At 63.1% G+C, this 55,582-nt stretch carries 55 protein-coding genes, 1 tRNA gene and 2 pseudogenes (2 of these 58 running past the window's edge); 24 read left to right on the plus strand and 34 right to left on the minus strand.

Annotated features, from left to right (window positions below; translation table 11 throughout):
• Positions 1–1,349, minus strand: the 5' portion of a protein-coding gene (cysG, locus tag C2U37_RS11155) for a siroheme synthase CysG (protein WP_104452289.1). Its footprint begins 76 nt before the window's first position; the window shows 1,349 of its 1,425 coding nt (coding positions 1–1,349); its start codon is at positions 1,347–1,349; the stop codon falls past the left edge of the window.
• Between the two features lie 197 nt (positions 1,350–1,546).
• Between cysG and C2U37_RS11160 the strand changes: the two genes are divergently transcribed.
• Together C2U37_RS11160 and C2U37_RS11165 are read left to right on the plus strand one after the other, a co-directional pair.
• The gene (locus tag C2U37_RS11160) at positions 1,547–2,470 is read left to right on the plus strand and encodes an SPFH domain-containing protein (RefSeq protein WP_029314806.1); all 924 of its coding nucleotides are present in this window, start codon (positions 1,547–1,549) and stop codon (positions 2,468–2,470) included.
• Positions 2,467–2,922, plus strand: coding sequence for an NfeD family protein (locus C2U37_RS11165; protein WP_010675601.1), 456 nt, complete (start codon positions 2,467–2,469; stop codon positions 2,920–2,922). The genes C2U37_RS11160 and C2U37_RS11165 overlap by 4 nt, the downstream gene beginning before the upstream one ends.
• Positions 2,923–3,002: 80 nt before the next feature.
• Here the strand turns inward: C2U37_RS11165 and C2U37_RS11170 are convergent, their stop codons facing one another.
• The 3 genes from C2U37_RS11170 to C2U37_RS11180 all read right to left on the minus strand — a co-directional run bounded on the left by C2U37_RS11170 (position 3,003) and on the right by C2U37_RS11180 (position 5,870).
• Complete coding sequence (locus tag C2U37_RS11170) at positions 3,003–3,248, minus strand: hypothetical protein (RefSeq protein ID WP_010675602.1); 246 nt, start codon at positions 3,246–3,248, stop codon at positions 3,003–3,005.
• 306 nt (positions 3,249–3,554) lie between these two features.
• Entirely contained in the window at positions 3,555–4,604 is a 1,050-nt protein-coding gene (locus C2U37_RS11175; protein ID WP_104452290.1) for an oxidoreductase, read from the minus strand.
• Positions 4,605–4,706: 102 nt separating this feature from the next.
• A complete protein-coding gene (locus tag C2U37_RS11180; RefSeq protein WP_199770526.1) occupies positions 4,707–5,870 on the minus strand; it encodes a multidrug effflux MFS transporter in 1,164 nt (387 codons plus the stop codon).
• Positions 5,871–6,104: 234 nt separating this feature from the next.
• On the opposite strand from C2U37_RS11180, the gene rdgB reads away from it, so the two are divergent.
• Both rdgB and hemW read left to right on the plus strand, forming a co-directional pair.
• Entirely contained in the window at positions 6,105–6,701 is a 597-nt protein-coding gene (rdgB, locus tag C2U37_RS11185) for an RdgB/HAM1 family non-canonical purine NTP pyrophosphatase (protein WP_010675605.1), read from the plus strand.
• A gap of 132 nt (positions 6,702–6,833) precedes the next feature.
• Complete coding sequence (gene hemW, locus C2U37_RS11190) at positions 6,834–7,979, plus strand: radical SAM family heme chaperone HemW (RefSeq protein WP_104452291.1); 1,146 nt, start codon at positions 6,834–6,836, stop codon at positions 7,977–7,979.
• Between the two features lie 116 nt (positions 7,980–8,095).
• On the opposite strand, the gene C2U37_RS11195 is transcribed toward hemW, so the two are convergent.
• The 3 genes and pseudogenes from C2U37_RS11195 to zntR all read right to left on the minus strand — a co-directional run bounded on the left by C2U37_RS11195 (position 8,096) and on the right by zntR (position 9,383).
• Complete coding sequence (locus tag C2U37_RS11195) at positions 8,096–8,305, minus strand: alternative ribosome-rescue factor A (protein ID WP_104452292.1); 210 nt, start codon at positions 8,303–8,305, stop codon at positions 8,096–8,098.
• A gap of 115 nt (positions 8,306–8,420) precedes the next feature.
• Positions 8,421–8,956: pseudogene (locus C2U37_RS11200) on the minus strand (dihydrofolate reductase family protein).
• Positions 8,946–9,383, minus strand: a complete 438-nt coding sequence (zntR, locus tag C2U37_RS11205; protein WP_104452293.1) for a Zn(2+)-responsive transcriptional regulator — start codon at positions 9,381–9,383, stop codon at positions 8,946–8,948. The pseudogene C2U37_RS11200 and the gene zntR overlap by 11 nt, the downstream one beginning before the upstream one ends.
• A 435-nt stretch (positions 9,384–9,818) precedes the next feature.
• On the opposite strand from zntR, the gene purH reads away from it, so the two are divergent.
• The 6 genes from purH (at position 9,819) to C2U37_RS11235 (ending at position 17,578) form a co-directional block, all read left to right on the plus strand.
• The gene (purH, locus tag C2U37_RS11210; protein ID WP_104452294.1) at positions 9,819–11,411 is read left to right on the plus strand and encodes a bifunctional phosphoribosylaminoimidazolecarboxamide formyltransferase/IMP cyclohydrolase; all 1,593 of its coding nucleotides are present in this window, start codon (positions 9,819–9,821) and stop codon (positions 11,409–11,411) included.
• 104 nt (positions 11,412–11,515) lie between these two features.
• Positions 11,516–12,805, plus strand: a complete 1,290-nt coding sequence (purD, locus tag C2U37_RS11215) for a phosphoribosylamine--glycine ligase (protein WP_104452295.1) — start codon at positions 11,516–11,518, stop codon at positions 12,803–12,805.
• 403 nt (positions 12,806–13,208) lie between these two features.
• Positions 13,209–13,583, plus strand: coding sequence for a cytochrome b562 (locus C2U37_RS11220; protein WP_010675612.1), 375 nt, complete (start codon positions 13,209–13,211; stop codon positions 13,581–13,583).
• The gene (locus C2U37_RS11225; protein WP_103243703.1) at positions 13,564–14,118 is read left to right on the plus strand and encodes a cytochrome b/b6 domain-containing protein; all 555 of its coding nucleotides are present in this window, start codon (positions 13,564–13,566) and stop codon (positions 14,116–14,118) included. The genes C2U37_RS11220 and C2U37_RS11225 overlap by 20 nt, the downstream gene beginning before the upstream one ends.
• Positions 14,119–14,383: 265 nt before the next feature.
• Positions 14,384–16,960 carry an alpha amylase C-terminal domain-containing protein gene (locus C2U37_RS11230; protein WP_104452296.1) on the plus strand — a complete coding sequence of 859 codons (2,577 nt, stop codon included), beginning with the start codon at positions 14,384–14,386 and terminating at the stop codon, positions 16,958–16,960.
• 147 nt (positions 16,961–17,107) lie between these two features.
• Entirely contained in the window at positions 17,108–17,578 is a 471-nt protein-coding gene (locus C2U37_RS11235; protein ID WP_049636100.1) for a tetratricopeptide repeat protein, read from the plus strand.
• A 47-nt stretch (positions 17,579–17,625) separates the two neighbouring features.
• Here the strand turns inward: C2U37_RS11235 and C2U37_RS11240 are convergent.
• Positions 17,626–17,702: transfer RNA gene (locus C2U37_RS11240), tRNA-Ile, on the minus strand.
• Between the two features lie 166 nt (positions 17,703–17,868).
• Here C2U37_RS11240 and C2U37_RS11245 point away from each other — a divergent pair.
• Complete coding sequence (locus C2U37_RS11245) at positions 17,869–19,170, plus strand: tyrosine-type recombinase/integrase (protein WP_069784219.1); 1,302 nt, start codon at positions 17,869–17,871, stop codon at positions 19,168–19,170.
• Between the two features lie 285 nt (positions 19,171–19,455).
• Here C2U37_RS11245 and C2U37_RS11250 read toward each other — a convergent pair.
• The 10 genes and pseudogenes from C2U37_RS11250 to C2U37_RS11300 form a co-directional block, all read right to left on the minus strand.
• A pseudogene (locus C2U37_RS11250) lies at positions 19,456–20,034 on the minus strand (IS5-like element IS5B family transposase); the annotation flags it as partial.
• A gap of 846 nt (positions 20,035–20,880) precedes the next feature.
• On the minus strand, positions 20,881–22,509 hold the full coding sequence (locus C2U37_RS11260; RefSeq protein ID WP_104452297.1) for a methyl-accepting chemotaxis protein: 1,629 nt from the start codon (positions 22,507–22,509) through the stop codon (positions 20,881–20,883).
• A 237-nt stretch (positions 22,510–22,746) separates the two neighbouring features.
• Positions 22,747–23,595: a TIGR03899 family protein gene (locus tag C2U37_RS11265; RefSeq protein WP_042016317.1), complete on the minus strand. Its 849-nt coding sequence runs from the start codon at positions 23,593–23,595 to the stop codon at positions 22,747–22,749.
• A 120-nt stretch (positions 23,596–23,715) separates the two neighbouring features.
• Entirely contained in the window at positions 23,716–24,192 is a 477-nt protein-coding gene (locus tag C2U37_RS11270; protein ID WP_010675589.1) for a DUF3299 domain-containing protein, read from the minus strand.
• Positions 24,193–24,223: 31 nt separating this feature from the next.
• Positions 24,224–25,471 carry an ABC transporter permease gene (locus tag C2U37_RS11275; protein WP_039040840.1) on the minus strand — a complete coding sequence of 416 codons (1,248 nt, stop codon included), beginning with the start codon at positions 25,469–25,471 and terminating at the stop codon, positions 24,224–24,226.
• Positions 25,472–25,529: 58 nt separating this feature from the next.
• Positions 25,530–26,216, minus strand: coding sequence for an ABC transporter ATP-binding protein (locus tag C2U37_RS11280; protein WP_042016315.1), 687 nt, complete (start codon positions 26,214–26,216; stop codon positions 25,530–25,532).
• Between the two features lie 4 nt (positions 26,217–26,220).
• Positions 26,221–26,811, minus strand: a complete 591-nt coding sequence (locus C2U37_RS11285) for a DUF2796 domain-containing protein (protein WP_104452298.1) — start codon at positions 26,809–26,811, stop codon at positions 26,221–26,223.
• Between the two features lie 36 nt (positions 26,812–26,847).
• Positions 26,848–27,138, minus strand: a complete 291-nt coding sequence (locus tag C2U37_RS11290; RefSeq protein ID WP_080988551.1) for a hypothetical protein — start codon at positions 27,136–27,138, stop codon at positions 26,848–26,850.
• A 43-nt stretch (positions 27,139–27,181) separates the two neighbouring features.
• Positions 27,182–27,724, minus strand: coding sequence for a YtfJ family protein (locus C2U37_RS11295; protein WP_104452299.1), 543 nt, complete (start codon positions 27,722–27,724; stop codon positions 27,182–27,184).
• A 205-nt stretch (positions 27,725–27,929) separates the two neighbouring features.
• Positions 27,930–28,808: a hypothetical protein gene (locus C2U37_RS11300; RefSeq protein ID WP_010675584.1), complete on the minus strand. Its 879-nt coding sequence runs from the start codon at positions 28,806–28,808 to the stop codon at positions 27,930–27,932.
• Between the two features lie 123 nt (positions 28,809–28,931).
• On the opposite strand from C2U37_RS11300, the gene C2U37_RS11305 reads away from it, so the two are divergent.
• Entirely contained in the window at positions 28,932–29,282 is a 351-nt protein-coding gene (locus C2U37_RS11305) for a hypothetical protein (protein WP_010675583.1), read from the plus strand.
• Between the two features lie 25 nt (positions 29,283–29,307).
• On the opposite strand, the gene ppa is transcribed toward C2U37_RS11305, so the two are convergent.
• Positions 29,308–29,838: an inorganic diphosphatase gene (gene ppa / locus C2U37_RS11310; protein WP_005335667.1), complete on the minus strand. Its 531-nt coding sequence runs from the start codon at positions 29,836–29,838 to the stop codon at positions 29,308–29,310.
• 233 nt (positions 29,839–30,071) lie between these two features.
• Here ppa and mpl point away from each other — a divergent pair, with 233 nt between their 5' ends.
• A complete protein-coding gene (gene mpl, locus C2U37_RS11315; protein WP_104452300.1) occupies positions 30,072–31,442 on the plus strand; it encodes a UDP-N-acetylmuramate:L-alanyl-gamma-D-glutamyl-meso-diaminopimelate ligase in 1,371 nt (456 codons plus the stop codon).
• Positions 31,439–32,050: a flavin prenyltransferase UbiX gene (locus tag C2U37_RS11320; protein WP_104452301.1), complete on the plus strand. Its 612-nt coding sequence runs from the start codon at positions 31,439–31,441 to the stop codon at positions 32,048–32,050. Before mpl ends, C2U37_RS11320 begins: the two co-directional genes overlap by 4 nt.
• A gap of 73 nt (positions 32,051–32,123) precedes the next feature.
• Here the strand turns inward: C2U37_RS11320 and C2U37_RS11325 are convergent, their stop codons facing one another.
• On the minus strand, positions 32,124–32,738 hold the full coding sequence (locus C2U37_RS11325) for a TetR/AcrR family transcriptional regulator (protein ID WP_104452302.1): 615 nt from the start codon (positions 32,736–32,738) through the stop codon (positions 32,124–32,126).
• Positions 32,739–32,939: 201 nt separating this feature from the next.
• On the opposite strand from C2U37_RS11325, the gene hpt reads away from it, so the two are divergent.
• From hpt to C2U37_RS11340, 3 genes are all read left to right on the plus strand, one after another.
• A complete protein-coding gene (hpt, locus tag C2U37_RS11330; protein ID WP_010675579.1) occupies positions 32,940–33,470 on the plus strand; it encodes a hypoxanthine phosphoribosyltransferase in 531 nt (176 codons plus the stop codon).
• Positions 33,471–33,582: 112 nt separating this feature from the next.
• Entirely contained in the window at positions 33,583–34,500 is a 918-nt protein-coding gene (locus C2U37_RS11335; protein WP_039040845.1) for an ABC transporter ATP-binding protein, read from the plus strand.
• Positions 34,497–35,270: an ABC transporter permease gene (locus tag C2U37_RS11340; RefSeq protein WP_010675577.1), complete on the plus strand. Its 774-nt coding sequence runs from the start codon at positions 34,497–34,499 to the stop codon at positions 35,268–35,270. Before C2U37_RS11335 ends, C2U37_RS11340 begins: the two co-directional genes overlap by 4 nt.
• Before the next feature lie 61 nt (positions 35,271–35,331).
• On the opposite strand, the gene C2U37_RS11345 is transcribed toward C2U37_RS11340, so the two are convergent.
• The 9 genes from C2U37_RS11345 to thpR all read right to left on the minus strand — a co-directional run bounded on the left by C2U37_RS11345 (position 35,332) and on the right by thpR (position 42,440).
• The gene (locus C2U37_RS11345) at positions 35,332–35,679 is read right to left on the minus strand and encodes a putative quinol monooxygenase (protein ID WP_010675576.1); all 348 of its coding nucleotides are present in this window, start codon (positions 35,677–35,679) and stop codon (positions 35,332–35,334) included.
• 20 nt (positions 35,680–35,699) lie between these two features.
• Positions 35,700–36,554: a pantoate--beta-alanine ligase gene (gene panC, locus C2U37_RS11350; RefSeq protein WP_010675575.1), complete on the minus strand. Its 855-nt coding sequence runs from the start codon at positions 36,552–36,554 to the stop codon at positions 35,700–35,702.
• A gap of 96 nt (positions 36,555–36,650) precedes the next feature.
• Positions 36,651–37,445 (minus strand): 3-methyl-2-oxobutanoate hydroxymethyltransferase, encoded by a 795-nt coding sequence (gene panB / locus C2U37_RS11355; RefSeq protein WP_042864977.1) that lies wholly within the window; start codon positions 37,443–37,445, stop codon positions 36,651–36,653.
• A 20-nt stretch (positions 37,446–37,465) separates the two neighbouring features.
• Positions 37,466–37,963 (minus strand): 2-amino-4-hydroxy-6-hydroxymethyldihydropteridine diphosphokinase, encoded by a 498-nt coding sequence (gene folK, locus C2U37_RS11360; RefSeq protein ID WP_104452303.1) that lies wholly within the window; start codon positions 37,961–37,963, stop codon positions 37,466–37,468.
• 10 nt (positions 37,964–37,973) lie between these two features.
• Positions 37,974–39,473 carry a polynucleotide adenylyltransferase PcnB gene (gene pcnB, locus C2U37_RS11365; RefSeq protein WP_052815237.1) on the minus strand — a complete coding sequence of 500 codons (1,500 nt, stop codon included), beginning with the start codon at positions 39,471–39,473 and terminating at the stop codon, positions 37,974–37,976.
• Between the two features lie 100 nt (positions 39,474–39,573).
• On the minus strand, positions 39,574–40,476 hold the full coding sequence (gene gluQRS / locus C2U37_RS11370) for a tRNA glutamyl-Q(34) synthetase GluQRS (RefSeq protein WP_104452304.1): 903 nt from the start codon (positions 40,474–40,476) through the stop codon (positions 39,574–39,576).
• A gap of 109 nt (positions 40,477–40,585) precedes the next feature.
• Complete coding sequence (gene dksA, locus C2U37_RS11375; RefSeq protein ID WP_029314801.1) at positions 40,586–41,035, minus strand: RNA polymerase-binding protein DksA; 450 nt, start codon at positions 41,033–41,035, stop codon at positions 40,586–40,588.
• 119 nt (positions 41,036–41,154) lie between these two features.
• On the minus strand, positions 41,155–41,898 hold the full coding sequence (gene sfsA, locus C2U37_RS11380) for a DNA/RNA nuclease SfsA (RefSeq protein WP_104452305.1): 744 nt from the start codon (positions 41,896–41,898) through the stop codon (positions 41,155–41,157).
• Complete coding sequence (thpR, locus tag C2U37_RS11385; protein WP_039040852.1) at positions 41,895–42,440, minus strand: RNA 2',3'-cyclic phosphodiesterase; 546 nt, start codon at positions 42,438–42,440, stop codon at positions 41,895–41,897. The genes sfsA and thpR overlap by 4 nt, the downstream gene beginning before the upstream one ends.
• A 184-nt stretch (positions 42,441–42,624) precedes the next feature.
• Here thpR and hrpB point away from each other — a divergent pair, with 184 nt between their 5' ends.
• The 3 genes from hrpB to gloA2 all read left to right on the plus strand — a co-directional run bounded on the left by hrpB (position 42,625) and on the right by gloA2 (position 47,965).
• Positions 42,625–45,078 (plus strand): ATP-dependent helicase HrpB, encoded by a 2,454-nt coding sequence (hrpB, locus tag C2U37_RS11390; RefSeq protein WP_104452306.1) that lies wholly within the window; start codon positions 42,625–42,627, stop codon positions 45,076–45,078.
• 121 nt (positions 45,079–45,199) lie between these two features.
• The gene (gene mrcB / locus C2U37_RS11395; protein ID WP_010675566.1) at positions 45,200–47,521 is read left to right on the plus strand and encodes a penicillin-binding protein 1B; all 2,322 of its coding nucleotides are present in this window, start codon (positions 45,200–45,202) and stop codon (positions 47,519–47,521) included.
• A 42-nt stretch (positions 47,522–47,563) separates the two neighbouring features.
• Positions 47,564–47,965: an SMU1112c/YaeR family gloxylase I-like metalloprotein gene (gloA2, locus tag C2U37_RS11400; protein WP_104452307.1), complete on the plus strand. Its 402-nt coding sequence runs from the start codon at positions 47,564–47,566 to the stop codon at positions 47,963–47,965.
• A gap of 89 nt (positions 47,966–48,054) precedes the next feature.
• On the opposite strand, the gene C2U37_RS11405 is transcribed toward gloA2, so the two are convergent.
• Positions 48,055–48,375 carry an SMR family transporter gene (locus C2U37_RS11405; RefSeq protein WP_104452308.1) on the minus strand — a complete coding sequence of 107 codons (321 nt, stop codon included), beginning with the start codon at positions 48,373–48,375 and terminating at the stop codon, positions 48,055–48,057.
• Positions 48,363–48,755, minus strand: a complete 393-nt coding sequence (locus C2U37_RS11410; RefSeq protein ID WP_042016295.1) for a DMT family transporter — start codon at positions 48,753–48,755, stop codon at positions 48,363–48,365. The genes C2U37_RS11405 and C2U37_RS11410 overlap by 13 nt, the downstream gene beginning before the upstream one ends.
• 157 nt (positions 48,756–48,912) lie before the next feature.
• On the opposite strand from C2U37_RS11410, the gene C2U37_RS11415 reads away from it, so the two are divergent.
• The gene (locus C2U37_RS11415) at positions 48,913–49,794 is read left to right on the plus strand and encodes a LysR family transcriptional regulator (RefSeq protein ID WP_104452309.1); all 882 of its coding nucleotides are present in this window, start codon (positions 48,913–48,915) and stop codon (positions 49,792–49,794) included.
• A 42-nt stretch (positions 49,795–49,836) separates the two neighbouring features.
• On the opposite strand, the gene C2U37_RS11420 is transcribed toward C2U37_RS11415, so the two are convergent.
• Positions 49,837–50,352, minus strand: a complete 516-nt coding sequence (locus C2U37_RS11420) for a DUF2937 family protein (protein ID WP_104452310.1) — start codon at positions 50,350–50,352, stop codon at positions 49,837–49,839.
• Between the two features lie 202 nt (positions 50,353–50,554).
• On the opposite strand from C2U37_RS11420, the gene C2U37_RS11425 reads away from it, so the two are divergent.
• Both C2U37_RS11425 and C2U37_RS11430 read left to right on the plus strand, forming a co-directional pair.
• Positions 50,555–51,238, plus strand: coding sequence for a phosphatase PAP2 family protein (locus C2U37_RS11425; protein WP_104452311.1), 684 nt, complete (start codon positions 50,555–50,557; stop codon positions 51,236–51,238).
• Between the two features lie 259 nt (positions 51,239–51,497).
• Positions 51,498–52,400 (plus strand): sulfite exporter TauE/SafE family protein, encoded by a 903-nt coding sequence (locus C2U37_RS11430; RefSeq protein ID WP_041213870.1) that lies wholly within the window; start codon positions 51,498–51,500, stop codon positions 52,398–52,400.
• 46 nt (positions 52,401–52,446) lie between these two features.
• On the opposite strand, the gene C2U37_RS11435 is transcribed toward C2U37_RS11430, so the two are convergent.
• Both C2U37_RS11435 and hemL read right to left on the minus strand, forming a co-directional pair.
• On the minus strand, positions 52,447–53,259 hold the full coding sequence (locus C2U37_RS11435; RefSeq protein WP_042016292.1) for a hypothetical protein: 813 nt from the start codon (positions 53,257–53,259) through the stop codon (positions 52,447–52,449).
• 199 nt (positions 53,260–53,458) lie between these two features.
• Entirely contained in the window at positions 53,459–54,745 is a 1,287-nt protein-coding gene (hemL, locus tag C2U37_RS11440; RefSeq protein WP_104452312.1) for a glutamate-1-semialdehyde 2,1-aminomutase, read from the minus strand.
• A gap of 209 nt (positions 54,746–54,954) precedes the next feature.
• Between hemL and clcA the strand changes: the two genes are divergently transcribed.
• Positions 54,955–55,582 carry the 5' end (the start) of a H(+)/Cl(-) exchange transporter ClcA gene (gene clcA / locus C2U37_RS11445; RefSeq protein WP_103857999.1) on the plus strand. Its footprint extends 767 nt past the window's final position, so 628 of the gene's 1,395 nt are visible here — the first part of the coding sequence; the start codon lies at positions 54,955–54,957; its stop codon lies beyond the right edge, outside the window.

Below are 55,582 nucleotides of genomic sequence, written 5' to 3' on the forward strand. Positions count from 1 at the left end.
AGTTGCTGGCGCAGGGCCACCACTTCACCGATGACGATAAGCGACGGGCTCACCGCCTGCTGGGCCAGCTCGGCCAGATCCGCCAAGGTGCCGGTCAGCACCCGCTGACGGGCCGTGGTGCCCCGCTCGATGATGGCGATGGGGGTGGCGGCGCGTCGGCCATGGCTCACCAGTTGCTGCTGGATATGCTCGGAGCGCATCAGCCCCATGTAGATGACCAGGGTCTGGTTGGTGGCCGCAAGCTGCTGCCAGTCGGGCTCCTTGCCCTCCTTCTGGCAGTGGCCGGTGATGAAGACGGCGCTCTGGGCATGGTCGCGGTGGGTGAGCGGAATGCCCGCATAGGCGGTGGCACCGGCGGCGGCGGTGATGCCGGGCACCACGGAGAAGGGAATGCCCTCCTCGGCCAGCACTTCCAGCTCCTCGCCACCACGGCCGAACATGAAGGGATCCCCCCCCTTGAGGCGCACCACCCGGTTGCCCGCTTTGGCATATTCCACCAAGAGGCGGTTGGTCTCTTCCTGGGGCACGCTATGGGCCCCCGCCTTCTTGCCGACCGACACCAGGGTGGCGTCGCGGCGCACCAGGTCCAGGATCTCGGGGGAGACCAGCTGGTCATAGAGCACCACTTCGGCCTGCTGGATCTGTTGCAGCGCCTTGAGGGTCAGCAGGCCAGGATCCCCCGGGCCCGCCCCCACCAGCACCACTTCGCCCACTTCGGTACGGGCTTTGTCCAGTCCCTCGTTCAGCCACTGCTCGGCACCCTGCCAATCGGCTTTCTCAATCAGACCGGCCAGGGTGTTGGAGGCAAAGGCGCGCTCCCAGAAGCGGCGGCGATCGGAGAGGGAGGCCAGCACCTGCTTGGCCCGGCGGCGCACCCGGCCGGAGAGCTCCGCCAGACCGCCAAGATGGCGGGGCAGCAGGCTCTCGAGCCGCTCGCGCAACAGGCGCACCAGCACGGGGGCCTTGCCGCCGCTGGAGACGGCCACCACGATGGGGCTGCGATCGATGATGGAGGGGAAGATAAAGCTGGAGCGCTCGGGGTCATCCACCAGGTTGACGAACAGACCGCGCTCGGTGGCGCTCTGGTAGACCAGGGCATTGACCTCGAGATCGTCGGTCGCGGCCACCACCAGGATCTGCCCTGCCAGGTGGGCCGGGTCGAAACGCGCCACCACATGGGTGAAGCGACCGGCAAATTCATGGAACTCGGGCTCGAGCGCGGGAGAGACCAGGGTGATCCGGGCACCTGCCGCCAGCAGCAGGCGCGCCTTGCGCAGGGCAACCTCGCCCCCGCCCACCAGCAGTACCGGGCGGCCTTCCAACCTGGCAAACATAGGTAAATAATCCATCAGGGCCCGCTCCTCGGCATCGCGACATCTGGGGCGACTATAGGCAGGAGCGCTTATCCCTCAAAATAATAAAAAATGCTCTTTAATGCGTTTTGGTAATTAGTAAAGCCGTGTGGCGGCAATAGAGAAGCGAATCTGCTTGTGGTGGATGGCACCAGACCCTAGGCTAGTGAAAGTGTTTCATAAGGAGCTTAATCATGAATGAGTCATTGATTGTATTGGGGATCTTCATATTCCTGGTACTCGCCACCCTGAGTGCCGGCATCAAGATAGTGCCCCAGGGTTACAACTGGACCGTGGAGCGCTTCGGCCGCTACACCCGCACCCTCTCCCCGGGTCTCAACCTGCTGATCCCCTACATCGACCGCATCGGCCACAAGATCATCATGATGGAGCAGGTGCTGGACATCCCGGCCCAAGAGGTGATCTCCCGGGACAACGCCAACGTCACCATCGACGCCATCAGCTTCGTGCAGGTGGTGGATGCCCGCAAGGCGGGCTACGAGGTCAATGATCTCACCAGCGCCATCCGCAATCTCACCATGACCAATATGCGGACCGTGCTCGGCGCCATGGAGCTGGACGAGATGCTCTCCCAGCGCGACACCATCAACGAGAAGCTGCTGCGCACCATGGATGCGGCCACCGCCCCCTGGGGCATCAAGGTGACCCGGATCGAGATCAAGGATGTGCGACCGCCCCTCGCCCTGGTGGAAGCCATGAACGCCCAGATGAAGGCCGAGCGCCAGAAGCGGGCCGAGGTGCTCGAGGCCGAAGGGGTGCGCCAGTCCAAGATCTTGAAGGCCGAGGGGGAGAAGCAGTCCCAGATCCTGAAAGCCGAGGGTGAGCGTCAGGCCGCCTTCCTCGCCGCCGAAGCCCGGGAGCGGGCCGCCGAGGCGGAAGCCAAGGCGACCCACATGGTCTCCCAGGCGATCGCCGAGGGCGACATGCAGGCCATCAACTACTTCGTGGCCCAGAAATACACCGAGGCCCTGGCCCGCATCGGTGAAGGCCCCAACAGCAAGATCATCATGATGCCCCTGGAAGCGGGCAGCCTGATAGGCTCGGTGGCGGGCATGGCCGAGCTGTTCAACAAAGACGGCAAGGCGGGCAAATCATGACAGCCCTGTTCGAGGGGCTGACCCACTGGCACTGGCTGGGACTCGGCTTCGTGCTGCTGGCCATCGAGGTGATGGGGTCGGTGGGTTTTCTGCTCTGGACCGGCATCGCCGCCCTGGAGGTGGGGCTCTTGCTGCTGGTCTGGCCCTTCGGCTGGCAGGCGCAGTTGCTGCTCTTCGCCCTGCAATCCCTGCTCACCACCTGGGCCTGGTGGCGCTGGCAGCATCGCCGGGATCGCTCCGGGCTGGATGCCGCCGCTCCCATCAACGAGCGGATGCAAAGCTACATGGGCCGCGAGCTGACCCTGCTGGACGAGGTCAGCCAGGGGATGAGCCGGGTGCATCTGGACGACACCGTCTGGACGGTGCGCTGCAACGCGCCGCTGCCGGCCGGCAGCCGGGTCAAGGTGGTGGGGGCCGACTCCCACATCCTGCTGGTGGAACCCCTTGGCTGACCGGGCAACGCCCAGCCATGGCCATAAAAAAACGGGCCCGGCGCGAGTGCGCCGGGCCCGTTTTTCAATGAGGTGCTGGCTTAGTTGGCCTTGGCATCGCTCACGGCAGCTTCAGCCTTGGTGGCCACGTCAGCGGCAGCCTTCTCGACAGTAGCGGAAGCTTCGGAAGCAGCCTTCTCGACGGTAGCAGACGCTTCGCTAGCGGCTTTCTCGACAGTGGCAGCAACGTCTGCGGCCGGGGTCGCAGCCGGAGCGGCAGCTTCTTCTTTCTGACCACAGGCGGTCAACATCAGACCCAGGATACCGGCTACCAGTACTTTGTTCATGTGCATACCCTCAAAAAAAGATGGAGAGATGGTGCAGGGACCATCACTGTACGCCCCGGCTCCTGTCGGCACACCGGCCGCTGGAGCCCGAAGGCGCGCGAAATATATCCCCATATGCGGCCGATGAAAACGCGTATCACAATGATATTTTCTCGTTGGCATGATAAGAAACACTGCTGCAACGACAAATATTAATATAAAACACCCATTTACCACCAAATTCGCACAACAAATCGCCAATTACCTGGCGATTGCCAGTCAGCCATTGTCTTTCTGTCAGGCTCTCGGCGCTGCCGGATAACGCCGTCAGTCAGACAGCTTCTGACAAGGCAGGCGCCGCCCCTGCTGGTCGCTCTCCCGGGCCAGGTCCAGCAAGGCCATCACCTCCAGGGCCTCGTCGGCCGGCACCGGGTTCTCCCCTTCTCCCCGGATGGCGGCGCAGACGCCGCGATAGTAGGCGCCGTAGTCCCCCGCCTCGCCAGCCACGGTCTGCTGCAGGAGCTGACCGTCCCGGATCTGGCTGAGCTGGCCGGGGGCGGGATCCACGCCCCAGTCCGCCGCCGGAGGCCGCTTGCCCTCCTTGAGCTGCTCCTCCTGCACGTCCATGCCGAACTTGATGAAGGAGCCCTGACTGCCGTGCACCACGAAGCGGGGCATCACGGCCGACACCAGACAACTGCCGTGCAGAATGACCCGCATCTCGCCATAACCCAGCACCACATGGAAGTAGTCGTCCGCCAGGGCCCCGGGGCGCTGCTTGCCCAGATCCGCCTGCAACCAGTCCGGCTGACCGAACAGCTGGAGCGACTGATCCAGGATATGAGGGCCGAGATCGAACCAGAGACCGGAGCCCGGGCCGCCCGCCTCGCGCCAGCGCTGGCGCACCTCGGGGCGATAACGGTCGAAGTGGGATTCGAACTGGGCAACTTGCCCCAGCGCCCCCTCCGCCAGCAGACGGCGCACCGTGAGGAAGTCCCCGTCCCAGCGTCGGTTGTGGAAGATGCTGAGCAGCCGCTGCTGCTTCTCCGCCAACTCGACCAGCGCCTTCGCTTCGGCCAGATCCAGGGCAAACGGCTTGTCGATCACCACGTGCTTGCCCGCCAGCAGGGCCTCGCGAGCGATGGGGGCATGGGTGTCGTTGGGGGTGGCGATCACCACCAGATCGAGGCTGTCATCGGCCAGCACCTGCTCCAGGGTGCCGACCCGGGTGCCGGGCAACGCGGCCTGTACCTTGGCGGCATCCCGGCTCACCACCCAGCGCAGGGTCAGGCCCGGGGTCGTGGCCAGGAAGGGGGCGTGAAAGGTCTGTCCTGCGAAGCCGTATCCCACCAGGGCGGCGTTGATTGTGTGGCTCATCCGGTTTTCTCCACGGGTCTGTGATCATGCGAGGCAGGCGGGTCGCCTGAAAAAGAGAAGGGGGCTCAAGGCCCCCTGAGTGTGCTCATCAGAGCACAGGATTTATTGCAAACACAAGCGCCGGCCCTGGCGGGTCATCAGCATCACCAGCGGGGGCAGCAGCAGCCACATATGCAGGGCCAGCTGGCTCAGGGGATCCGGCATCAGCCAACCGGTGATCCCCACCAGGGCGCCGGAGCCGCTCATCTGGAACAGGCCGAGCAGGGCGGCCGCAGTCCCCGCGCAGTGGCCGAAGGGGGCCAGCGCCATACCGGCGGCGGCGCCCAGGATCATCGCAAAGCCGATGCTGGAGAGGAACACCGGGCCCATCATGGCCAGCGGGTGCGGGATGTGCATGGCCAGGGTCAGGGTGATGGCGGAGAGCAGCAGCACCAGCAGGCCGATGCGCAGGGTCCGTCTTGGCCCTACCCGAGCGATGAAGCGCGGGGCCAGGAAGCAGGCCAGGATGTTGAGGGCCGCATTGGCGGTGAACCAGTAACTGAAGCCACTCATGTCCAGCCCCAGGGTTACCATCAGTTGTACCGGCGCCGCCGTCACGTAGGCGAGGATCACCGCCATCGCCAGCATGCACAGCGCCGCGTTGAACAGGAAGCTCGGGGAGCGCAGCACCGGGCTGTAGCGGGACCAGCTGATGAGCGGGCCAGCACTGCTGGTCTCCTCAGGACGGGTTTCCGGCATCCGCCACAGCAGCCAGCTACCGACCACCACGGCGTAACCGGCCATGAACCAGAAGTTCGCCGACCAGCCCGCCTTGGCGGTGAGCCAGCCACCCAGCAGGGGCGCCAGTGCGGGGATGAAGCAGATGGCACCGTTCAGATAGGAGATAATCTGACCGCTCTTCTTGGGGCCATAGCTGTCACGGACCACCGAGAAGGCGGCCACCGAGGTGGCGCAGGCCCCGAAGCCTTGCAGCACCCGCGCCAGCATCAGCTCGCCGAGGCTGGCGGCAAAGCCGGCTGCCAGGGCGCTCAGGCCGTAGAGCAGCACGCCCCCCAGGGCAATGGGTTTGCGCCCGTAGCGATCGGCGAGCGGCCCCACCAGCAGTTGCCCCAGCCCCATGCTGAACAGAAACCAGGTGATGGTGCCCTGCATCAGGGTCACTTCGGCCCCCAGCTGCTCGGCCATCTGGGGGATGGCAGGCAGATAGATGTCGATGGCCAGCGGGCTGAACAACACCAGGAGTACAAGCAAAAGAATCAATGGCATCAGTCACCTCAAGCCCTAGGAATATCGATTGGGCCGCGAGTCTACTGACTCAGAGTAATGAATTGAAATGGTATTTAATCACTTCGGTTATTCCCCACTGGAAACATGTATCTCTTCTACCTCTCAGGGGGTGGAACCAGGATCCCCCGTTGGCACCGGATCCCGGGCAATTGGCGCTTTTACTAAACCCCTCCCCCGCATAGAATGCGCAGATTATTTTTGCGGAGGTGTGTGATGAACAAGCTTGTCCTGGCAACAGGGAACCAGAAAAAGGTGAAGGAATTGGCCGCCATGCTGGCCGATATGAAGATCCAGGTGATCCCGCAGAGCGAGTTTGCAGTCTCCGATGCCGACGAGACCGGCACCACCTTCGTCGAGAATGCCATCATCAAGGCCCGCCACGCCGCCCGCGTCACCGGCCTGCCCGCCGTGGCCGACGACTCCGGCCTGGAAGTGGATCTGCTGCACGGCCGCCCCGGCGTCTACTCCGCCCGTTTTGCCGGTGCCGGTGCCAGCGACAAGGAGAACATCGACAAGCTGCTGGCCGAGCTCAAGGGCGCGCCGGATTACCTGAAAAGCGCCCGCTTCTGGTGCGTACTGGTCTACATGCGCCACGCCGACGATCCCACCCCCATTATCTGCCAGGCGAGCTGGGAGGGGATGATCATCGACGAGCCCCGCGGCCAGCACGGCTTTGGCTACGACCCGGTGTTCTTCGTGCCCGATCACGACTGCACCTCGGCCCAGATGCCAGCGGAGCTCAAGAACCAGCTCAGCCACCGTGGCCAGGCCCTGGCCAAGCTCAAAGCGGCCCTGGCGGCGGTCAACTAAAGCGCTGTCTCCCGCCGCGTTGTCATCTACAATGGGGGCCGTCGGCCCCCGTTTCGTTCGCGGCGCCCCGCCCGTTGTCACCGGCAACCAGGGCCACCCGACCCCTTTTGATTGTTGAATACTGGAAATCCCATGCTGCAACTCCCGCCCCTCTCCCTCTATATCCACGTGCCCTGGTGCGTCCAGAAGTGCCCCTACTGCGACTTCAACTCCCACGCCCAGAAGGGGGAGCTGCCCCACCTCGAGTACGTGGCGGCCCTGCTGGAGGATCTGGAGCAGGATCTGCACTGGGCCCAGGGGCGCCCCCTCTCCTCCATCTTTATCGGTGGCGGCACGCCGAGCCTGCTCTCCGTCGACGCCATGCAGGCGCTGCTGGACGGGGTGCGCGCACGCATCGCACTGACCCCGGACTGCGAGATCACCATGGAGGCCAACCCGGGCACGGTGGAGGCGGACAAGTTCGCCGGCTTCCAGCGGGCCGGTATCAACCGCATCTCCATCGGGGTACAGAGCTTCCAGCAGGAGAAATTGACCCGGCTCGGCCGCATCCACGGCCCTGAGGAGGCGCGCAAGGCCGCCGAACTGGCCCACGCCATCGCGCTTCCCACCTTCAACCTGGATCTGATGCACGGCCTGCCGGATCAGAGCCTGGACGATGCGCTCTATGACCTGCAGCAGGCCATCGACTGCGCGCCGCCGCACCTCTCCTGGTATCAGCTCACCATAGAGCCGAACACGGCATTCGCCTCCAAGCCCCCCACGTTGCCGGAAGATGACACCCTGTGGGACATCTACGAGCAGGGCCACGCCATGCTGACCGCCCGGGGCTATCAGCAGTACGAGATCTCGGCCTATGCCAAAGAGGAGTATCAGTGCCGCCACAACCTCAACTACTGGCGCTTTGGCGACTATCTGGGGATCGGCTGCGGCGCCCACGGCAAGGTGACGGATCTCGCGAGCCAGCAGATCCTGCGCACCGCCAAGGTGAAGCATCCGAAAGGTTATCTGGATCAGAGCCGCCCCTATCTGGACAGCCAATGGCAGGTGAGCGCGGACGATTTGCCCCTCGAGTACTTCATGAACCGGTTCAGACTGTTTGAACCCGCCCCCAAGGCGGAGTTCGAGGCCTACACCGGGCTGCCGCTGGAGCGGGTGGAGACGGTGCTGGACATCGCCCAGAGCAAGGAGCTGATCGAGGATCTCGGCGACAGCTGGCAGCTCACCCCCCTCGGCCATCGCTATCTCAACGTGCTGCTCGAGCTCTTTATGGACGAGTGAGCACGGGTTCACTCTCTTGCGGCAAGACCGCAAGTCAGCACCAGCGAATAGAACAACAATCAGGGCGCCATTGGCGCCCTGATTGTTTTAGCTGATGCCTTGCGGCAGAAACCCGCTCAGCAGCAGACGCATACCGTCTGCTGTTGGCCGGGCTCCCACCGCTTGCCGTGCTTGGCCTTGCGCTGATAGCTGCCCTTGCCCTTCTTGCTCGGTTCGACCCGGGCCTGGAACAGCGGCGAGGTGACCAGTGCCTTGAGGTGATTGTCCTGGATGATGCCACGCTGATGATCGCAGGCGGTGACGGCGGTCACCTTCTTCTTGGCCATATCGGCTCCTTGATGGGGTTGTCGTGTGTGCCCATCGCCCCTGCCACCACAGATCCGGGGCAGGCGGCGAAAAAACGTGCCGATTGTGCGCCTCTAGCCTCCCCCGCGCAAGGGGTCAGGCAGGACGGTAGACGACCCGCACCAGGCCGCTTGGCAGCAGGGTGCTGGAGACGGGAGCGAGCCGATCGGGCAGGCCCCCGAGAAGAGCGACACCCCGGCCCCCAGGGTGACCGGGACCCAGAACAGGGTCAGCTCGTCGACGACCCTGGCCTGCAAACCCTGGCGCACCAGATCGCCGCCATCCAGATAGAGGTGGCGGCTCCCCTCCTGCCACAGATCCTCAAGCACCTGTGGCAGCGCCCCCTGCCGGAAGGAGACGCGGTCACGGGGAGCGGTCGGGCGATGGGTCAGCACCACCACGGGCTTGTTCCCGTAGGGCCACTCGGGAAAGGCGCTCACGGTGTCGTAGCTGTTGCGCCCCATCAGCAGAGTATCCGTGCTCGCCATCAGGGTCGCATAGCCGGTCGCCTCCTGGCTGTCGCCGCCATAGGGTGCCAGCCACGCCAGATCCCCGCCCTCCCCCGCGATAAAGCCGTCGAGGGAGAGGGCGAGGAAGGCACTGACCCGGGGGCGCTGCAGCTCAGTGCTCATGGTCGTGATGCTCGTGGCGGGAGGGGGCGCCGGACTCCAGGGTCTCCAGGATGGCGCAGTGCTCCGCCGAACGCGGGCCGCCGCAGCAGATGTCGGAGAGCTCCCTCAGGTTTTCGCGAAAACGGGTCAGCTCCACGATTTTCTGCTCCACCTGTTCGAGCTTGGCGTCGGCCACCGCCTTCACCTCCTGGCAGGTGACCTTGGCCTTGTTGGTGTCGAGGGCGAGCAGCTCGCCGATGTCCGCCAGGGAGAAGCCCACCGACTTGGCGCGGATGATGAACTCCAGCCGCCGCCTGTCCTGCTCGCCGTAGAGGCGATAGCCGGACTCGTTGCGAAGGCCCGGCGAGATGAGGCCGTTCTTCTCGTAAAAGCGCAGGGTGTCCGCCTTCACCCCGCACGCCTTGGCCAGTTCCCCGATCCGATACATAACCGCACTCCCCCATGGCGTCTCGCCAGACATGTGGTACTCAATATAAGCCGGCCTCCACTATCGCCCCTTTGCCCGGCGATTGCCAGCCAAAGGCAGGAAAGGGGCAGCTAACCCGGTCCATCCCGGTCCTTTATCCCCAAAACACTGAAAAGACAAACGTTTCACAAAAAATCACCGGAAAACGTTTAACGCCGCATCCCACAAGGCTTTGTCTCTTTAAAAAATCCACCACGGCTCACATTTTTTGTGTAGAATACGCGCCCACAAGAGAGCGTCGCGTCAAGCGGGCATTTCCTAAAACGCTTTTGCCAACAGTCAGCCTTCTGGCGAGAGTGGTTTGCGAAATCCCCCACTTCCATTTATTTGGGGACTCTCTGTGTTGAGCCTCGCCTCCCATGGAACGGTCCCCGTTATGCTGAGGACGATAGAGTGATGGAACAAGCTCGACCCATTCGCCGCGCACTGCTGAGTGTGTCTGACAAGACTGGCATCCTGGAATTTGCCAAGGCACTCGACGCGCGGGGTGTGGCCCTGCTCTCCACCGGTGGTACCGCCAAGCTGCTGGCCGATGCGGGCCTGCCGGTCACCGAGGTCTCCGACTACACCGGCTTCCCCGAGATGATGGACGGTCGGGTCAAGACCCTGCATCCCAAGGTGCACGGTGGCATCCTCGGCCGCCGCGACCGGGATGACGCCATCATGACCCAGCACGCCATCTCCCCCATCGACATGGTCGTCGTCAACCTCTATCCCTTCGCCGCCACCGTGGCCAAAGCCGGCTGCACCCTGGAAGACGCCGTCGAGAACATCGACATCGGCGGTCCGACCATGGTCCGCTCCGCCGCCAAGAACCACAAGGACGTCACCATCGTCGTCAAGGCATCCGACTATGACCGCGTCATCGCCGAGATGGATGGCAACGGCAACAGCCTGACCCTGGCGACCCGCTTCGATCTGGCCATCGCGGCCTTCGAGCACACCGCCGCCTACGACGGCATGATCGCCAACTACTTCGGCACCCTGGTGCCCTCCTACGGCGAGAACAAGGAAGGGGATGAAGAGTCCCGCTTCCCGCGCACCTTCAACGCCCAGTTCATCAAGAAACAGGACATGCGCTACGGCGAGAACAGCCACCAGGCTGCCGCCTTCTACGCCGAAGAGCAGGCCGCGCCGGGCTCGGTGGCGAGCGCCACCCAGCTGCAGGGCAAGGCCCTCTCCTACAACAACATCGCCGACACCGACGCGGCGCTGGAGTGCGTGAAGGAGTTCAGCGAGCCGGCCTGCGTCATCGTCAAGCACGCCAACCCCTGTGGCGTCGCCATCGGTGACGACCTGCTGACCGCCTACGATCGCGCCTACCAGACCGACCCCACCTCGGCCTTTGGCGGCATCATCGCCTTCAACCGCGAACTGGACGGCGACACCGCCGCGGCCATCGTGGCCCGCCAGTTCGTGGAAGTGATCATCGCCCCCAGCATCAGCCAGGCAGCCCGCGACGCGGTTGCCACCAAGCAGAACGTGCGCCTGCTGGAGTGCGGTCAGTGGACTGCCCCGGCGCAAGGCTTTGACCTCAAGCGCGTCAACGGCGGCCTGCTGGTGCAAGAGCGCGATCTCGGCATGGTGACCCTGGGGGATCTGACCGTGGTCAGCCAGCGCCAGCCGACCGAGGCTGAACTGAAAGACCTGCTGTTCTGCTGGAAGGTCGCCAAGTTCGTCAAATCCAACGCCATCGTCTACGCCAAGAATGGCCAGACCATCGGCGTGGGTGCCGGCCAGATGAGCCGCGTCTACTCTGCCAAGATCGCCGGCATCAAGGCCGAGGATGAAGGGCTGACCGTGGCGGGCTCCGTCATGGCCTCCGACGCCTTCTTCCCGTTCCGCGATGGCATCGATGCCGCCGCTGCCGCGGGCATCTCCTGCGTCATCCAGCCAGGTGGCTCGATGCGCGACCAGGAGGTGATCGACGCCGCCAACGAACACGGCATGTGCATGGTGTTCACCAACATGCGTCATTTCCGTCACTGACAGCCCAGGGCCGCCGATGGCGGCCCTGCCTCTTTAGCACCGGACCCTTTCCACTGGCAGTGCCACCGCAGCGCCAGTGAACTCAGACAGAAGCGAGCGAGACGATGAAAGTACTGATCATTGGCAACGGCGGCCGTGAACACGCCCTGGCCTGGAAGGCCAAACACTCCCCCCTGGTGACCCAGGTCTTCGTGGCACCGGGTAATGCGGGCACCCAGCTTGAGCCGGGCATCGAGAACGTCGCCATCCAGGCCACCGACATCGAGGGCCTGCTGGCCTTCGCCAAGGCGAACCAGATCGGCCTCACCATCGTCGGGCCGGAAGCCCCCCTGGTGAAAGGGGTGGTCGATGCCTTCCGCGCCGCCGATCAGACCATCTTCGGCCCGACCGCCGCCGCCGCCCAGCTGGAAGGCTCCAAGGCCTTCACCAAGGACTTCCTGGCCCGCCACGCCATCCCCACCGCCGATTACCAGAACTTCACCGAGGTGGAGCCAGCGCTGGCCTATCTGCGCGAGAAGGGCGCTCCCATCGTCATCAAGGCCGACGGTCTGGCCGCCGGCAAAGGGGTGATCGTCGCCATGACCCTCGACGAGGCGGAAGCGGCGGTGCGTGACATGCTCTCCGGCAATGCCTTCGGCGATGCCGGCGCCCGGGTGGTGATCGAGGAGTTCCTGGACGGGGAAGAGGCGAGCTTCATCGTCATGGTGGACGGCGAGCACGTGCTGCCCATGGCCACCAGCCAGGATCACAAGCGCGCCTTCGACGGTGACACCGGCCCCAACACCGGCGGCATGGGGGCTTACTCCCCGGCGCCCGTGGTGACCGACGAAGTGCACCAGCGCGTGATGGAACGGGTGATCATGCCGACCGTGCGCGGCATGGCGGCCGAGGGCAACGTCTACACCGGCTTCCTCTACGCCGGCCTGATGATCGATGCCGAGGGCAACCCCAAGGTGATCGAGTTCAACTGCCGCTTCGGCGACCCCGAAACCCAGCCCATCATGCTGCGGATGCAGTCCGATCTGGTGGATCTCTGCCTCGCCGCCTGTGCCGGCCAGCTGGATCAGAAGGAAGCCGTCTATGACCCCCGTGCCGCCATCGGCGTGGTGCTGGCAGCGGGTGGCTATCCCGGCGACTACGGCAGCAACCACCCCATCAGCGGCCTGCCGGTGGACGAAGTGGCAGGGGAGAAGGTGTTCCATGCAGGCACCCGCCTGGAAGGACACACCAGCCTGACCCAGGGTGGCCGCGTGCTGTGCGCCACCGCCCTCGGCCACACGGTGCAGGAAGCCCAGCAGCGGGCCTATGCCCTGGCTGGTCGCATCCAGTGGGACGGCATCTTCTATCGCAAGGACATCGGCTGGCGTGCCATCGAGCGCGAGCAGGCCGAATAAGGGCCGGATCCCGATCACTCAAAGGGCCTGCAGGCCCTTTTTTGTTGCACAGCGCCTGCACTGACAGTGGAATCGTCCATGTATGATGACTTTAATAAACAAAAACACCACAAAAGCTCACATAACGTTAAAAAACCGATGCGTGATAAATAATGGCAGCATGATTCACTGCCTGCGGCCCCTTCCTGGGCCAGATGCGCGCCCTTGTATCCCTGCCGGAGGCGAGATCCGGTGGCTGTTCTCTTTCGGCTACATTCCCACAGCAATCCCCTGCACAATTCGTCACAATTGGTCGCACTTTCTTCATACAATGATCGCCCTTTCATGGCATCATGATGCGTGAAACCGCACTCAAATGAGTGCTATAACAACCTGCAATCTCGTCGTCTCATAAGGAAATCCCATGCTGAAAACTGTGCGTCCCCTGCTGCTGCCCCTGATGTTCGGCCTGATGGCCCTGCCTGCCATGGCCGGCGATCTGGAGCAGCCGATGAAGAAGATCGGCTTCAACTACAAGCAGGCCGTCAAGGCCGACGACGCGGCCACCATGGAGAAATACATCAAGGAGATGAAGGCCCAGCTGGACGTCGCCAAGGGCAAGAACATGCCCGCCGCCAAGAAGGAGAAGTTCCTGGAAGGCATGACCGAAGTGCAGACCGAGCTGGATGCCAGCCTGGCAGCCCTCCAGGCCGGTGACGAAGCCAAGGCGCGCGAGCACCTGGCCAAGGTCAACGACCTGAAGAAGGAGTACCACAACTATGCCAAGCAGAAAGGCTGATCCCTTCCACTGGGATGCTCTGGTGCGCCTCACCCACTGGGGTGTGGCGGCCATCTGTATCGGCAATCTCTGGCTCAACGAGGCGGGCGAGGAGTGGCACGAGCGGATGGGATACGCCGTCATGGTGCTCATCGGCATACGCCTGCTGTGGGGGCTCACCTTCGCTCGCGGCCACGCCCGCCTGCGCGCCCTCATCCCGAGCCGGGAGGATTTTCGCCATCAGGCCGACGCCCTGCGCGAACGGACCCCGCCCACCCCTGGCCATCACGGCAGCGGCAAGCTGGCGGTCTGGGCACTCTGGCTGCTGGTACTCGCCACCGCAGGGACCGGCTGGTTCCAGAACACCGAGACCGGCTTCGATCTGGGGGCGGACGACTGGCACGAGTGGTGCACCTGGGCACTCCAGGGCATGATCGCCCTGCACCTGTGCGCCATCGCCTACACCTCCTGGCGCCAGCGCAGCAACCTGGTCACCCGCATGCTGCCAGGGCGTCGTGCCCGGGCCAGTGCCGGGCAGCAGGAACCCAACGTCTGAACGTTCACGGGGCCCTGCGGGGCCCCTGTTCATCCCCTTCGCTACCCGCTTGACGGATCTCGCACCGATCTGCTCCCCTCTGCATCCTCCTGCTGCCACCGAATGGCATGAAAGCATTTTCATTCACATTTCTTCATTAATTCAGCTTGTTCGATTTTCAACCACGTCGATTTCATGAATGCTACGGAGCTGAACGAGGTTGTTTGTTGTCCGTTCGACTACACGACAGTGATACGTCAATAACAAGATCTAAGGGAAAATCGTCATGCACAACACACTGTTTCGAACCGCCCTGCTGGCGGCGGCACTCGGCTCTTTCAGCCACACTGCCAGCGCCGAAGGGGTCATGGTTCACCTGTTCCAATGGAAGTTCAACGACATCGCCAACGAGTGCGAGACCGTGCTCGGGCCCAAGGGGTTCGGTGGCGTCCAGATCACCCCACCCGCCGAGCACAAGCAGGGCAGCCAGGTCTGGTGGACCGTCTATCAACCGGTCAGCTTCAAGAATTTCAACAGCTTTGGCGGTAGCGAGGCAGAGCTCAGGAGCATGATCGCCCGCTGCAACGCGGCCGGGGTCAAGGTCTATGCCGACGCCGTCTTCAACCAGCTGGCATCGGGTTCCGGCACCGCCACCGGCGGCGGCAGCTACAACTCGGGGCAATACCAATATCCCCAGTTCGGCTACAACGACTTCCACCACAGCGGCGACATCACCAACTACGGCGACAGCAACAACGTCTGGAACGGCGCCCTCTACGGCATGCCGGACCTCAATACCGGCTCATCCTACGTCCAGGATCAGATCGCCACCTACATGAAGACCCTGCTCGGCTGGGGCGTGGCGGGCTTTCGCATCGATGCGGCCAAGCACATGGCGCCGGCCGATGTGAAGGCCATCCTCGACAAGGCGGGCAGCCCCAGGGCCTACCTGGAGGTGATCGGCGCAGGCGGGGAGTCCCCCGACATTCAGCCGGGCCGCTACACCTATATCGACACCGTCACCGACTTCAAATACGGCACCGATCTTGCCGCCAACTTCAATGGCCAGATCAAGAACCTCAAGACCCTGGGCGAGAGCTGGGGCCTGCTCCCCTCCAACAAGGCCTTCGTCTTCGTGGTCAACCACGACCGCGAACGCGGCCACGGCGGTGGCGGCATGCTCACCTTCATGAGCGGTGCCCGCTACGATCTGGCCAACACCTTCATGATGGCCTGGCCCTATGGCTGGAAGCAGGTGATGTCGGGCTATCGCTTTGAAAACATGGGCACCTATGAAACCGACAAGGGGGCGCCGGGCAGCACGCCCTGCACGGACAGCCAGTGGAACTGCGAACAGCGCCGACCGACCATCATGAACATGGCCCTGTTCCACAACCGGACCGAAGGCCAGCCCGTCAGCAACTGGTGGGACAACGGCAACAACCAGATAGCCTTCAGCCGCGGTGACAAGGGCTTCGTCGCCATCAACAACGAGAGCGGCAGCCTGGTAGCCTCGGTGCAGACCGGCCTGCCGGCCGGCGAGTACTGCAACCTCCTGGGGGGCAATGACTACTGCAGCGGCGGTTATGTCACCGTCGATGGTAGCGGCAAGGCCAGCCTGAACGTCCCCGGCATGAAGGCGGCCGCCATCATCGCCGGTTGCACCAAGGCCAGCCCCTGCGGCGGTTCCGTCCTGCCGGGCAACAAGTTCAGCAGCATGAACCTGCGCGGCACCCACAACGCCTGGGGCAACACCCCCATGACCGTCGATGCCAACCGTGTCTGGTCCGCCACCCTCACCCTGACCGGCACCGGTGACGCCACCGGTGCCCAGCGCTTCAAGTTCGACGTCTTCGGCAACTGGGCCGAGAACTACGGCGACAACGAAGGGGATGGCATCGCCGACAAGGGCAGCAGCAAGGATATCCTGGTCAGCGGGGCGGGCACCTACCGCATCACCCTGAGCGAGAGCGATCTGCGCTACACGGTCACCCCCCTCACCAGCAACCAGGCACCGGTCGCCGCCCTCTCTCCCAAAACCCTCAGCGTCAAGGCGGGGGAGAGCGTGGTGTTCGACGCCTCCGCTTCCAGCGATGATGGCGGCGTGGTGAGCTACAGCTGGTCCAGCGGGGGCACCGCCACCACGGAGACAGTCCGGTTCGATACCCCGGGTACCCATACCGTGACGGTCACCGTGACCGATGCGGAAGGGTTGACCGCCAGTGCCAGCGCCACCGTGACCGTCACCGACGACAACGGCACCTACGCCAGCGTACTGCCCACCCTGAACTTCCGCGGTACCCCCAATGCCTGGGGATCCCTTGCCATGACGCTGATCGCCGACAATCAGTGGGAAGCCCTTGTCACCTTCGACGGTCAGACCAACCAGCGCTTCAAGTTCGACGTCAAGGGGGACTGGACCCAGAACTACGGCGACACCAACAAGGACGGCGTGGCCGAACTGACCGGCAGTGACATCCTCACCCCGGTCATCGGCCAGTACCGGATACGTTTCAACGATCAGACCCTGCAATACAGCCTGACTCCGGTGAGCGTCACCTATGCCAAGAATGTCGCCAGCCTCAACATTCGCGGCACCACCAACAACTGGGGTACCACCCCCATGTCCCTGGTCGGGGATCACCTCTGGCAGGCCAGCGTCACCTTCACCGGCAGCGGTGATGGCAACGGCGGCCAGCGTTTCAAGTTCGACGTCAAGGGAGACTGGACCCAGAACTACGGCGACACCAACAAGGATGGCGTGGCCGAGCTGGCCGGGGCAGACATCACCACGGCAGTGGTCGGTGCCTATGTGGTGCGCTTCAACGACCAGACCCTGGCCTACAGCCTGAGCGCCCAGTAAGGCTGGACACACGCCAGGGCCATTTTGCCCCGGCGCCGAACCAGGCCTCCCGCCATCGGCGGGAGGCCTTTTTCATGGCTCCATGACCCGTTCCCCGCCAGCCTGTCGGCAGGCATACTGATCCTTCATCCCCATGCAGGAGCACATATGAAACAGTTGAACACCCTCAAGGCCGAGGGACGGATCGAGGAAGCCCGTCAGCACGGTCTGCTGCAACTCATCGCGCACCCGGCCCACGCCGAGCTGCATTACGAAGTGGCCGGACTGCACGACATGCTGGGGCGAGAGGCCGAGGCCATTCCCCTCTATCAGAAGGCCGTGTCGCTGGGGCTTGGCGAGGCGTCGCTGCGTGGGGCCCTGCTTGGACTTGGCAGCTCCTATCGCACCACGGGCCGTCATGCCGAGGCGCTGGCCACCTTTGACGAGGCCCTGGCCCGCTTCCCCGATGCCGTGGAGTTCAAGGTGTTTCGTGCCATGACCTGCTACAACCTGGGGCGCAGCAAGGAGGGGATGGAGACGCTGCTGGGGATCCTCGCGACCACCACCACGGATCCCGCCCTGCTTCCCTACCGGCGCGCCATGGCGCTCTATGCCGAGGATCTGGACAGACGCTGGTGAGCGCCAGAAACGACAAAGCCGCTCAAAAGAGCGGCTTTGTCTGAAAATGGTGGCCCCTGGGGGACTTGAACCAACGACCAATCGATTATGAGTCGACTGCTCTGACCAACTGAGCTAAGGGGCCATTGATGCTGGTTAGCGGCGTGGATTATATTAACCAAACAATATCAATCACTTGAGTTTTGTGACTGTATTATCTTGCCTCAAGTCGTATCCGGTAGCTTCACTCCAAGTACACTTGAAAGTACACTTTGAAAATATTGAAGTGCACTTAGCGAGGTTGCCATCCAATGCCATTGACTCACAGCGAAGTAAACGCGCTACCCGCGAAAAAGAACCCATATTTTCAGACTGACGACAATCGCACCCGAGGGGAAGGGAGATTAGGGGTACAGGTATTCCCTAGCGGCACAAAGACCCTGACGTTTCGCTATAGGCGAGATGGGAAGTGGGCATTTATACCGCTTGGTAGCTTCCCAAACCTCAGCCTTGCCGATGCCCGCGAAAAGGCCAAGGCGTTTGGCCAGATGATCCGTGATGGCCTAGACCCCAAAGATGAGCTGGCTCGTCAAGCAAAGGAGCGGGAGCAAGAAAAGCGGGAGCGTGAGCAGCAAGGAACCATTGAGCAGTTATTCAAAAGCTATACCGAGCAGATGAAGAAGGACGGGAAGCGCACCCATGAGGCTGTATTGGTGGCTTTGGAGAAAGAAACCTATCCAGTGATCAAACCCACGACCAAAGCCAAGGACGTGACCCCGCACGACATCAAAGTGATCCTGGCGCATATGATTCGCCGTGGTGCTGATACCCAATCCAATCGTGTCAGAAGTTACCTGATGGCGGCGTTTAATTACGGCCTCAAGCATGACAACGACCCCGCCAACTTCATAGACGATGCCAAATTTGGCTTGGTGCTTAATCCGGTGGCTGCCATACCCAAGCAAAAGGCCGCCGAGCGTGTCGGGGAACGCTTCCTGACGTGGGCAGAGGCTCGCAAATTGCTTGATGATATGGAGCAGTCCACTAGCCTAGGCTTGACCCTGCGTAGCCTGATCCGGCTTTGTTTCTTCACGGGTGGCCAACGCCCTTATGAACTGGCCGCCTCACGCTGGGCAAGTATCGACTGGGAAGCCAAAACCTTGACCATTACCGCCGAGCTTTCCAAGAATGGCCGCCCTCACTTGATCCCACTCACTGATAGCGCCTTGCGGGTGTTGAGAGAGCAGCAAGCGGCAACGGGGGATAGTCCCTTTATCTTTGCCCACGCCACCAAGCCGAGCGAACCAATGCCGATGGCTTCACTTAGCCAAGCGATTGATCGTTACCGCAAACGCGCCGAGATGGCGCACTTTATCCCCCGTGATTTCCGCCGAACCTGTAAAACTCTGATGGGCGAGCTGGGCATAGCCAAAGATCTGCGCGACCGCCTACAGAACCACGCCCTGAATGACGTATCCAGTAAACACTATGACCGCTATGAGTATCTTCCAGAAAAGCGGCGAGCCTTGGAGCTATGGGAGCGGCGGTTGTTGGATCTGGCAGCGGATACTGTGATTTCCGTTAACTTCGGGGGGCGTGGGTTATCTTCCTGACGCCAAAGGCGTTACTATGCTGATTAGTTATCGCCATGTTAAGGCTGGCATAGCTGATGCAAATCAATGGGGGATTACCGGATAATGCGCATATTACCGATCTTATTTGTCCTGAGTACAGCTACAGTGGCCTCTGAGGAGGTGATTGATATGACGCCCTTCACCGCAAAGCTAAGGAAGGTGCGAATAAGTCATATGGCACGAGAGCATTTACTGGTAACCCATTGATATTAAATGACTAAAATTTTCATTTTTTGTTCGTGGGATACTTGTTCGCACTTTCCCTAGGCTGTGGGTCAGGCCACTCTTGGCATCGACACCAATGTGGGCCTTCATGCCAAAGTGCCACTGATTGCCTTTCTTGGTCTGATGCATCTGCGGATCGCGTTGCTGCTCTTTGTTCTTGGTCGAGCTGGGTGCCTCAATGATGGTGGCATCGACCAAGGTGCCTTGAGTCATCATGACGCCTGCTTCGGCCAGCCAGCGATTGATGGTCTTGAACAATTGGCGGGCCAGTTGATGCTGCTCCAGCAGGTGGCGGAAATTCATGATGGTGGTGCGGTCCGGCAAGGCGCTATCCAGGGATAACCGGGCAAACAGACGCATGGAGGCGATTTCGTACAGAGCATCTTCCATCGCGCCATCGCTCAGGTTGTACCAATGCTGCATGCAGTGAATGCGTAGCATGGTTTCCAGCGGATAAGGTCGCCGGCCATTACCAGCCTTGGGATAAAACGGCTCGATGACTTCCACCATGTTTTGCCATGGCAGAATCTGCTCCATGCGGGACAAGAAAATCTCTTTTCTGGTCTGACGGCGCTTACTGCTGAATTCACTGTCGGCGAAGGTGAGCTGATGACTCATGATGAACCCTTTTTCATGGCTCCAGATGACAAACATGATCTCATATCAGGGACTTGTTCGCACCTTCCCTAGCAATGGGCAGATTTGGAGCATCATCTCGTATGTTGGGCTTCGCTACGCTCTGCGCCAACCGACACGAAATGAAGCCAACGTTTAACGCGAAACGTATCTGCATATTTGTTTTACCGAGCGATCTAATCCATGTTTATCCCGCTTTGGTTGATGTGAACATGCTCATCGGCTGGGCTTCGTTAGGTTCTGCACCAACCGGCAAAAAACACGCTACCGCCCCTGAATTTCAGCCTCCAGCCTGCTGCGCTTTCCCTGTGGCTCCGGTCTGGTTCATGGCTGACTCCGACAAGAGGTGATCCTGATGGCCATGTTACCGAACGGAGCTGGTTAGGGAAGGGGGATCGGGCGATTTCTCGGGCAAGATCAATAAATTGGGGGGCCCGCGGGGCCTGCGTCAGGTTGGATAAGAAGGCTCTCAAGGTGCAACGCTTTCCCGCTTTCCCGCTTTCCCGCTTTCCCGCTTTCCCGCTTCCCGCTCAACGCTCAACGCTCAACGCTCAAGGCCTAACGCCCAATATTCACGGTGTATGGATGGGGGAGTGAGGTCATTGCCCTGCCGAGTGCCATGCGGTGCAGCCGAGAGGGGTGGCCTGGCACGGGCGAGCAGGTGGTTGGGAGGGGGCGAAAGAGCCGCGGGTTCAGTCGAGGACTCGAATTTGAAACCCGCTCAGACGCCCATGCACCACCCAAAAGAGGGGCCCGCTGCCGGTGGCGGCAGGGGCCCGTTTTCATTGTTAGCGCACGGTCTTTGGGTCTGGTTTCCTCCGTGAAGGCTTAGCGGGCCAGCAGGGGTTGGCTGCTGGTCAGGGTGGTGCTGGTTGGCCGGGTGGCGGGATGCTGCTGGAACTGGCGCACCAGCCGCTCCAGGTTCCCGAGCAGCTTCACGAGGGCAATGATGCCCTGCACGGCGTGGCGGCTGCCCTGGCTGGAGTCATCGGCCAGACGCTTGATGTCCAGCACGCTGTGATGGATGTCCTGGGTGACCAGGGATTGCTCCTGCATTGCCTGGGCTATCTGGTTGCTGCCTGCGGTCACCTGCAACAGGCGTTCGCTGATCTGTTGCAGGATATCGCCAGTGGCGGCGGCCTTGAGGCGGCAACTGGCGGAGAGCTGTTCCCCTTGCGCCATGGCCTGCTGGGCATCGTCGGCGCTGGCCTGCAAGAGGCTTATCATCTGCTGGATCTCGCCGGTGGAGGATTGGGTCTTGATGGCCAGGGTGCGGATTTCGTCCGCCACCACCGAGAAGCCGCGACCGGACTCGCCCGCCCGGGCCGCCTCGATGGCCGCATTGAGGGCCAGCAGGTTGGTCTGGTTGGCGATGTTGTTGATGACGTCCAGGATGCCGTCGATGGCGCGGCACTGGCTGGCCAGCGCCTCTATCACGGCGCGGGAGGTGAGCAGCTCGCCGTGAACCCCTTCCACCGCCGCCACGGTATCGAGCACGCTGCGATTGCCCTCCCGAAACAGCACGGCGGTGTTGTCCAGGCTGTCCGAGGAGGCGCTCGAGCTGTGGGAGACTTCGCGAATGGACGCCGTCATCTCGGTGATGGCGGTCGCGACCTGGTTGGTCTGGGCCTGCTGTTGCTGCAGGTTGCCGGTGATGGACTCGGCATTGTTCAGATCCGTCTGCGCCGCCTGCACGATCTGCTGGCAGGTCTGCTGGGTGCGGGCCAGCACCGCATTGAACTCGGCCTGGTTCATCTTCATGGCGAGCTCGACGGCAGCCAGACGATCGACCCGGCCGGTATACAGCAGTTGCATCAAGGGGTTGTCGAAACGGTGGCGGGTCAGGGTCTCCAGCCGGGCGAGGCGCCGGGAGAGGGTCTGGCAGATGACGAGCGCAACCACCAGGGGCAGGGCGCCGATGAGCAGAGGCCAGCCCGGGCCGTGCTGATAGCCGAGGGTGACCAGACTGGCCAGCAGCGCCATCAGGCAGAGGTGGATCCCCAGGGTGTGGCAGCAGGGAGGCAGGCGCAGGGCCCGGGGGGTCTTGCCGCGGCGCATCTCGTCATAGACCCGCTCCGCACGCTGCTTGATCGCGTCGTCCGGCGCCGTGCGCACCGACTGGTACTCCACCACCTTGCCGCTTGCGTCCTGAATGGGGGTGACGAAGGCGTTGACCCAGTAGTGATCCCCGTTCTTGCAGCGGTTCTTGACCGGGCCCATCCAGCTTTTGCCTTCCCGCAGATGGCGCCACATGTCGGCAAACGCCTGGGGCGGCATGTCGGGGTGGCGGACCAGGTTGTGGGGGGCCCCTTGCAGCTCCTCCAGGGTGAAGCCGGCTATCTGGCAGAACTCGTCGTTGGCATAGGTGATGCGGCTCTCCAGATCCGTGGTGGAAATCAGGTTCTGGTGCGACGGGTAGAGGCGTTCACGCTGGGTAACGGGTTGATTGACTCTCATGGTACTTCCTGCCTGACAGAGGAAAGAGAGTCTGGTTGCAATTCGTACACCAGAGTGCCCAAAAACGCTTAAATTGCGTTCTATATGTCTCTTTTGTGCTCAAAGCCCGTTGATGGGGGAACATGGCCCGGGCTCGCGTCCGCCCCTGCCGTCAGGATTCGCTTTTTGGGAGCCGTTTTGGCAATGGCGGGGCGGGTTTCGCAATTTGGCAAGGCGGGGCCGGGGCCTCCGCCAGCCTCAGGCGGGCAGATCCGGCTCGCTGACCGGGGCCGGCATCTGGGTCTCTATCTGCAGGTGGGTGGAGAGCAGGGTCTTCAGATCCTGCAGGTACTCCTCTAAAGGGGGCTCGTCCAGCAGCAGGGCAAGCTCGTTGCCGATGGGGGTGAGCCGGTAATAGAGCAGGGTGAGGTTGCTCTGGCGTTGGCGCAGACGCCAGCGTTGGTTGCCAAAGGCCAGCTCGACCCCGTCGGCGGGCAGGGGGCCGGATTCGAGTTCGCCACGGTGCAGCAGCCCGAGATCGCACAACAGCAGCAGGGCGCTGTAGGGCACCCGGTATTTGCCGAGCCCCATCCGGGTGACCTTGGCGCGACTGAGCAGGCTGGCCCCCTTGTGCATGCCCAGCAGCAGGCGCTGCTCGTCGCTGCCCTCGTAGTGGCAGGAGAGGGCGCAGATGCGCTGGAACAGCTGGGCTTCGCGCTGGGTCATCTCCTTGAGGGTGTTGAGGGCCCGGATGGAGAAGCGGCCCGGTGTCGCCACTTCCAAGGCGAAGATGCGACCCCACAACTGCTGCATGGGGGTCATGCTGATGTCTTCGGCCAGTTGCAGGAAGCGGGTGAGCCAGTCGCTGTCTATCTCGCCGCCGGCTGCAGTCTCTTCGCAGTGGCGCGCGGCCATCACCATGATGGATTCCAGATTGCGCTGGCGTGTGGCCTGCTCCGCCAGCTGGCGGAAGGTGGCGCGCTGCTCGAAGGTGCTGTCGCTGTTGCGGGTGAGCATGCCATCGATGCCGCGGCTGCGGGCCAGGCGCAGGGTCTGCTCCTGGCTGCTCAGGATGGAACTCTCTTTCTTGGGGGGCAGGTCAGCCATGCTGGCTCCGTGATGGCAAGGTCTGGTAGTGAATGTTACTCCAACCAGATCCATGAACAATCCCTTTGCCGGGGTCGTCACGGGATAAAAAATGGCCTCCCGGGGGAGGCCATCAGGGGCTCACTCTTCGTAGACGCTGACCTCGACCGCGTCCATGGAGTAGGAAGCGGTGGCCATCTCGTGGCTGGAGCTGACGGTGTGCATCTTGCCCTTGACCCAGATGGCGTCCCAGAGGTCATCCACCGGCGCCCCCTTGGGGTAGCTCACGTAGATCACCTGGTTGGTGGGCGGGGGCGGCACGTGAATGCAGGCGCCAAAGTAGGGGACCAGCAGGAAGGCTGTGATGGTCTTGGCATCCCCTTCCAGGGGCACTACGAACCCGGGGATCCGCACCTCCTGATTGTCCAGCTTCTTGTTGACGCCCCCCACCGGCTGCGGCACCGAGGAGAAGTCGCCATCATGGCTGACCTGGGGCGGTGGCAGCAGTTTTTCCCCCTCCGGGATGAGGATATCCCAGTCGATGGTCTTGTAATCTGCAGCCATGGCAGGCAGCACCAGCAGGCTGGCCAGCAGCGCCACTATTTTCCACTTCATCATCTGTTCTTCTCTCTTGGTCGGATGCGTCGGGTCAGACGCGAATGCTCATGCCGTCGCTCAGGCTGTAGCGGTAAGCGCGGGCGGCAGGCAGCAGCCCGATCACCATGCCCGCCAGCCAGACCAGGCCCAGCAGTTGCCACTCATAGGCGCTCGGCAGACCCAGGCTCATTTGCAGGCCATAGTGGCTGAGCAGCCAGGGGCTAGCAAGCCCCTGACCGAGATAGAGCGCGGCCACCCCGAGGGCGATGCCCGCCGTGGTGAGCGCCATCGCCTCCAGCGCCAGCAGCAGGAAGAGGTGGGCAGGGCCCGCCCCCAGGGAGCGCAGAATGGCGAGCTCGCGGCGCCGCTCGTTGAGGCCGGCGAGCAGGGTGGTCAGCATGCCGATGAGGCCCGCCACCACCACGAAGCCCGCGATCACCGACAGGGCGGTCTCCGCCACGCTCATCAGCCCCCAGAGCTCCTGCAGGGCGGCCCCCGGCAGGATGGCCATCAGGGGCTCCCTGGGATAGGTGTTGACGCTGCGTTGCAACTGGAACGCCAGGATCCGGTTGCTCAGCCCCACCATGAAGGCGGTGATGGTCTTGGGGGTGAGATCCAGCGCCATCGCCTGTTCCGGGGTCACGTTCTTGCTGTGACGACCGGTGTCCCAGCCCAGATGGATCGCCTCTATGCCCGCCAGCGGCACATGAATGGTGCGATCGATGGGGGTGCCGGTGGGGGCCAGGATCCCCACCACCTTGAATGGCATGTTGTCGTGCTGGCTGAACGAGGTGTTGCCGGCGCCATGGGCGATGACGATGGATTGATCCAGGTGATAGCCGAGCTTTTCGGCCACCTGGGCACCCAGCACCGCTTCAAACGGTGTTTCGAAGGGGCGACCTTCGCGCAGGACGAGCGCCTGCTGCTGGCCGTACTTCAGGTGGGTGAAGTAGTCCCCATTGGTGCCGAGCACGCGAAACCCCTTGTGGGAGTCGCCAAGGGAGAGGGGGATGGTCCAGGCGATACCGGGCCTGGCCTTGATGGCCTGGTAGGAGTCCCAGCCCACGTTGTTGGTGGGGTTGCCGATGCGAAACACCGAATAGAGCAGCAGGTTCACCTGGCCGGAGCGGGCGCCGACGATGAGATCGGTGCCGGAGACGGTGTTGGCGAAGCTGTCCCGTGCCTGACTGCGCACCCGCTCCACCCCGAGCAGCAGGGTGACGCTGATGGCGACGGCCAGCAGGGTGAGCCCGGCGGTGAGGCGACGGGCCCAGAGACTTTGCAGGGCGAGTTTCAGCATGAGAGCCTCCGCAGTGAAGGGGAGATGGCCGGACGGGCTGCGAGATGATGGCGTGTGGTCATGCCGCCCTCCGGTTGAGCTGTTGCAGGTTCTCCACCCGGGGGAAGAGGGGCTCCAGATAGGGATCGTGACTGACGAAGACCAGGGTAGATCCCTGTTTGTCGCACTCCTCGAACAGCAGCCGGATGAAGGCGGCCCGGTTGTCGGTGTCCAGGGCCGAGGTGGGCTCGTCGGCGATCACCAGAGGAGGGGAGCCTATCAGGGCGCGGGCGGCGGCGACTCGCTGCTGCTGGCCGATGCTGAGGGCGTGGACGGGGCGATGGAGTGCCTCATCCGGCAGTTGCAGTTCTGCCAGCAGGCGGCGCGCCTCCTGCTCGGGGCTCCCTGTCAGGCGGGCCCGCTTGGCGGGTGAAAAGGTGAGGGCAGCGGTGACGTTGTCCTGCACCGAGAGAAACGGCAGCAGATTGAACTGCTGGAAGATGTACCCCAGATTGGCCGCCCGGAACTGGTCACGAGCGCGGCTGGAAAGCCGGGCCAGGGGCTGGCCCAGCACCTCCAGGGTGCCGTGGTTGGCGGTCTGGATACCGGCCAGCAACCCGAGCAGGGTGGACTTGCCACAACCCGATGGGCCCTTGATGAAGACGCGCTCACCCTCGTGGATGCGAAGGGCGGGCAGATCGAGGACGGCTTCGTGACCCGGCCAGGCAAAGGCCAGATCACGGATCTCAACCACGGCATGTTTCATGGTGTTACCAGCCCAGTTTGTTGGCGGACGGAGTCAGTTCGGCGGCGGTCTGGCCGGTGGGCAGTATGCCCTGCACGCTCAGCTTCTCCAGGCTCGGGTAGAGGCTGAACAGGGTGGCCTCGAGACCGGTGAGCTTGGCCGGGGTAGCGCAGGTGTAGGTGTACATGGCCCCCATGTCCGCATGGCCCGCGTCGTCGTGATGGTGTTCATCGTGAGCGCCATCAGCCTTGTCGTGCTCGTGCTCGTGCTCATGGTCATGGTCATGGTCATGATCTTCCTTGGCGGCCTGCAGCTCTTGCTGGGTCAGCTTGCAGCCGGCGGCCGGGTCGAAACGGAAGAGGGCGTCGGGCTGCTGGAGGCGGGCCACCGCCTTGGCATACTGCGCTTTCTCCTCATCGGTGTTGGCGGCATGCTCGAAGCCCACCAGATCGGCGGCAGGGGCCTGCAACTCGATCATCAGCTGGTTGCCGTCGAGTACCAGGTTGAGGTGGCCGTGACCGTGCTCATGGGCACCGTGGCTGTGGCTTTCGTGTTCGTCGTGATGGGCCTGGGCGCCGAAGGCGGCAGCGGCCAGCAACAGGGTGACTGCTTTCATCGTTAATCCTTTTGAATAAATAGAGAAAAGATTGGTTCAAAAAAAGAAACAATGAAGGGGCGGCGGGGCGCGGATACGGCGATGTCCCGTGGTGCCGGTGGCCGCCCTCGGTTGGGGAGTGCCGATATACCGGTCGATGCCAGAGGAGAGGGGAGGGAGTACGGGGGTCGGCGTCAGTGCCAGCTTGCCATCCAGATGCAGGACGCAGAGGGTGCAGGCATGACCGTGATCGGGCAGGGCAGCTTCAAGAGGGTGCTGTGCCAGCACCGGTTGCATCCACAACCAGCCCAGCAGCAACACCCAGATTGTCAGTGTGGAACGACCCATAGACCCTTGTGGAAAGGGCGCCATCAGCGCCCTTCTCTCTGATTCAGAGATGGGACTGGATGAGCCCCATCACCTTGGTTATCTCGGCGGCATTGAGCTGGCCATCTTTGGCAAACAGCACCTTGCCCTCTTTATCCAGCAGTATGATGGCCGAACTTTCCGGGGTGAGCGCCCAGGCGTTGCGGGCCATCCCCTTGGCATCCAGCACCATGGCGGACCAGGGGAACTCTTTCTTGCTGTCCTCGGCACTGCTCTTCACGAAACCGGACGTGCCCCAGATGGCGTCATTGCTGTTGATGATGGTGACGGTCTGGTACTTGTCGTGGGGCAGCTTGGCCGCCTTGATCGCCTCGATCATGGGGGCATTGAGCTCCTTGGCGCTGGAGCGACCCGCAATGTGCTGGATCAGGAAGACCTTGCCGGTCAGGACCTTGCTCTGCCAGGGCTGATAGCTGATCTCCTTCTCCTTGAGCACCAGCTCCCCCTTGTCGCTGATGTTGACCAGCGGTACCTGGGTTGATTCCTTGATGTTGTGGGCCATGACCAGGGTTGGCAGCAGCGCCAGAGTAAGCACGAGATGTTTCATCCGGATGACACTCCTTTGTGATGTTATAACGATTTTTGGGTCGAGGGAATGGGACCCTGAACATCCTAAACTGATCGGATCTGTTTAAAAAGTGTTAAATAATGCAGGGTGCGACGGTGATCTTGTCAACATGGGCGCCATCCCCCCAATGACGGCGGCAAGGATGGCATGTCATCCATCAAAAGCAAGTGATGGTCAGAAGAGGCTAGTAGAGCGGTTCACTGATCAAGGGAATCTGGGCCATGGTCATCTGCTGGGCCAGCAGGGGAGAACCGGTGAGCAGCACGTGGCGCTGATTGCCGATCACCAGGGTGTCTCCCTCAAGGCCGCTGTCGGCCGTGATGGCGAGCCAGGCCGGCGAGACGCTGCCGATGCTGATGTTCGGATAGATGATGCTGAGGCTGTACTGGGGCGCCAGCTCCGCCAGCAGACTGGCCATGAGCAGCGCCTTCTCGTCGCTGTCGGCCTTGTTGTCCTGCAGGGCCTGCAAGGGCGGAGCGAAGTGGTCCATCTGCTCGGGCGGGGTGGGGATGCCGCTCAGCCACTCCTGCAGCAGGGTGACGCTGGTGGCGAGATCCTTGGCCGAAAACTGCTGTGCCAGGGGTTTGAGGTCTCCCTTGAACTGATAGAACAGCTGGGAGTAGTTGGGGCGCACACAGGGCAGCTTCTGATTGGCCGGGTGAACGCAGGGCTGGACCCGCATCTCGTAGAAGGCGTCCTCCTGATATTGCCGGTAGGCCTGCCAGAACTGGGCGGATTCGAGGCTGCTGTCGTGCAGGGTAAAGGCCTGTTCCAGGTTGCGGAACTTGGTGGCCGTCTCCGGGCTGTGCTGGTTGATCTGGTTGATGCTGTTGTAGAGGCGTGGACTGATGTAGGAGTAGAGTGTTTCCAGCGGGAAGTTGAGGGCGGTGTCGAGCTGTGTCATCTCGTGACGGCTGGCTGAAAAGGTGCGCTCATCCGCCGTCAATTGCAGGTGCTTTTGCTGACCATCTGCAGATTGCCACTGCCAGCTCAGGTTGATCTCGTTGGCCTGCGCCATGGTGCCGAAGAGCAGACTGCACAGAAAGCCTTGTGCCAGTTTCATGGTGCGCCTCCGCCTGGGTTGATAATAAACAACTAGGTGAGTGACCGGCATTTGGATTGGTCTGGTGACAGATATATTGGTAATTATCTGATCTGACTTTAAATTTAATTCAGGAAATAAGTCATGGGGGAAATCATCATGAAGCTTGTTTCACGGTTTCTGCTGATATTGGTGGCCACGCCGGCGCTGGCGGGGCAGGTCATCGTCAATCAGGGATTGTCCAGCGCGGATACCTTCGCCCTGCGGGATCAGCTGGCCCGGGAGCATGAATGGCAGGAGTGGCTGCGATTCCAGCAGGCCATCAAGTGGCTGGAGGTGCTGCCGGTCAACTGCGATCTGGTGGGAGGTGCCGGTCAGGAATATCGCTGCGGCGATGACTATTACCGCCCCTATCGGCAAAATGGGCGCGACCTCTATATCCAGGGGGATCCCCCCGGAGCGTCCCCGCAACGACCAATAAAAAAGGCGCCATAAGGCGCCTTTTTTGCGAGGAATACGCTTATTTTGCAGCGTAACGCTCGGCAGAGGTCTTGATTTCGGCTTCGGCAGCGGCCTTGTCGCCCCAACCTTCCACCTTGACCCACTTGCCCGCTTCCAGCTCTTTGTAGCGCTCGAAGAAGTGCTGGATCTGGGCTTTCAGCAGCTCGGGCAGATCGTTCACATCCTGGATGTGATCGTACTGCTTGGTCAGCTTGGAGTGGGGTACGGCCACGATCTTGGCGTCTTCGCCAGATTCGTCGGTCATCTTCAGCACGCCGACCGGGCGGCAGCGGATGACGGAGCCGGCCAGCAGCGGGTAGGGAGTCGGAACCAGCACGTCGACCGGATCCCCGTCCAGGGACAGGGTGGCGTTCACGTAACCGTAGTTGCACGGGTAGAACATCGGGGTGGACATGAAACGGTCAACGAAGATGGCGCCGCTGTCCTTGTCGACTTCGTATTTGATCGGGTCGGCGTTCTGCGGGATTTCGATGATGACGTAGATGTCGTCAGGCAGGCTCTTGCCGGCCGGTACCAGGTTCAGGCTCATGACGTTTCCTTTGAGTGTTGGAGTCAAGTTTGCAGGCCGACATTATAGCGATGTCCCGTCAAATGACCATATTTCAAGGGCCGGGTGGCGTGCTGGAGGATGGCTTTTACCCGCGCTTGCCCGATTTCTGTCGTCTGCGGGCGCCGATGCCTTCGCTCCCCATGGGCGCGGCTTGTGCCACCGGGTCAACAGACCCTAGAATGCGCACTCCCTTTACTGGAAAAGGCAGCGGTATGCACATTCACATTCTCGGGATCTGCGGCACCTTCATGGGTGGTCTGGCGGTGTTGGCAAAACAGCTTGGCTATCGGGTGACCGGCTCCGACGCCAACGTCTATCCCCCCATGAGCACCCAGCTCGAGCAACAGGGCATCGAACTGACCGAAGGCTACGACCCCTCCCAGCTCGATCCGGCGCCGGATCTGGTGGTGATCGGCAATGCCATGAGCCGTGGCAACCCCTGTGTGGAATATGTGCTGGACCGCAATCTGCCCTATATCTCCGGCCCTCAGTGGCTGCTGGAGCACGTGCTGAAGGATCGCTGGGTGCTGGCCGTCGCGGGCACCCATGGCAAGACCACCACCGCCAGCATGCTGGCCTGGGTGCTGGAGTATGCCAAGCTGGAACCCGGTTTCCTCATCGGCGGCGTGCCGGGCAACTTCCCGGTTTCCGCCCGTCTCGGCTCGGCTCCTTTCTTTGTGATTGAAGCGGACGAATATGACTGCGCCTTCTTCGACAAGCGATCCAAGTTCGTGCACTACCACCCGCGCACCCTGGTGATGAACAACCTGGAGTTCGACCACGCCGACATCTTCCCGGATCTCGCCGCCATCCAGCGCCAGTTCCACCACCTGATGCGCACCGTGCCGAGCAACGGCCGGGTGCTCTTCCCCAAAGGTGATGACAACCTTACCGCCGTGCGCGAGATGGGCTGCTGGAGCGAGGTGGAGCTGGTGGGCCAGGACGACGCCAAGTGGAAGGCGGTGAAGCTGGCCGATGACGGCTCCGCCTTCGAGGTGTGGCTGGATGGCGTGAAACAGGGGGAGGTGCACTGGGAGTGCATCGGCGAGCACAACATCAACAACGGTCTGATGGCCATCGCCGCCGCCCGTCATGCCGGTGTCATGGTGGAGCACGGGATCAACGCCCTCTGCCAGTTCAAGTCCCCCAAGCGGCGCATGGAGCTGAAAGGGGAAGTGGCCGGCATCAGCGTCTATGACGACTTCGCCCACCACCCCACCGCCATCGAGACCACCCTGGGCGGCCTGCGCGCCAAGGTGGGCAAGGCCCGCATCATGGCGGTGCTGGAGCCCCGCTCCAACACCATGAAGCTCGGGGTTCACAAGGAGGAACTGGCCGGTTGCTTCGACGGTGCCGACGAGGTGTTCTTCTTCCAGCCCCCCAACATCGGCTGGGATCTGGGGGAGGTGACGGCCCACATGACCCGGCCTGCCCGAGTATTCGAGGCCCTTGATGCCCTGATTGGCGCCCTGGTGGCCGAGAGCCGCCCAGGGGATCATATTCTGATCATGAGCAACGGCGGCTTCGGCGGCATTCACGACAAGCTGATCGCCCGCCTGAAGGAGCTGCAGAGCGCATCATGAACAAGGCCATCACCCTGGCGCTGACCGGCGCCTCCGGCGCTCCCTATGCCCTGCGCCTTCTGGAATGCCTGGTGCAGGCGGACTATCGGATCTTCCTGCTCGCCTCCTCGGCGGCCAGGGTTGTGCTCAAGACCGAGCAACAGCAGGATTGGCCGGGCTCCCCCAGGGAGCTGTCGGCGTACCTCTGTCGCCATTATGGTGCCAAAGAGGGTCAGATCGTCGCCTGCGGCAAGGAGGAGTGGTTCTCGCCGGTGGCTTCCGGCTCGGCGGCCCCCAAACAGATGGTGGTCTGCCCCTGCTCCATGGGCACCGTCTCGGCCATTGCCAACGGCACCTCGGACAACCTGCTGGAGCGGGCGGCGGACGTGGTGATCAAGGAGCGAGGCCAGCTGATTCTGGTGCCCCGGGAGAGCCCCTTCTCGGCGATCCATCTGGAGAACATGCTCAAGCTTGCCCGTCTTGGCGTGACCATCATGCCGGCGGCGCCAGGGTTCTACCATGAACCCAAAAGCATCGAGGATCTGGTGGACTTCATGGTCGCCCGCATCCTCGACCACCTGGGTGTCGAGCATGAGTTGACCAGTCGCTGGGGTTATGCCAACCACTGATACGGTGGGGAGCGGACAAAAAAGCGGCGCCGGGCTGTAAAGCCCGGCGCCGCTTTGTCAACATCTGCGCGAGTCAGCTGGCCTGGATGGGGGCAGTCACGTACTTGAACAGGAAATCAGTCACCTCTTCCCGGCTCGGACGCTGCGGCTGATTGATCATCTGCATCATCACATAGCCAAAACCGGTCAGGGAGCGGGCCAGATCTTGCGCCGACAGCACGCTCTGGAGCTCGCCGTTGTCGATGGCCCGTTGCAGGTGGGGGGCAATGCGCTCCAGCGCCTTGTCCAGCAGCCGAGTATAGCGAGGCCACACTTCTTCCCGCACCGAGGAGCTCCACTCCAGCCAGATGCTGGCGTGATCGGGCTTGTCATAGGCGGCGTCAACGAACAGCTTCACGTGGCGGTGAATGCTCTCCCTGGCGGAGCCCTGACCGTTGTAGGCCTGTTCGAGGATCTGCTGTACGAAGGCTTCGATTTCTGTCAGCACTTCGTCGACCAGATCTTCACGAGTATTGAAATAGTTAAAAACGGTCGCAACTGAGACCTTTGCCTGTTCGGCTATTTCGGCATGCCCGGCACGGCCGATGCCGCGACGGGAAAATACCTCGACGGCACACTCCATCAATTGATCACGGCGAGCCTCCGGCGAAAGCCGGGTTCGACGTCTTATTTCTGCGCGTGGTTCCATAGTTTTTTCATCTAATAGTTATTGATTATGGTGTTTATAGTATTGTCACCGATAATGCCCGAAGGCTTGCTAACTCTATCAATTAAAATAAGCCGATAAAAGCATCACGTATGCCTGACGCCCACTGGTTGGAGTGGTAGAATCCTCGGTTTTGACGTTAATGAACGGCCAATAACCCTTTGGTCATTATTGGAGTATGTGATGAAACACATTGTCGAGGTGATGATCCCTGAGGCCGAGGTTGCAGCCCGGATCGCCACGCTGGGTGAAGAGATTACCGCCCGTTACCAGGGCTCCGAGGAAGTGGTCATGATCGGCCTGCTGCGCGGCTCCTGCGTCTTCCTGGCGGATCTCTGCCGTCAGTGCCAGTTGCCCATCACCCTGGACTTTATGACTGCTTCCAGCTATGGCTCCGGCATGCACAGCACCCGTGACGTGCGCATCCTCAAGGATCTGGATGACGACATCAAAGGCAAGGACGTGGTGATCGTGGAGGACATCATCGACACCGGTTACACCCTCAACAAGGTGCGCGAGATCCTCTCCCTGCGCGAGCCGAAATCCCTGGCCATCTGCACCCTGCTGGACAAACCGTCCCGCCGCGAGGTTCAGGTGCCGGTGGACTGGCTTGGCTTCTCCATCCCGGACGAGTTCGTGGTGGGCTGTGGCATTGACTACGCCCAGAAGTACCGTAACCTGCCCTTCATCGGCAAGGTTGTACCGCAAGAGTAAGCCGGGTCCGAAGTAGCAAGGCAGGCTGGCCGGCCCGCCATCGACTGTCTTCAGGCGGCGTCACAGCCGCCTTTTCTGTCTCGAGATGGGCTCATCCATCACAGGGGTTGCAATGAACGCATTGGAAATCAGCGGTCTGAAGAAGACCTATCAGGGGGGCGTCGAAGCCCTCAAGGGCATCGATCTCACCGTCAAACAGGGGGATTTCTTCGCCCTGCTCGGTCCCAACGGGGCGGGCAAATCCACCACCATCGGCGTGATCAGCTCACTGGTCAACAAGAGCGCCGGCAAGGTGAAGGTATTCGGTCATGACATCGATACCGATCTGGAGCTGGCCAAGTCCCAGCTCGGCCTGGTGCCCCAGGAGTTCAACTTCAGCCAGTTCGAGAAGGTGAGCCAGATAGTGACTCACCAGGCCGGTTTCTATGGGGTGCCGCGGGCCGAGGCCAAGGTGCGCGCCGAGAAGTACCTGCGCCAGCTCGATCTGTGGGACAAGCGCGACATGGCCGCCCGCACTCTCTCCGGTGGCATGAAGCGCCGGTTGATGATTGCCCGCGCCCTGATGCATGAGCCCAAGCTGCTGATCCTGGATGAGCCGACCGCCGGGGTGGACATCGAGATCCGCCGTTCCATGTGGAGTTTCCTCAAGGATCTCAACGAGCAGGGGGTGACCATCATCCTGACCACCCACTACCTGGAAGAGGCCGAGATGCTGTGCCGCAACATCGGCATCATCGACAAGGGCCGTCTCATCGAGAACACCAGCATGAAGAGCCTGCTCGGCAAGCTGGGTCGCGAGACCTTCCTGCTGGATCTGGTGCCGGGTTCCACCGTACCGGCCCTGCCCGAGTTCAACGGCCGGATGCAGGATGAGAACACCCTGGAAGTGGAGCTGGAGAAGAGCCAGTCCCTCAACAGCCTGTTCGAGCAGCTCTCCGCCCAGGGGGTGAAGGTGCTCAGCATGCGCAACAAGGCGAACCGGCTGGAAGAGCTGTTCGTCAATCTGGTAGAGGAGGGTCGCAAAGCATGAACCCCATGACCTATTACATCGCCTTCAAGAGCATTCTGGCCAAGGAAGTGAGCCGCTTCACCCGGATCTGGATCCAGACCCTGGTGCCGCCCGCCATCACCATGAGCCTCTACTTCGTCATCTTCGGCAACCTCATCGGCTCGCGCATCGGTGACATGGGGGGCTTCAGCTACATGGAGTTCATCGTGCCCGGCCTCATCATGATGTCGGTCATCACCAACTCCTACTCCAACGTCGCCTCCTCCTTCTACAGCGCCAAGTTCCAGCGCAACGTGGAGGAGCTGCTGGTGGCGCCGGTGCCCAACTACATCATCATCGCGGGGTATGTGGGCGGTGGTGTGGCGCGCGGCCTCTGTGTCGGCCTCATCGTCACCCTGGTGTCGCTGTTCTTCGTGCCGCTGCAGATCCATCACCTGTTCAGCGTCTGCGTGACCGTGCTGCTCACCTCCATCCTCTTCTCCCTGGGGGGGCTCATCAACGCGGTGTTCGCGAAGTCGTTTGATGACATCAGCATCATCCCGACCTTCATCCTGACTCCCCTGACCTATCTGGGGGGCGTCTTCTACTCCATCACCCTGCTGCCGCCGTTCTGGCAGGGGGTTTCCCAAGTGAATCCCATCATCTACATGGTGAACGCGTTCCGCTACGGCTTCCTCGGGATCTCCGACGTGCCCCTCGGCACCGCCTATCTCATCATCATCGGCTTCATCCTGGTGCTGTACGGGATGGCCTGGTGGCTCATCTCCCGCGGCACCGGTCTGCGCCACTGAGGCGCAGCACCTGCCAGCAAAAAGGCGCCCTCGGGCGCCTTTTTATTTGCACGTTTCGGCCTCAGAGGGCCGGGGCATCGTAGTCCGCGGGCTCGTCGCTGTAGACGCAGACGTTCCACTTGGCCGCGAGGCCATCATCCGCGAGGCAGTAGCGCTCGAAGAAGGCCTTGATACCGGCGCGCTGGCAATGGGCCTCGAAGCTCGCCATGTCGCGCCAGATCTCGTTGAAGACGATGGGGAAGCTCTCCCCCTCGGCAAAGGGGCTCTGGATATGGCGGGTGACGATGTACTGCAGGCAGCCATCTTCACGCAGGGTGTCGGGCTCGAGCCCTTGCAGGACGCGGAACAGTGCCTGCTCCTGGCCCGGCTTGGGCTGGAACTGGGCGATGCAGTAAACCTTCTTGGACATCGTGGTCTCCTTGCCGTGTCTCAACCCCGCAGGGCGACGACCCGGTTGTCGATGAGGCGGGCCTTGCCCAGATAGGCGGCCATCAGGATCACCAGGCGCTGGCTCTCGGCGCTGGCGGATTCCAGGGTGTCGGCATCGACGATGTCGATGGCATCCGTCCTGAATCCCGCGTTGTCGAGGCGTTGGCTGGCCTGGGCAACCAGGGAGGGGAGGTGACTGTTCCCCGCTTCAATCTGCTCGGCAATCCAGTTCATGGTGCGCGCGAGCTCGGGGGCAATGGCCCGTTCGGCAGCGGTCAGATAGCCGTTGCGCGAAGAGAGGGCCAGCCCGTCTTCGGCCCGCACGGTCGGCACGCCCACGATCTCGATGGGCATGGCCATGTCGGCCACCATCTTGCGAATGAGCGCGAGCTGCTGGTAATCCTTCTCGCCAAAGCAGGCCACGTTCGGCTGTACCAGATTGAACAGCTTGGTGACCACGGTGCTGACCCCGCGAAAATGCCCCGGACGCAGCGCCCCTTCCAGCAGGCTGGAGATGCCGGGCACCTCGACGAAGGTCTGGCTGGCGAGCCCCTGGGGATACATGATCTCCGGCGTCGGGGTGAAGACCAGGTCGACACCGGCGGCCTCCAGGGCGGCGCAATCCTGCTCCAGGGTGCGGGGGTAGTTGGCGAGATCCTCGGCCTTGTCGAACTGCAAGGGGTTCACAAAGATGCTGACCACCACCTTGTCGCCATGGCGGCGGGCCTCCTCGACCAGGGTGAGATGACCCTGATGCAGATTGCCCATGGTGGGCACGAATGCGATGGCGCGGCCTTCGCGATGCCATTGACCGATCTGCTCGCGCAGCGCGGCGGGATTGTTCACAACCAACATCGTCAGTTCACCTTCAGATGAATCAATAAAAGAGGGGGTCGTCAGGGGGGAGGGCAAGACGGGGGCACAGGCCCCCGCGCGCATGACGACAGAAAGTCAGTTGAAGCAGTGCTCGGGGCCGGGGAAGGTCCCCTCGCTCACCTGCTGCACGTAGAGACGAATGGCGGCACGCATGTCACCGGTCTCGGCCAGGAAGTTCTTGGTGAACTTGGGCACATAACCCGAGGTGATGCCGAAGGCATCGTGCATTACCAGGATCTGGCCATCGGTGGCAGGGCCGGCACCGATGCCGATCACCGGAATGCGCAGCGCCTTGGTGATGCGCTCTGCCAGAGAGACGGGCACGCACTCGAGCACCAGCAACTGGATGCCGGCCGCTTGCAGCTCCAGCGCCTGGCGGTAGATCTCCTGGGCGTGGAATTCGTCGCGCCCCTGCACCTTGAAGCCGCCAAACACGTGGACGGATTGCGGGGTCAGGCCGAGATGGCCGCACACCGGCACCCCGTTACGGGTCAGGTGGCGGATGGAGTCGCACAGCCAGTCCCCCCCTTCCATCTTCACCATGCGGGCACCGGCCGCCATCAGGCGCGCCGCGTTCTGGTAGGTCTGCTCCGGGGTGGCGTAGCTCATGAACGGCATGTCGGTCACCACCAGGGCATTGGTGGTACCGCGCACCACGCAGCGGGTGTGATAGACCATCTCGTCCATGCTGACCGCCAGGGTGTCGTCTCCGCCCTGCAATACCATGCCGAGGGAGTCGCCGATGAGCAGCACCTGGGCGCCCTCGTCGTCGAACAGCTTGGCGAAGGTGGCGTCATAGGCGGTGATGGCGGTGATTTTCTGTCCGTCCTGCTTCATCTTCTGCAGGTGGGTAATGGTGATCTTGCTCATTACGTTGTTCCTACTCTTCTCTACTCGCCTGCTGCACCGGCCAGGATCGCGAGTCCATTGCGCGGGCTGCGGGCAACCAGTTCGGTGAGCGGGGTGCCGCAGGGCAGCACCAGGGAGGGGGCTATCTCGGCAAGGGGCAGCAGGACGAACTCCCGCTCCTTCATGCCATAGTGAGGCACCGTCAGGCGCTCATGCCGGATGACCTCGTCGCCGTACAGCAGCAGATCGAGATCCAGGGTCCGGGGGCCCCAGCGCTCATCCTTGCGCACTCGCCCCTGTGCCTGCTCGATGCGCTGCAGCTCGTCCAGCAGCGCCAGAGGGCTGAGGCGAGTGGCAAGGCGCGCCACGGCATTGACGTAGTCCGGCTGATCCGCAGGGCCCATGGGGCGGCTGCCGTAAAGGTGGGAGGTCTGCAGCAGCTCTGACTCGGGCAGGGTCGCCAGCGCGGCGATGGCGCGACGAGCCTGGCCGAGGGGGTCGGCCAGGTTGGAGCCGATGGCGACGAAGACCTCGATCATCGGCGGATCCTTACTCTGCCGACTTCGGCTTGCGGCGACGGGGGCGACGGCGGTTGCGGCCATTGCCGCTGCGCTTCTCGCCATCGTTGCTGCGGGCCTCACCGGCCTGACCGCGCTCACCGCTTGCCGGGCGGCGGGTCGCCTCCCGTTGCAGTTGCGGGCGCACGTCCGGGTTGGAGGCCACATAGCGCTCCCACCAGCTCGCCAGCTCGCCGAGGCCGCGCTCGACCCGGTTGCGCAGCAACAGGAAGTCGAAGGCCGCACGGAATTTCGGGTGCTCCATGGCGCGCTCGGGGTGCTTGCCCTGGCGGCGGGTCAGGCGCTGCTGCAGGGCCCAGATGTCGCGCACGTCCGTGGTGAAGCGGCGCGGCACGGCGATGATCCGCACCTGGTTGTCCAGCACCTCGTTGATGGCCAGCATGAAGGCATCGTACCAGGGCAGACCGCTCTCGTTTTCCAGCACACGGCCGCGGGCCTCGACGGCGCCCCACAGCAGGGTGGCGTAGAGGAAGGCGGGGGTGACGCGCTTCTCTTCACGGACCCGGGTATCGGTGTCCATCAGTGCCTGCTCGATGAACTGCTCGTAGGGCGAGTTGCCGTGGGGCGTGAACAGGGCGGCTACCTGGGGGAACAGCGGCTGGAACAGCCCGTATTCCCGCAGCAGCTTGTAGGTGGCCAGACCGTCCCCCGCCAGGAACAGCTTGAGGGTCTCCTCGAACAGGCGGGCGGCCGGGATGTCCTGCAGCAGCGGGGCGAGCTCCCGGATGGGCGCGGCGGTGCGCGGGCTGATGGTCATGTCGAGCTTGGCGGCGAAGCGCACGGCACGCAGCATCCGCACCGGATCTTCCCGGTAGCGGGTCTCGGGGTCACCGATGAGTTCCAGCCTGCGCGCGGCCAGATCTTCCAGCCCGCCCTCGAAATCGTGCAGGGTGAAATCCTTGGCGCTGTAGTAGAGGGCGTTGACGGTAAAGTCGCGACGCTCGGCATCCTCTTCGATGGTGCCGTAGACGTTGTCCCGCAGCAGCATGCCTTCATCGGACTGGGCCGACACATGCTTGCTGGTATTGACCTGATGGTGGTGACCCCGGAAGGTGGCCACTTCGATCACGTCACGACCAAAGACGATGTGGGCCAGGCGGAAACGGCGGCCAATCAGGCGGCAGTTGCTGAACAGCGCCTTGATCTGCTCCGGCGTCGCGTCGGTGGCGATGTCGAAATCCTTGGGGGTCTTCCCGAGCAGCAGGTCACGGACGCCGCCGCCGACCAGGTAGGCCTCATAGCCCCCCTTGTTCAGGCGATAGAGCACCTTGAGGGCATTCTCGCTGATCTCTTTGCGCGAAATTGGGTGCTGGTCACGGCTCAAGGTACGGCGCTGTCCGGCGACACGGGCCGGAATGGGGGACTCCACCGACTGCTCGCCGTCTTCCTTGCCGAGCACTTTGCGGCAAAAGTTTGCGATCTGGGAAAAAATGGTACACCTCGTTATGACTTCAAATTGACGGGAGGCCAAAAAAATAGCGGCCTATCATAGCTCAGCCCCAACCAAATGAGAAACGGTGTGGCCTGCTTCCCCTTGATTGGTCCTTTTGGGGCAAGAAATGCAGCCGGGGCTAGCTTTGCCCTTGCGGGATCTTCTGCTGGCGGGGTACCCGGGCCAGCTGCCAGTGGGCGATGCCCCAGCCGATGATCTCGTCGATCCGGCTCGCCATCAGCTCGGGCGGCGGGCACTGACCGAGAAAGTGCAGCGCCTGCCACAGGGCCGGTCGTACCTCGTCCTGCGACAGCGCCGGCGCATGGTTCTGCTTGGAGAGCTTGTTGCCATCCGCTTGCACCGCCAGCGGCAAGTGCACCCAGGCGGGCACCTCTGCCCCCAGGGTCTGGTAGAGGGCAATCTGGCGCACCGTGGGTTCCAGCAGATCGGCGCCGCGGACGATCTCGGTGATGCCGCTGTCCATGTCATCCACCACCACCGCCAGGTTGTAGGCGTAGAGCCCGTCCCGGCGGCGCACGATGAAGTCCTCCTCCGCCAGCGCCGCGGGGACGGTGATCTCTCCCTGAAGCGCATCCTCGAACCGATAGACCGGGTGGTGCTGGCGCAAACGGGCGGCACCCCCCTCGGCGGTCAGCCCCAGGGTGCGGCAATGACCGTTGTAGAACCCCCCTGCGGCCATGATTTCGCGTCGGGTACAGCGGCACCAGTAGAGATCCCCGGCCCGATAGAGCTGATCGATGATCTCGTCATAGCGGCCATGGCGCGCGCTCTGGAACATCACCTCCCCATCCCAGCCAAGACCGTGTGCCTCCAGGGTGGTGAGGATAAGGTCAGCCGCTCCCGGCATCTCCCGCGGGGGGTCGATGTCTTCGATACGCACCAGCCAGCGTCCCTGCTGCGCCCTGGCCTGCAAGAAGCTGCCAAGGGCGGCGACCAGGGAGCCGAAGTGGAGCGGGCCGGACGGTGAGGGAGCGAAGCGGCCCACATAGGGGCGTCGGGAGTGGGGAGATGTCATGACCATGGCAATTCGGGTAGGCGATGCATTGAGGCTGCATTCTGGGACGGCCCGACCAAAAGCTCAATAAAAAAGGGAGCCTGGGCTCCCTTTTCGTTTCTGTGGATGGGCGGCATCAGCCAGCCATCTGTTTTTCCTTGATCTCGGCCAGCGTCTTGCAGTCCACGCAGAGGTCTGCGGTCGGACGGGCTTCCAGACGGCGGATGCCGATCTCGATGCCGCAATGCTCGCAGTAACCGAAGTCATCTTCTTCGAGCAGCAGCAAGGTTTTCTCGATCTTCTTGATCAGCTTGCGTTCACGGTCGCGGGTGCGCAGTTCGAGAGCAAACTCTTCTTCTTGCGCGGCGCGATCCACGGGATCCGGGAAGTTGGCAGCCTCATCCTTCATGTGGTCGACGGTGCGGTCAACTTCCTGCATCAGTTGGTTGCGCCAGGCTCCCAGGATCTTGCGAAAATGTACCTTCTGTTGGTCATTCATGTACTCCTCACCGGCTTTCATCTGGTAAGGCTCTACACCCGCAATGGCCAGGGGGCCCAGAGATTTCCTGTTTTCGCCTGTTGGCATGCCCTGTCTCCTAATTCAGCACGCTACCCGTGCCATCCATAAATTGAGGGCGACATCTATAGCAGAAGGGTCAACGGGAGGCAAACAAGCCTTATCAATAATGTTACCCACTTCTGCATTTATTCTCTGCCCTCGGGTAGCATATGGTCAGATTCAAATGGGATAAAATCCTGAGCCACCATGCCCTGCACCCCAACATGGGGGCGATAGCATAAAATTTCAACCCCTGCCGCCATCGCCTGTTCAACAAGCTGACTATAGTGCGGATCGATATGGGCTGCAGGGCGCATTCTCGCGATGCCGGAGTGCAATACCATGAACAGCAGCACGGCCCGGTGCCCTGCCGCCTTCATGGCCATCAATTCACGCAAGTGCTTGGCGCCGCGGGTGGTGACCGCATCGGGGAAGTACCCCATGCCGGGTTGCTCCCGCTCGTCGAGCAGGGTGACGGATTTCACCTCGATGTAACAATCCGGCCTGTTGTCATCTTCCAGCAGCAGGTCGATGCGGCTGTTCTCTTCCCCGTATTTCACTTCGGTGCGCAGCCTGGCATAGCCTGCCAGGGGGGCGAGGGCGCCCTGTTCGATGAGCTCCCGGGCGATCTGGTTGGCACGGGCCGTGTTGACGCAGATGAAGTGACCCGCCGGGCTCTCGGCGATTTCCCAACTGTTTGGCAGCTTGCGCTTGGGGTTGTCGGATGTGGAGTACCAGACCCGGGTGCCCGGCAGGGCGCAGCCGGTCATGGCGCCGGTATTGGCGCAGTGGATGGTGATCACCTCGCCGTTGTCGAGCGCGACATCCGTCAGGAAGCGCTTGTAGCGGGAGATCAGCTGCCCGGACTGCAGGGGGGGATCGAAGATCATGGGGTGAGCTCCTCGCGGTGCGGGTTTTTGACGCGGGCCCGCAGGGGCCAGCAGGCGAGCGGTTCGTAGTGGACGCCGTCCGGCGTGCTGACGGATTGATAGAGGCAGAAGCGATCGGCCCTGAGCAGAAAATCCGGCGCAGGCAGCTCGCCGGGGGCCTCGCCCGCCTTGCGCGACAGGGTGACGTGGGGGCGATAGCCCTGCTCGCCGTTGCCCAGCCCGAGTTTTTCACCGTGGCGGCGCAGTGCCCTCGCGAGCACGGTCAGCTCGTTCGGCCACTCACCGGGTCCCACCCAGGCGGCTTTGGCGCGCTGAAACCAGCCGGTCTGATCCAGATGGACGCTGAAAGGGGGGCAGTGCTGTCGCTCGGCGGCCGCGATCAGGCGAGCCTGGGTCGTTTCGTCGGCCTCCCCGAGAAAGGCCAGGGTCAGGTGCAGGTTGCTCTCGGGCACCGGCTGGCCGGGCCAGGGGCGCTGGTCTCGCCAGGTCGCAAGCTCGGGGGCAAGCTCTGGCAGGGGCAGGGCAAAGAAGAGTTTGGGCATGCGGCGTGTCGGTCCTCGTGATGGGCATCGGATAAGGGCCATTCTATGGCAGCCGCTCCCGGGATGTCTTGCCGTGTTGCACCGGACGCTTCCTGCCCCTGCCCGGCAGGGGCGCTTACGATGGCCGGGAGGCTGTGGCAGAATGGACCCCTTTTCAGGAGTGTCACAGAAGGTGCCCATCGCTTTGTCTTCCCTCCCCATCGTCCCGGTGTTGCCCGAACTCTTTGCAGCCCTCGACAACCATACCAGCGTGATCCTGCAGGCGCCCCCCGGTGCGGGCAAATCGACCCTGCTGCCCCTGGAGTTGGTGCGCCAGCACCGGCTGCCCGGGCGCATCATCATGCTGGAGCCCAGGCGCCTTGCGGCGCGCAACATCGCGAGCTTCCTCGCGCGTCAGCTGGGGGAGAAGGTGGGCGAGCGCATCGGCCTGCGAGTGCGCGGGGAGAGCCGCACCAGCAGCGAGACCCGGCTCGAGATCGTGACCGAGGGGGTGCTGACCCGGATGCTGCAGCAGGATCCTGAGCTCACCGGCGTGTCGCTCGTCATCTTTGACGAGTTCCACGAACGCAGCCTGCACGCCGATACCGCGCTGGCATTCGCCATCGAAAGCCAGCAGGGGTTGCGCGATGATCTCAAGCTCTTGGTGATGTCCGCCACCCTGGATGGCATGGCCCTGGAGCGCCTGCTGCCAGGCGCCCCCGTGGTGCGCTCCGAGGGGCGCGGCTTTCCCATCGAGTACCACTATCGCCCCGCCAATCGCCAGCAGTGGTTGGAGCCCCAGGTCGGCGCCGTGGTGCTGGAGGCGCTCGCCAGTCAGGCTGGCAGTGCCCTGGTGTTCCTGCCGGGACAGGGGGAGATAGAGCGGCTGGCACAGTGGCTGGAAGGGCGGTTGCCAGGGGATGTGACCCTGGCTCCCCTTTATGGCCGTCTTGACCTCGCGGCCCAGCAAGCGGCCATCGAGCCTGCGCCTGCGGGTCGTCGCAAGCTGGTGCTCACCACCAACGTGGCGGAGACATCCCTCACCATCGAGGGGATCTCCGTGGTCATCGACAGCGGATTGGAGCGGCGCGCCACCTTCGATATCAAGAGCGGCGTTACCCGGCTGGAGACCCGGCCCATCGCCAAAGCCTCCGCCACCCAGCGGGCGGGGCGGGCAGGGCGGCTTGGCCCCGGCGTCTGCTATCGGCTCTGGAGCAGCGAGGTGCAGGAGCGCCTCGCCGAGCAGAGTCCCCCCGACATCCTGACGCAAGAGCTCACCGGCCTGCTGATGGACGCCGCTCAGTGGGGGGCCCGGGTGGAGGCGCTGCCCCTGCTGGACATGCCGCCCCCTGCCGCCGTGGCCAGCGCCTGGCGGTTGCTGGTTGCCCTGGGCGCCATGGCCCCGGAGGGTGAGCAACAACTTACCCCGGCAGGCCGTGCCATGGCGGCCTTCGGCACCCATCCCCGCCTCGCCCGCATGTTGCTGCGGGCCCGGGAGCTGGAATCCGAGGGTCTGACAGGGATTGTCGCCGATGCGGCTTTCCTGGTGGCGCTGCTGGAAGAAGATCTGCGAGGATCGGAGCGCCTGTCCGTGCTGTTCCACCGCCGTCAGGGCGCCCTGCGCCAGGGGGCGGCCCGCTGGTTCGAGCGGCTCGGCGTGCGGGCAAGCAGCCCGCAGGGTCAATGGCTGGGGTTGCTGTGCGCCCTCGCCTGGCCCGATCGCATCGGCAAGCTGCGCAGTGGCAGTCGCTATCAGCTCAGTGGCGGGGTGAGCTGCGATCTGGTAGAAGGGCATCCCTGCCAGGGGCAGGGGGCCATCGTGGCCGTCGAAATGGGTCAGAACGAGCGCGGCAGCCGCATCTTCATCGCCGAGCCGGTGGTGCTGGATGAGCTGGTGCGCCAGCTGCCCGAGCTGGTCGGCGAGCGCCAGTGGTTTGACTGGGACGATCGGGAGGAACGGGTGCGTGCGGAGCGCCAGCAGGTGCTCGGCGAGCTGGTGCTCGGCCAGCGGCCGCTGACGGATCTCTCCGATGAACAGAAGGGGCGCTGCCTGCTGCAGGGCATTCGGCGCAAGGGGCTGCACGTGCTGCCCTGGGACGAGAGCAGCGAGGGGCTGCTGGCCCGCTTGCGCTGCGCCCGCGACTGGCTGCCCGACGAAGCCTGGCCCGCCATGGATGAGGAGAGCCTGCTGGCCGACCTCGAGCAGTGGCTGCTGCCGGCGGTGAGCGGCATGACCCGGCTGGAGCAGTTGAAGCGGCTCGACATGAGCGACATCCTGCGCCAGTCTCTGCCCTGGCCCCTGCCAAGGCGGCTGGACGAGGCGCTGCCGAGCCACTTCACCGCACCGACCGGCAGCCGGGTGCGGATCCGCTACCAGCCGGGTCAGGCGCCAGCGATCCCGGTGCGCATCCAGGAGATGTTCGGGCTGGGCGCCACCCCATGCGTGGCCGATGGCCGGGTGCCCCTGGTAGTGGAGCTGCTCTCCCCGGCCCAGCGCCCCTTGCAGATCACCGCGGATCTCGCCGCCTTCTGGGCGGGATCCTATGAGCAGGTGAAAAAAGAGATGAAGGGGCGCTACCCCCGTCACTACTGGCCGGACAACCCGCTGGAGGCGATGCCGACCCGGGTGACCAAGAAAAAGATGGGATTGCAGGAGTAGCCGACGGGGCAGTGTCGGTCGGTACGATCAGAACAAGATGGCGGTGGCACAGCCCCCTCCACAACAGGCATCGCAGGCCGCTCGCATCAGCGGGATGGCGAGGAGAACGACAAGAGGATTTATGGCAACCCAACGACGCAAGCGCACGCCCAAGAAGGCGGCGCCCAAACGCACCATCTGGCGCACCCTGTTCTGGCTGGGCTTCAAGCTCTCTCTGGTGGTGGCGGCCTTCATGGTGGTGTTTGGCATCTATCTCGACACCAAGGTGCGCGAGCGCTTCGACGGCGAGAAGTGGCAGTTGCCGGTGATGGTCTACAGCCGCCCGCTGGAGCTCTATCCCAGCCAGCGGCTCTCCCAGACCCAGATGCTGCGCGAGCTCAACATGCTGAGCTACAAGCAGGTGCGTCAGCCCCATACCCCGGGTGAGTACGCGGTGAGCGGCAATCGCATCGAGCTGGTGCGCCGGCCGTTCGAGTTCCACGACGGTGCCGACGGCGCCCGTGGCCTGCGTCTCACCTTCAACGGGGCGCGCCTCGAGGGGATCCAGTCCCTGGAGAACCAGCGCCAGCTCGGCTATGCCCAGATGGACCCGGTGCTGCTCGATCGCCTCAACACCGAGGATCGGGAAGACCGCCTGCTGGTACGCCTCTCCGAGGTGCCGGACAGCCTGCTGGTGACGTTGCTCACCACGGAAGACAGGGACTTCTACCAGCACGGCGGTGTCTCGCCGGTGGCCATCATGCGCGCCATGGCAGCCAACCTGCTGGCGGGTCGCACCGTGCAGGGGGGCAGTACGCTCACCCAGCAGCTCGCCAAGAACTTCTTCCTGACCCGTGAGCGCAGCCTGTGGCGCAAACTGCAGGAAGCCTACATGGCGGTGCTCATCGACTACCGCTACAGCAAGGACGAGATCCTGGAGGCCTACCTCAACGAGGTCTATCTGGGGCAGAACTTCTCCCAGGGGGTTTACGGCTTCGGGCTCGCCTCCTACTTCTACTTCGGTATTCCGGTCAACGAGCTGGACATCGATCAGGTGGCCCTGCTGGTGGGCATGGTGAAGGGCCCCTCCTATTACGATCCCTGGCGCTTCCCGGACCGGGCCAAGGCGCGCCGGGATCTGGTGCTGAAACTGCTGGCGGATCACGGCAGCCTGACCCAGGCCGAGTATGACCTGGCCAGCAAGCAGCCCCTTGGCATCATCGCCCGCGGCCAGATGAGCTATGGCCGTACCCCGGCCTTCATGGGGCTGCTCAAGCGGGAGATCCAGAACCGCTTCGGCCCGGATCTGCTCAAGCAGTCCGGCCTCAAGATCTTCACCAGTCTGGATCCCATCGCCCAGCACGCCGCCGAGCAGGCGGTGGAGTCGGGTCTGGCCACCATCGAGAAGCAGCGTGGCAAGAAGAAGCTGGAGGCGGCCATGGTGGTCTCCGATTGGCACAAGGGCGAGGTGGTCGCCATGGTGGGGGGACGGGATCCCCGCTACGCCGGCTTCAACCGGGCGCTGGATGCCCGCCGTCAGATTGGCTCCCTGGTCAAACCGGCGGTCTACCTGACCGGTCTCTCCAACGGCCTGACCCTGGGCACGCCGCTTAAAGATCAGCCGATCCGCATTCGCGGCCAGGATGGCCAGATCTGGACGCCGCAGAACTACGACCGCAAGTTCCGCCAGAGCGTGCCCCTGATGGAGGCGCTTGCCAGCTCCCTCAACGTGCCGACCGTCAACCTCGGGATGCAGATAGGCCTGGACAAGGTGGTGGACACCCTGCACAAGCTGGGGGTGCAGCAGGAGATCCAGCCCTATCCGTCCCTGGTGCTGGGGGCGGTGGCCCTCTCGCCCATGGAGGTGAACCAGATGTACCTGCCCATTGCCAACCAGGGGTTGACCCAGCCCCTGTCGGCCATCCGGGCCGTGGTGAATGGCGAGGGGCGCCAGCTCTACCAGCATGACGAAGCGGCCAAGCGAGTGACGGATCCCCAGGCAAGCTGGCTGACCCTGTTCGCCATGACCAAGACGGTGAGCCAGGGGACGGCCCGGGCGCTCGGTGCCAAGTTCCCCGGGGCCACCATGGCCGCCAAGACCGGTACCACCAACGAGCTGCGAGACTCCTGGTTTGCCGGGATGGACAACAACGAGCTGGTGAGCGTCTGGGTCGGCCGTGACGACAACACCCCGGCCGGGCTGACCGGTGCCAGTGGCGCCTTGCAGCTGTTCAGCGGCTACATGAGCCAGCGAGGGGTCAACAGCCTGGGGCTGAAGATGCCCGAAGGGGTGAGCTGGGCCAACTTCTCCCGCTCGAGCGGTGCCCGGGTGGCCAGCGATTGTCCCGGCAGTCTCCAGGTGCCGGCCAAGCTGGCCGGTCTGGCCGAGCCCATGAGCTGTGCCAGCCCGGTCTCGGACCCGGCGAATGCCCTGGACAACTGGTTCAACGGTTTCTTCAACTGACGAAGACGGGCAGCCCAGGCTGCCCGTTTTGCAAGGATTGTCATGACCCATCCCCTGTTTGAGGCCATCCATCACGTGGCCATCATCGCCAGCGACTATCCGCGCTCGCGCCACTTCTATCACCAGGTGCTGGGGTTGCCCATCATTGCCGAGACCCTGCGGGTCGAGCGTCAGTCATGGAAGTTGGATCTGGCGCTGCCGGACGGCAGCCAGCTGGAGCTGTTCAGCTTCCCGGCGCCGCCACCGCGCCCCTCCCGGCCGGAGGCGTGCGGGTTGCGCCACCTGGCGTTTCGGGTGGCGGATCTCGACCGGGTCATCGCCCACCTGGAGCAGCACGGGGTGGAAGTGGAGCCGGTGCGGGTGGACGAGCTGACCGGCAAGCGCTTTACCTTCTTCGCCGACCCCGACGGCCTGCCGCTGGAGCTGTACGAGGCAGCGCGTTAGGCTGCCTGTTGCAATCTGGGTGATCGGTTTGACCATGAAAAGGCCGCCCTGGGAACAGGGCGGCTTTTTTCATGGGGTTGGAGAGGGGATCATGCTGTGGTCAGCAGGGCGACCGCCACCGCCATCACCACCATGCCGAGCCAGCCGACGGGTCTGAGGCGCTCGCCGAACAGCAGCAGGCCCCCGATGGCGGTGCCCAGAATGCCGATGGCGCCCCAGGTGGCATAGGCCACGGCCAGATCGATCTTGCCGGTACTGACCGCCTCGCTGAGCAGAGTGAAGGCACAGAGCACCAGCAGAATGCCGAGGACGCCCCACCCCTTGTCACGAAAACCGATGGAGCGGTTGATTGCCATGTTGGCGCCGATATCCAGCAGGGCGGCGCCCAGTACGATGATCAACGGGTGCATGGGGCTTCCCTCCTCTGGCGGGTGGGGGCTGGTACATCATGGGTCTCGCCCAGGGTCACCATGACAATCCCCACTATGGCCAGCGCCAGTCCGATCCACTCCTGGATGCTCAGCTCGTAGCCGAGGAACAGGACGGAGACGGCGGTGATGAGGGCGATCCCCAGCCCTTCCCACAGCGCAAACGCGATACCAATGGAGATTGTCCTGGCGGCCTTGGCGAGCAGCAGGTAGGAGAGGGTGATGAGGAGCCACATCGGCAGATAGTGGATCCAGCCGCTCTCGCTCTTTGGGATCAGGGCCATGGAGGAGGTGCCGGCGACCTCGGTCAGGATGGCCCCCGTCAGGAAGAGGCGGGCCAAAAGCAGGGGACGGGATGACATGCAGTTTCCTTCTGTTGCTGCGACGAAGAGAGGATAACGGCACCCGAAACGGGCAAGGTTATCGCTGAGCGTCGAGAAAGCTGTCGCTGCTTGTTTGCCTTGGGGGCGGACCAGGGGATAAGGTGGTGATGGAATAATCTGCCGCCAGTTTGAAGTCATGAAGCTAAATCAGATACAACTCTTTGTAGAAACAGCAGACAGTGGTTCGATAGCCAATGCCGCCAGACGACTTGGCAAGAGTCGCAGCGCAGTGAGCTCGGCGATTGCAACCCTGGAAGTGGAGCTTGGCGTCGAACTTTTCGAACGAGGGGCGAACCAGAGCCGGCTGACCGAAATCGGCGAGCAAGTGCTGGATGACTGTCGGCGGCTGTTGCAGGCCGCCAACAGCCTGAAGCTCAAGTGCGAGCACCATGCCTCCGGTGCCGAGGTGGCGCTGCGGGTAGCCCGGGACGACGCCATTCCCGAGGTGGTATGGCGCGAGATGCTGGGGGCGCTACGTCGCCAGTTTCCGGGCACCAGCATCTCCCTGGTGCTGGCCTCACCGCCGGAGCTGCCGGCCCTGGTGGAAGAGGGGTTCGTGGATGCCGCCTTCGGCCTCATCACCGAGGAACAGGAGCGCAGCGGTCTTTGCATCGACGTGCTCAACCCGATCCGCACCCTGATGGTGGTCGCGCCAAGCCACCCGCTGGCTGGGCTGAAGCGGGTGTTGCAGCAGGATCTGACCGATCACACCCAGGTCACCCTCTCCTATGTGGACGCGTTTTCGGTCAAGAGCCTGCTGCCCATCGGAGGGCAGCATATCGGGTTGTCGAGTTTCGAACTGATGCGGGATGCGGTGCTGGATGGTCTGGGCTGGGCGGTGCTGCCTTCACCCCTTATCCAGAGCCAGCTGCGCCAGGGGGAGCTGCTGACCCTGAAGCACAAGTTCAGCCTGCAGTGGCGCGATTACGGAGTCTATCTGTCGGAGAACGCCCATCACGGCAAGGTGTTGGCCTGGCTGAAGAAGGCCATAGAAGCCTATCTCCAACCCTTCGAGTAGCCGCCAACCGGGGCGGGCACCCCGGTTGGCAGTGAGAGGGGATCAGCGCAGGCCGTGACGGGGGACGCGCTGGCGGGAGCGAAATGGCAGCAGCAGGAGGCCGAGCAGCAGATCCCCCGCCAGGGAGGCCAGCAGACCCGCCGCCACGCCGCAGAAAATGGCGGCCTGTTTGAGGGGGACCACATAGCCGTAGTTGTGCAGGGTATCCTGCCAGAGGGCGGTATCGGCGCGCAGCAACAGGTGGGAGAGCTGCTGGTACCAGGGGCTCTCCCGCACGGCGATCTCCCCCTGAAGGTGCTGCTGCTGGTTCACCAGTTGCTGGAGGCTGGTGGCATCCTGGGTGAAGACGGGATCCTGGCTGGCACCGTAATGGGCGACCAGCGCCTGCAGATCGCCATTGAAGTGCTGGTCCGCCGTGCGCTGGAAGGGGGCCAGCGCCAGACCGGCTTGCTGCAGCCGGGCATCCAGCCGCTGGAAGTAGAGATCGACCAGCCCGGGGATCTGTACACCTGCCAGCAAACCGAGGGCAAACAACATCATGCGAAGGTAGCTGCGCATCATCATCATCCTGAACGAAGGGAGCGCCCATACTAGCCGCAACCGGTGGGAGAGCCAAGGAGGGGGCGCGCTCGCCCACCCGGTCGGCGGCGCCAAAAGAAGAGCCGATGGAATACCTTTGTTACACGAATTCTTACACTTTTGTGATGCAAGTCATCTTGCGGCTGGCCTAGAATGAGCGTTTTTCGAAGGACACGTCGGCATGAGCAAGTTCATTCCTTTCTATCTGGCCGGGGGCCTCATCGCCTTCAGTTGGGGCGCCCTGCCTGAGCACGGCCCCTGGGATGGGTGGGATCTCGCCCTCTTCCAGCTGGTCAATGGCTGGATTGGCCACTCCCCCCGTTGGGCCGATCTGGTGGCCATCACCAACAACCGCCTGTTCGATCTGGTCGCGCTGGCCTGCATGGGCGGGATCCTTGCCAGTTGCTTCTTCCGTGCCGACGGGCAGGAGCGCCGTCGTCTGGTGGCCATGGGGGTCGTGATGCTGCTGGGGGCTCTGGTGATCGATCAGCTCGGGCATCTGTTGCCGGTCAGCCGTCCCAGCCCCACCTTGATGGTGGACGGGGCACTGCGCCTGACCGAGATCAGTGCGATTCCCACCAAGGACTCCGCCGGTGACAGCTTCCCCGGTGATCACGCCCTCTTCCTGATGATCTTCGCCGGTTTTGCCCTGCGCTATCTGCCGCGCTGGGCCGGGGTGGTTGCGGTGGTGATGGTACCCCTGTTTTCGGCGCCCCGCATCCTGGCTGGTGCGCACTGGATGACGGACGTCTATGTGGGCGCTCTTTGCCTCTCCCTGATCTGCCTGCCGCTGCTGTTGCTCACTCCCGTGTCGGATCGCCTGATCGACCGCCTGGCTCCCCGGCTGCCACGCTGGATTGCCTGACGGAGAATGAAAAAAGAAGGCGGGTCACCCCGCCTTCTTTCGTTTACGCCTCACCGGTGCTGTGGTCGTCGCGAAATGACCAGGACTACGCCCGATGAGCCCGGGCTGTCGCCCTCCCAACCAGTATGGATAGCCCCATTCGGGTTCTGCCAGCCAAAATAGTCGGGGCCAAACGTTTGCACCCGTCGTCTCATGATCCTGGCCAGGATTTTTTCCCTCCGCTGCCTTAGAATCGCCGCCCGTTGTTGGAGGTCTCCCCATGCTTGTCACTTTTCTGCGTCTCTTGTTTATCGGTTGTGCCCTGGTCTTTCTCTTTATGCTGGTCCGTGCCTGGTGGCACAAACGGCGTCATGGCCAGCTCGAAGCCACCCCTTTCTGGCCGGTGGCGGCCATCGGTTTTGTGGCCAATTTTCTCGATACCCTGGGGGTGGGGAGCTTTGCGGTGAAGACCGCCTGCTACAAGCAGTTCAGGCTGATCGATGATCGGGTGCTGCCCGGTACCCTCAACGGCCAGTGCGTGCTGCCGACCGTGACCCAGGCTCTCATCTTCATCGGCGTGGTCAACGTGGATCCCGTCACCCTCATCAGCATGATGGCGGCTGCGGCGGCCGGTGCGGCCTGGGGCGCCCGTTACGTGGCTTCCTTTGATCGCCAGACCATCCGGCTGGTCATGGCGGTCTCCCTGCTGGTGGTCGCCGGTCTCATCTTTGCCGGTCTGCTTGGGCTCTTCCCCCTCGGTGGCGAGGCCATGGGGCTGAGCGGTTACAAGCTGGGGATCGCCCTTGCCGGCAACTTCCTGTTCGGAGCCCTGATGAACGTCGGTATCGGCCTGTTCGCCCCCTGCATGACCCTGGTCTATCTGCTCGGCATGAACCCGCTGGTGGCCTTCCCCATCATGATGGGATCCACCGCCGTGCTCAGCGTCTTCTCGGCGGGGACCTTCATTCGCAAGGGGGCTTTCGATGCGCGGGCCGTGCTGGCGGTGGCCATCTTCGGCCCCATCGGCGTGGTGCTGGCGGCCATGCTGGTCAAATCCATGGAGATGGAGATGCTCAAATGGCTGGTGGCCTTCATCGTCATCTATACCTCCTGGACCATGTACGCCTCCTGGCGGGCGGCGCGGCGACAGCCAGCGCCCGAGCTGGCAGAGGCGACGAGCTAGCTGGCGTCGGCGAAGCCCGCCTGCACGGGCGCCCCGTGTTGGTATGTCATCCCGCTCGCCCGGTCCTGGCGCGTCTTCTGATGCCTCTGGCAGCCCCCTCCGAGTGGGCAGTCTGCTGGCTGGAGGCGACCAGTGCGGCTTCCGCCCTGGCACCGAGAAACACATAGAGCCCCAGCGCCAGCAGCAACCCCACGGCGCAGCCCATCACCCCCACCGCAGGCCAGAGCAGTTCGCTCTGGCCGAGGGATCCCTTGAACAGCAGCAGCAACCCCTCGATGGAGACCGCGATCAGGATGGCGGCGATAAAGCGGGTAATGGTGCGCCGGATGGCGCTGTGGCGGAAGATGTCCTTATGCAGCAGCACCTCCTCTTCGAGGATGGTCTTGCCGAGATCGAACACCGCCAGCGCGAGCGTGAGGAAGATGATGGCGCTGAAGGCTCCCAGTCGGTTCTGCTGGGTGCCGCACAGGAGCAGATAGAGCTGTTCCAGCCCGTGCCAGATGAGGGTGCCGACGATGAGAAACAGGGCCAGACTCAGGACGACGTAGACGGCCCTGAACCAGGGAATGGCGCGCCGCCGCTCTCTGTCCCCCATCAGCCAGGCGATCAGCTGGTGCAGGTTGATCTCCAGCTCCCGGCCATGGCCCTGCACCAGCAGGCGCAGCTGCCCCTGGGCCGCCGGAACGGGCGCCAGTATGGCTGGCCTGATCTGGGGGGCCAGGCTCTTCACCTCCTCGACGAAGGCATAGGTCTTGAGAGACGCCTCGGGGAGGGTGAGTAGCCCCAGCAGCAGGGGGGCCAGCTCGGTTTCGTACTCCTGATAGCGCCGCAGCACATCGATGGGGCTCATCTCTGCCATATACACCTCGGTCCAATGGGCTCCTGAGCAGGGGCCTGCAAATTGTGGGCCCGATTTATGACAGCCCGTGTACGGCGCGGCGCACCAGCAGGTGGCAAGGCTCCGGTGAGGGACTTAAAGATGCACCACTACGGTGCCTCGTCGGGGCGAGCAAACAAAAAAGGGCCCCATCGGGGCCCTCTGCACATCTTGCGGCTTGTCAGCCAGCCAGCTTGGCGAAGCTGCGCTCGGCGGCCGCCAGGGTGTGTTCGATCTCCTTGTCGCCGTGAGCCAGCGACAGGAAGCCCGCCTCGTAGGCGCTCGGTGCCAGATAGACACCCTCCTCCAGCATCAGATGATAGAAGCGCTTGAAGCGTTCCATGTCGCAGCGGGTCACCTGCTCGTAGCGGGTGATCTCGGGCTCGTCGGTGAAGAAGAAGCCGAACATGCCGCCCACGTAGTTGATGGCAAGCGGGATGCCGTGCCTGGCGGCGGCGGCTTTGAGCCCTTCGGCGACACGGGCGGTCTTGGCGCTCAGCTGCTCATAGAGGCCCGGCTCCAGCAGCAGATCCAGCATGGTGAGGCCGGCGGCCATGGCCACCGGGTTGCCGGAGAGGGTACCAGCCTGATAGACGGGGCCGGTCGGGGCGATGTGCTGCATCACCTTCTTCTTGCCGCCGAAGGCGCCTACCGGCATGCCGGCACCGATGATCTTGCCGAGGGTGGTGAGATCCGGGTCGATGTTGTAGTGGCCCTGGGCACCACGCAGGGAGACGCGAAAACCCGTCATCACCTCATCCAGGATCAGCAGGGCGCCGAACTCGTCACAAATGGCGCGCAGCCCTTCCAGGAAGTCGGGCACCGGCGGGATGCAGTTCATGTTGCCGGCCACCGGCTCGACGATGATACAGGCGATCTCGCTGCCGTACTGGGTGAAGGCTTCGCGCACCGAGTCCAGATCGTTAAAGACACAGGTGAGCGTGTGTTTGGCGAAATCGGCCGGTACGCCCGGGCTGTTGGGCTGACCCAGGGTGAGGGCGCCGGAACCGGCCTTGACCAGCAGGGAGTCGGCGTGGCCGTGGTAGCAGCCTTCAAACTTGACGATCTTGTCGCGACCGGTGTAGCCGCGGGCCAGCCGGATGGCGCTCATGGTCGCCTCGGTGCCGGAGTTGACCATCCGCACCTGCTCCATGGAGGGGACGATCTGGCGCACCTTCTCGGCCATCAGCACTTCGATCTCGGTCGGGGCACCGTAGCTCAGTCCCTTCTCCACCGCCTTGATGACCGCGGCCTTGATGGCCGGGTGGTTGTGACCCAGCAGCATGGGGCCCCAGGAACCGATGTAATCCACATAGGCCTGGCCGTCCACGTCATAGAGGTAGGCGCTATCGGCGTGATCGATGAAGCGGGGTGTGCCGCCGACCCCGTTGAAGGCGCGGACCGGTGAGTTGACGCCACCGGGAATGGTCTGGCGGGCCTGTTCAAACAGCTGATCTGATTTTGACATGGATCATCCTTAATGGGATTTTGGTCGTTACCCGGGCGCAGGCTGCCGATTGCGGCTCGGCAGGGGATGGCGGGAGGAGTATGCTTTGCGCTCTCGCCCCGGACTCTCGCCCGTGAAACATGAAACGGGCCGACTATAGCAGAAAGGCCCAGAGCTGGGCAGCCGAGGCCGAGGTGTGTCTGGTCCTCGTTAGATGAGCGTGATTATCCATGGAGCAACAAGCCATTCCTTCCGCCGATGCGGCCTCGCTGCGTCGTCCTCCAGTCTTGCAGCGCCTGATACGGCGGGACAAGATGCCGCTGCTGGTGCTCCTGCTGGCGGCCCTGGTCGGCCTGCTGGCAGGCTTGGTGTGCGGACTGTTCGAGTCTTGCGTTCACTGGCTGGCCCAGCAGCGTGTTGACTTGCTGGCCGATCGCCCCTGGTGGCAGCTCGGCCTGCTCGGCTTTGGTTTCAGCGCCCTGCTGGGGTTGGTCGGCTATTTCCTCACTCATGCCTTTGCCCCAGAGGCAGGGGGATCCGGTATCCCGGAAATTGAAGGGGCCATGGACGACCTGCGCCCGGTACGCTGGTGGCGGGTGTTGCCGGTAAAGTTTTTTGGCGGGGTCTGTACCCTGAGTTCCGGCATGGTGCTGGGGCGGGAGGGGCCCTCGGTGCAGATAGGGGGCAACCTCGGCAAGATGGTGGCGGATATCTTCCGGTTGCCCAAGGAGCATGGCCACGCCCTGCTGGCTGCCGGTGCGGCGGGTGGTCTCGCTGCGGCCTTCAATGCCCCGCTGGCAGGGATACTGTTTGTCATGGAAGAGATGCGACCGCAATTTCGCTACTCCTTCCTCGCCA

Source organism: Aeromonas sp. ASNIH1 (genome assembly GCF_002934285.1).
GTDB lineage: Bacteria > Pseudomonadota > Gammaproteobacteria > Enterobacterales > Aeromonadaceae > Aeromonas > Aeromonas caviae.

Coding starts and splice junctions, on each gene's coding strand:
- C2U37_RS11225 (WP_103243703.1), top strand. CDS start 13,564: ATGCCAAGCAGAAAGGCTGATCCCTTCCACTGGGATGCTCTGGTGCGC.
- C2U37_RS11195 (WP_104452292.1), bottom strand. CDS start 8,305: ATGGCCAAGAAGAAGGTGACCGCCGTCACCGCCTGCGATCATCAGCGT.
- C2U37_RS11275 (WP_039040840.1), bottom strand. CDS start 25,471: ATGCTGAAACTCGCCCTGCAAAGTCTCTGGGCCCGTCGCCTCACCGCC.
- C2U37_RS11305 (WP_010675583.1), top strand. CDS start 28,932: ATGGGGGAAATCATCATGAAGCTTGTTTCACGGTTTCTGCTGATATTG.
- C2U37_RS11260 (WP_104452297.1), bottom strand. CDS start 22,509: ATGAGAGTCAATCAACCCGTTACCCAGCGTGAACGCCTCTACCCGTCG.
- C2U37_RS11270 (WP_010675589.1), bottom strand. CDS start 24,192: ATGATGAAGTGGAAAATAGTGGCGCTGCTGGCCAGCCTGCTGGTGCTG.
- gluQRS (WP_104452304.1), bottom strand. CDS start 40,476: ATGGTCATGACATCTCCCCACTCCCGACGCCCCTATGTGGGCCGCTTC.
- C2U37_RS11335 (WP_039040845.1), top strand. CDS start 33,583: ATGAACGCATTGGAAATCAGCGGTCTGAAGAAGACCTATCAGGGGGGC.
- C2U37_RS11245 (WP_069784219.1), top strand. CDS start 17,869: ATGCCATTGACTCACAGCGAAGTAAACGCGCTACCCGCGAAAAAGAAC.
- C2U37_RS11230 (WP_104452296.1), top strand. CDS start 14,384: ATGCACAACACACTGTTTCGAACCGCCCTGCTGGCGGCGGCACTCGGC.
- rdgB (WP_010675605.1), top strand. CDS start 6,105: ATGAACAAGCTTGTCCTGGCAACAGGGAACCAGAAAAAGGTGAAGGAA.
- C2U37_RS11405 (WP_104452308.1), bottom strand. CDS start 48,375: ATGCACCCGTTGATCATCGTACTGGGCGCCGCCCTGCTGGATATCGGC.
- zntR (WP_104452293.1), bottom strand. CDS start 9,383: ATGTATCGGATCGGGGAACTGGCCAAGGCGTGCGGGGTGAAGGCGGAC.
- C2U37_RS11295 (WP_104452299.1), bottom strand. CDS start 27,724: ATGAAACATCTCGTGCTTACTCTGGCGCTGCTGCCAACCCTGGTCATG.
- sfsA (WP_104452305.1), bottom strand. CDS start 41,898: ATGATCTTCGATCCCCCCCTGCAGTCCGGGCAGCTGATCTCCCGCTAC.
- C2U37_RS11220 (WP_010675612.1), top strand. CDS start 13,209: ATGCTGAAAACTGTGCGTCCCCTGCTGCTGCCCCTGATGTTCGGCCTG.
- C2U37_RS11340 (WP_010675577.1), top strand. CDS start 34,497: ATGAACCCCATGACCTATTACATCGCCTTCAAGAGCATTCTGGCCAAG.
- C2U37_RS11345 (WP_010675576.1), bottom strand. CDS start 35,679: ATGTCCAAGAAGGTTTACTGCATCGCCCAGTTCCAGCCCAAGCCGGGC.
- ppa (WP_005335667.1), bottom strand. CDS start 29,838: ATGAGCCTGAACCTGGTACCGGCCGGCAAGAGCCTGCCTGACGACATC.
- C2U37_RS11410 (WP_042016295.1), bottom strand. CDS start 48,755: ATGTCATCCCGTCCCCTGCTTTTGGCCCGCCTCTTCCTGACGGGGGCC.
- C2U37_RS11435 (WP_042016292.1), bottom strand. CDS start 53,259: ATGGCAGAGATGAGCCCCATCGATGTGCTGCGGCGCTATCAGGAGTAC.
- C2U37_RS11290 (WP_080988551.1), bottom strand. CDS start 27,138: ATGGGTCGTTCCACACTGACAATCTGGGTGTTGCTGCTGGGCTGGTTG.
- folK (WP_104452303.1), bottom strand. CDS start 37,963: ATGATCGAGGTCTTCGTCGCCATCGGCTCCAACCTGGCCGACCCCCTC.
- C2U37_RS11160 (WP_029314806.1), top strand. CDS start 1,547: ATGAATGAGTCATTGATTGTATTGGGGATCTTCATATTCCTGGTACTC.
- hemL (WP_104452312.1), bottom strand. CDS start 54,745: ATGTCAAAATCAGATCAGCTGTTTGAACAGGCCCGCCAGACCATTCCC.
- C2U37_RS11235 (WP_049636100.1), top strand. CDS start 17,108: ATGAAACAGTTGAACACCCTCAAGGCCGAGGGACGGATCGAGGAAGCC.
- C2U37_RS11180 (WP_199770526.1), bottom strand. CDS start 5,870: ATGCCATTGATTCTTTTGCTTGTACTCCTGGTGTTGTTCAGCCCGCTG.
- C2U37_RS11425 (WP_104452311.1), top strand. CDS start 50,555: ATGAGCAAGTTCATTCCTTTCTATCTGGCCGGGGGCCTCATCGCCTTC.
- C2U37_RS11320 (WP_104452301.1), top strand. CDS start 31,439: ATGAACAAGGCCATCACCCTGGCGCTGACCGGCGCCTCCGGCGCTCCC.
- purD (WP_104452295.1), top strand. CDS start 11,516: ATGAAAGTACTGATCATTGGCAACGGCGGCCGTGAACACGCCCTGGCC.
- C2U37_RS11430 (WP_041213870.1), top strand. CDS start 51,498: ATGCTTGTCACTTTTCTGCGTCTCTTGTTTATCGGTTGTGCCCTGGTC.
- C2U37_RS11300 (WP_010675584.1), bottom strand. CDS start 28,808: ATGAAACTGGCACAAGGCTTTCTGTGCAGTCTGCTCTTCGGCACCATG.
- C2U37_RS11325 (WP_104452302.1), bottom strand. CDS start 32,738: ATGGAACCACGCGCAGAAATAAGACGTCGAACCCGGCTTTCGCCGGAG.
- C2U37_RS11285 (WP_104452298.1), bottom strand. CDS start 26,811: ATGAAAGCAGTCACCCTGTTGCTGGCCGCTGCCGCCTTCGGCGCCCAG.
- hemW (WP_104452291.1), top strand. CDS start 6,834: ATGCTGCAACTCCCGCCCCTCTCCCTCTATATCCACGTGCCCTGGTGC.
- C2U37_RS11420 (WP_104452310.1), bottom strand. CDS start 50,352: ATGCGCAGCTACCTTCGCATGATGTTGTTTGCCCTCGGTTTGCTGGCA.
- mpl (WP_104452300.1), top strand. CDS start 30,072: ATGCACATTCACATTCTCGGGATCTGCGGCACCTTCATGGGTGGTCTG.
- C2U37_RS11280 (WP_042016315.1), bottom strand. CDS start 26,216: ATGAAACATGCCGTGGTTGAGATCCGTGATCTGGCCTTTGCCTGGCCG.
- C2U37_RS11175 (WP_104452290.1), bottom strand. CDS start 4,604: ATGAGCCACACAATCAACGCCGCCCTGGTGGGATACGGCTTCGCAGGA.
- panB (WP_042864977.1), bottom strand. CDS start 37,445: ATGAGCAAGATCACCATTACCCACCTGCAGAAGATGAAGCAGGACGGA.
- dksA (WP_029314801.1), bottom strand. CDS start 41,035: ATGCCAACAGGCGAAAACAGGAAATCTCTGGGCCCCCTGGCCATTGCG.
- thpR (WP_039040852.1), bottom strand. CDS start 42,440: ATGCCCAAACTCTTCTTTGCCCTGCCCCTGCCAGAGCTTGCCCCCGAG.
- C2U37_RS11265 (WP_042016317.1), bottom strand. CDS start 23,595: ATGGCTGACCTGCCCCCCAAGAAAGAGAGTTCCATCCTGAGCAGCCAG.
- mrcB (WP_010675566.1), top strand. CDS start 45,200: ATGGCAACCCAACGACGCAAGCGCACGCCCAAGAAGGCGGCGCCCAAA.
- panC (WP_010675575.1), bottom strand. CDS start 36,554: ATGTTGGTTGTGAACAATCCCGCCGCGCTGCGCGAGCAGATCGGTCAA.
- purH (WP_104452294.1), top strand. CDS start 9,819: ATGGAACAAGCTCGACCCATTCGCCGCGCACTGCTGAGTGTGTCTGAC.
- gloA2 (WP_104452307.1), top strand. CDS start 47,564: ATGACCCATCCCCTGTTTGAGGCCATCCATCACGTGGCCATCATCGCC.
- C2U37_RS11415 (WP_104452309.1), top strand. CDS start 48,913: ATGAAGCTAAATCAGATACAACTCTTTGTAGAAACAGCAGACAGTGGT.
- C2U37_RS11165 (WP_010675601.1), top strand. CDS start 2,467: ATGACAGCCCTGTTCGAGGGGCTGACCCACTGGCACTGGCTGGGACTC.
- C2U37_RS11170 (WP_010675602.1), bottom strand. CDS start 3,248: ATGAACAAAGTACTGGTAGCCGGTATCCTGGGTCTGATGTTGACCGCC.
- hpt (WP_010675579.1), top strand. CDS start 32,940: ATGAAACACATTGTCGAGGTGATGATCCCTGAGGCCGAGGTTGCAGCC.